The sequence below is a fragment of the Pseudomonas sp. RG1 genome (assembly GCF_025910115.1).
Lineage (GTDB): Bacteria > Pseudomonadota > Gammaproteobacteria > Pseudomonadales > Pseudomonadaceae > Aquipseudomonas > Aquipseudomonas atacamensis.
The window spans coordinates 1-54,069 of the sequence record NZ_JAPCIK010000013.1; the positions used below are offsets into that span (position 1 = coordinate 1).

39 protein-coding genes are annotated in these 54,069 nt (G+C 60.1%); 19 read left to right on the plus strand and 20 right to left on the minus strand.

Translation table 11 applies throughout. The annotated features are described in order from the left end of the window. Positions 1–103 precede the first annotated feature (103 nt). Genes OK411_RS08435 through speB form a run of 3 tightly spaced genes read right to left on the minus strand, consistent with a single transcriptional unit; the run spans position 104 to position 3,041 of the window. Positions 104–1,606, minus strand: coding sequence for a purine-cytosine permease family protein (locus OK411_RS08435; protein WP_071174741.1), 1,503 nt, complete (start codon positions 1,604–1,606; stop codon positions 104–106). Positions 1,607–1,657: 51 nt separating this feature from the next. Further along, entirely contained in the window at positions 1,658–2,080 is a 423-nt protein-coding gene (locus tag OK411_RS08440; RefSeq protein WP_076566508.1) for a YybH family protein, read from the minus strand. Positions 2,081–2,090: 10 nt separating this feature from the next. Beyond that, the gene (gene speB / locus OK411_RS08445; RefSeq protein WP_003222717.1) at positions 2,091–3,041 is read right to left on the minus strand and encodes an agmatinase; all 951 of its coding nucleotides are present in this window, start codon (positions 3,039–3,041) and stop codon (positions 2,091–2,093) included. 342 nt (positions 3,042–3,383) lie between these two features. Here speB and OK411_RS08450 point away from each other — a divergent pair, with 342 nt between their 5' ends. After that, the gene (locus OK411_RS08450; RefSeq protein WP_007956593.1) at positions 3,384–4,277 is read left to right on the plus strand and encodes a LysR family transcriptional regulator; all 894 of its coding nucleotides are present in this window, start codon (positions 3,384–3,386) and stop codon (positions 4,275–4,277) included. Between the two features lie 6 nt (positions 4,278–4,283). Beyond that, entirely contained in the window at positions 4,284–4,880 is a 597-nt protein-coding gene (locus tag OK411_RS08455; RefSeq protein ID WP_136492172.1) for a tRNA-uridine aminocarboxypropyltransferase, read from the plus strand. A 114-nt stretch (positions 4,881–4,994) separates the two neighbouring features. On the opposite strand, the gene OK411_RS08460 is transcribed toward OK411_RS08455, so the two are convergent. The 3 genes from OK411_RS08460 to OK411_RS08470 form a co-directional block, all read right to left on the minus strand. After that, a complete protein-coding gene (locus tag OK411_RS08460; protein WP_016771147.1) occupies positions 4,995–6,356 on the minus strand; it encodes an HlyD family type I secretion periplasmic adaptor subunit in 1,362 nt (453 codons plus the stop codon). Positions 6,357–6,366: 10 nt separating this feature from the next. Continuing rightward, positions 6,367–8,526, minus strand: coding sequence for a type I secretion system permease/ATPase (locus tag OK411_RS08465; RefSeq protein WP_110601996.1), 2,160 nt, complete (start codon positions 8,524–8,526; stop codon positions 6,367–6,369). A gap of 161 nt (positions 8,527–8,687) precedes the next feature. After that, a complete protein-coding gene (locus tag OK411_RS08470) occupies positions 8,688–10,046 on the minus strand; it encodes a TolC family outer membrane protein (protein WP_016771146.1) in 1,359 nt (452 codons plus the stop codon). Between the two features lie 532 nt (positions 10,047–10,578). Between OK411_RS08470 and OK411_RS08475 the strand changes: the two genes are divergently transcribed. The 5 genes from OK411_RS08475 to OK411_RS08495 all read left to right on the plus strand — a co-directional run bounded on the left by OK411_RS08475 (position 10,579) and on the right by OK411_RS08495 (position 25,243). Beyond that, positions 10,579–18,426, plus strand: a complete 7,848-nt coding sequence (locus OK411_RS08475; protein ID WP_264364731.1) for a retention module-containing protein — start codon at positions 10,579–10,581, stop codon at positions 18,424–18,426. 384 nt (positions 18,427–18,810) lie between these two features. Further along, positions 18,811–20,745 carry a hypothetical protein gene (locus tag OK411_RS08480; protein ID WP_136492175.1) on the plus strand — a complete coding sequence of 645 codons (1,935 nt, stop codon included), beginning with the start codon at positions 18,811–18,813 and terminating at the stop codon, positions 20,743–20,745. A 101-nt stretch (positions 20,746–20,846) separates the two neighbouring features. After that, the gene (locus OK411_RS08485; RefSeq protein ID WP_264364732.1) at positions 20,847–21,392 is read left to right on the plus strand and encodes a hypothetical protein; all 546 of its coding nucleotides are present in this window, start codon (positions 20,847–20,849) and stop codon (positions 21,390–21,392) included. A gap of 61 nt (positions 21,393–21,453) precedes the next feature. Further along, on the plus strand, positions 21,454–22,779 hold the full coding sequence (locus tag OK411_RS08490; protein WP_264364733.1) for a hypothetical protein: 1,326 nt from the start codon (positions 21,454–21,456) through the stop codon (positions 22,777–22,779). A 118-nt stretch (positions 22,780–22,897) separates the two neighbouring features. Next, the gene (locus tag OK411_RS08495) at positions 22,898–25,243 is read left to right on the plus strand and encodes an autotransporter outer membrane beta-barrel domain-containing protein (RefSeq protein WP_264364734.1); all 2,346 of its coding nucleotides are present in this window, start codon (positions 22,898–22,900) and stop codon (positions 25,241–25,243) included. 186 nt (positions 25,244–25,429) lie between these two features. Here the strand turns inward: OK411_RS08495 and OK411_RS08500 are convergent, their stop codons facing one another. The 3 genes from OK411_RS08500 to OK411_RS08510 all read right to left on the minus strand — a co-directional run bounded on the left by OK411_RS08500 (position 25,430) and on the right by OK411_RS08510 (position 31,328). Beyond that, complete coding sequence (locus tag OK411_RS08500) at positions 25,430–29,992, minus strand: hypothetical protein (protein ID WP_264364735.1); 4,563 nt, start codon at positions 29,990–29,992, stop codon at positions 25,430–25,432. Between the two features lie 342 nt (positions 29,993–30,334). Next, a complete protein-coding gene (locus tag OK411_RS08505; RefSeq protein ID WP_071171392.1) occupies positions 30,335–30,730 on the minus strand; it encodes a YbaN family protein in 396 nt (131 codons plus the stop codon). Positions 30,731–30,740: 10 nt separating this feature from the next. Beyond that, on the minus strand, positions 30,741–31,328 hold the full coding sequence (locus OK411_RS08510) for a YecA family protein (protein WP_016771143.1): 588 nt from the start codon (positions 31,326–31,328) through the stop codon (positions 30,741–30,743). A gap of 405 nt (positions 31,329–31,733) precedes the next feature. On the opposite strand from OK411_RS08510, the gene recQ reads away from it, so the two are divergent. The 3 genes from recQ (at position 31,734) to OK411_RS08525 (ending at position 36,366) form a co-directional block, all read left to right on the plus strand. Then, a complete protein-coding gene (gene recQ / locus OK411_RS08515; protein WP_024012058.1) occupies positions 31,734–33,863 on the plus strand; it encodes a DNA helicase RecQ in 2,130 nt (709 codons plus the stop codon). Between the two features lie 132 nt (positions 33,864–33,995). After that, positions 33,996–34,430, plus strand: a complete 435-nt coding sequence (locus tag OK411_RS08520; RefSeq protein WP_016771142.1) for a MarR family transcriptional regulator — start codon at positions 33,996–33,998, stop codon at positions 34,428–34,430. 127 nt (positions 34,431–34,557) lie between these two features. Further along, on the plus strand, positions 34,558–36,366 hold the full coding sequence (locus OK411_RS08525) for a FimV/HubP family polar landmark protein (RefSeq protein WP_264364736.1): 1,809 nt from the start codon (positions 34,558–34,560) through the stop codon (positions 36,364–36,366). Between the two features lie 103 nt (positions 36,367–36,469). On the opposite strand, the gene OK411_RS08530 is transcribed toward OK411_RS08525, so the two are convergent. Then, positions 36,470–38,659 (minus strand): patatin-like phospholipase family protein, encoded by a 2,190-nt coding sequence (locus tag OK411_RS08530; protein ID WP_264364737.1) that lies wholly within the window; start codon positions 38,657–38,659, stop codon positions 36,470–36,472. Positions 38,660–38,730: 71 nt separating this feature from the next. On the opposite strand from OK411_RS08530, the gene OK411_RS08535 reads away from it, so the two are divergent. After that, a complete protein-coding gene (locus OK411_RS08535; RefSeq protein ID WP_016771139.1) occupies positions 38,731–39,018 on the plus strand; it encodes a SelT/SelW/SelH family protein in 288 nt (95 codons plus the stop codon). Here the strand turns inward: OK411_RS08535 and OK411_RS08540 are convergent. Next, positions 39,012–39,905 carry a DMT family transporter gene (locus tag OK411_RS08540; protein ID WP_016771138.1) on the minus strand — a complete coding sequence of 298 codons (894 nt, stop codon included), beginning with the start codon at positions 39,903–39,905 and terminating at the stop codon, positions 39,012–39,014. The genes OK411_RS08535 and OK411_RS08540 overlap by 7 nt on opposite strands. Before the next feature lie 177 nt (positions 39,906–40,082). On the opposite strand from OK411_RS08540, the gene OK411_RS08545 reads away from it, so the two are divergent. Beyond that, positions 40,083–40,898 (plus strand): UDP-2,3-diacylglucosamine diphosphatase, encoded by an 816-nt coding sequence (locus OK411_RS08545; RefSeq protein ID WP_024012063.1) that lies wholly within the window; start codon positions 40,083–40,085, stop codon positions 40,896–40,898. Positions 40,899–41,008: 110 nt separating this feature from the next. Here the strand turns inward: OK411_RS08545 and OK411_RS08550 are convergent, their stop codons facing one another. Together OK411_RS08550 and OK411_RS08555 are read right to left on the minus strand one after the other, a co-directional pair. Beyond that, positions 41,009–41,599, minus strand: a complete 591-nt coding sequence (locus OK411_RS08550) for an HD domain-containing protein (RefSeq protein WP_264364738.1) — start codon at positions 41,597–41,599, stop codon at positions 41,009–41,011. A 14-nt stretch (positions 41,600–41,613) separates the two neighbouring features. Beyond that, complete coding sequence (locus tag OK411_RS08555; RefSeq protein ID WP_122611674.1) at positions 41,614–41,925, minus strand: DUF962 domain-containing protein; 312 nt, start codon at positions 41,923–41,925, stop codon at positions 41,614–41,616. Positions 41,926–42,090: 165 nt separating this feature from the next. Between OK411_RS08555 and OK411_RS08560 the strand changes: the two genes are divergently transcribed. Further along, positions 42,091–43,152: an AraC family transcriptional regulator gene (locus tag OK411_RS08560; RefSeq protein ID WP_205869270.1), complete on the plus strand. Its 1,062-nt coding sequence runs from the start codon at positions 42,091–42,093 to the stop codon at positions 43,150–43,152. Here the strand turns inward: OK411_RS08560 and OK411_RS08565 are convergent. Next, positions 43,109–44,563, minus strand: coding sequence for a TrkH family potassium uptake protein (locus OK411_RS08565; protein ID WP_038363735.1), 1,455 nt, complete (start codon positions 44,561–44,563; stop codon positions 43,109–43,111). The two genes, OK411_RS08560 and OK411_RS08565, sit on opposite strands and share 44 nt — an antisense overlap. Before the next feature lie 121 nt (positions 44,564–44,684). Here OK411_RS08565 and OK411_RS08570 point away from each other — a divergent pair, with 121 nt between their 5' ends. Then, entirely contained in the window at positions 44,685–45,251 is a 567-nt protein-coding gene (locus OK411_RS08570) for a nitroreductase family protein (protein ID WP_122611672.1), read from the plus strand. Positions 45,252–45,464: 213 nt separating this feature from the next. Here the strand turns inward: OK411_RS08570 and OK411_RS08575 are convergent, their stop codons facing one another. Continuing rightward, entirely contained in the window at positions 45,465–46,805 is a 1,341-nt protein-coding gene (locus tag OK411_RS08575; protein WP_264364739.1) for a sensor histidine kinase, read from the minus strand. Between the two features lie 176 nt (positions 46,806–46,981). Next, complete coding sequence (locus tag OK411_RS08580; protein ID WP_042607494.1) at positions 46,982–47,434, minus strand: Spy/CpxP family protein refolding chaperone; 453 nt, start codon at positions 47,432–47,434, stop codon at positions 46,982–46,984. A 262-nt stretch (positions 47,435–47,696) separates the two neighbouring features. Here OK411_RS08580 and OK411_RS08585 point away from each other — a divergent pair, with 262 nt between their 5' ends. Next, positions 47,697–48,170, plus strand: coding sequence for a hypothetical protein (locus OK411_RS08585; protein ID WP_264364740.1), 474 nt, complete (start codon positions 47,697–47,699; stop codon positions 48,168–48,170). A gap of 149 nt (positions 48,171–48,319) precedes the next feature. On the opposite strand, the gene OK411_RS08590 is transcribed toward OK411_RS08585, so the two are convergent. The 4 genes from OK411_RS08590 to OK411_RS08605 all read right to left on the minus strand — a co-directional run bounded on the left by OK411_RS08590 (position 48,320) and on the right by OK411_RS08605 (position 50,640). Next, on the minus strand, positions 48,320–48,997 hold the full coding sequence (locus OK411_RS08590) for a response regulator transcription factor (RefSeq protein ID WP_264364741.1): 678 nt from the start codon (positions 48,995–48,997) through the stop codon (positions 48,320–48,322). 7 nt (positions 48,998–49,004) lie between these two features. Beyond that, complete coding sequence (locus tag OK411_RS08595; protein ID WP_016771128.1) at positions 49,005–49,415, minus strand: translation initiation factor 2; 411 nt, start codon at positions 49,413–49,415, stop codon at positions 49,005–49,007. 327 nt (positions 49,416–49,742) lie between these two features. Beyond that, positions 49,743–50,042 carry a YciI family protein gene (locus tag OK411_RS08600; protein WP_016771127.1) on the minus strand — a complete coding sequence of 100 codons (300 nt, stop codon included), beginning with the start codon at positions 50,040–50,042 and terminating at the stop codon, positions 49,743–49,745. Between the two features lies 1 nt (position 50,043). Further along, positions 50,044–50,640, minus strand: coding sequence for a septation protein A (locus OK411_RS08605; RefSeq protein WP_016771126.1), 597 nt, complete (start codon positions 50,638–50,640; stop codon positions 50,044–50,046). Positions 50,641–50,727: 87 nt separating this feature from the next. Between OK411_RS08605 and OK411_RS08610 the strand changes: the two genes are divergently transcribed. The 4 genes from OK411_RS08610 to scpB all read left to right on the plus strand — a co-directional run bounded on the left by OK411_RS08610 (position 50,728) and on the right by scpB (position 54,033). Continuing rightward, positions 50,728–51,591 carry a PHP domain-containing protein gene (locus OK411_RS08610; RefSeq protein ID WP_264364742.1) on the plus strand — a complete coding sequence of 288 codons (864 nt, stop codon included), beginning with the start codon at positions 50,728–50,730 and terminating at the stop codon, positions 51,589–51,591. Positions 51,592–51,604: 13 nt separating this feature from the next. After that, positions 51,605–52,234, plus strand: a complete 630-nt coding sequence (locus OK411_RS08615) for an L-threonylcarbamoyladenylate synthase (protein ID WP_016771124.1) — start codon at positions 51,605–51,607, stop codon at positions 52,232–52,234. 123 nt (positions 52,235–52,357) lie between these two features. Continuing rightward, positions 52,358–53,056 (plus strand): segregation and condensation protein A, encoded by a 699-nt coding sequence (locus tag OK411_RS08620; RefSeq protein WP_172828192.1) that lies wholly within the window; start codon positions 52,358–52,360, stop codon positions 53,054–53,056. A gap of 11 nt (positions 53,057–53,067) precedes the next feature. Further along, positions 53,068–54,033, plus strand: a complete 966-nt coding sequence (scpB, locus tag OK411_RS08625; protein WP_264364743.1) for an SMC-Scp complex subunit ScpB — start codon at positions 53,068–53,070, stop codon at positions 54,031–54,033. The last annotated feature ends 36 nt before the right edge of the window (positions 54,034–54,069 follow it).

Sequence of the window (54,069 nt, forward strand, 5' to 3'; positions counted from 1 at the left end):
CGGACGTTAATCGTCGGCAGCGTCAGATGTGTATAAGAGACAGCATCAACGTTGGATGTGCTGAAGTCTTCGCGAGCAGGCTCGCTCCCACAGGGGGTTCGTGTCAGGCGGCCTGACGCAGTTGAGGTTTTATTGCGGCTTCACTGCGCACATCCGTTGGCCCAAACACCTCCCGAGGCTCAGGAAACAGGCGCAGCAGCGTCAGGTACACCACCGACGCCAGGCCCAATGTCACCGGCAAACTGATGTCGATGCCACCGGCCAATTCGCCCAGCGGGCCGACGAACTGCCCCGGCAGATTGACGAAGCACAGGCCGACCAGCGCACTCGGAATCCACGCCCCCAGACCGCGCCAGTTCCAGCCGTGGTTGAACCAGTAGCGTCCGCCCTGTTCGCCGCGAGTGAACACTTGCAGGTCATCCGGGCAGTAGAAGCCGCGCCGCACCAGCAGGCCGATAATCATGATCACCATCCACGGGGTGGTGCAGGTGATGATCAGCACGGCGAAGGTCGACACGCTTTGCACCAGGTTCGCCGCAAACCGGCCGATGAAGATGAAGGCGATCGACAGCACGCCGATCAGCAAGGTCGCCTTGACCCGGGAAAGCACGCGCGGGAACACGCTGGACATGTCCAGCCCGGTGCCATACAGCGACGTGGTGCCGGTGGACATGCCGCCAATCACCGCAATCAGGCACACCGGCAGGAAGAACCAGCTCGGCGACACGGCCAGCAAGCCGCCGACATAGTTGTTCGCGGCGATGTAGTCCGGCGCTTTGATCGCGACGATGGTGGCGGTGGCGAGGCCGAACAGGAATGGGATCAACGTTGCCAGTTGTGCGGCGATCACCGCCAGCATGATCCGGCCCTTCGGCGTCTCACGCGGGATGTAGCGCGACCAGTCGCCCAGGAACGCACCGAAGGAAATCGGGTTGCTCATCGCCACCAGCGCCGCGCCGATGAATGCCGCCCAGAACCCGGCCTGACCCAGCGCCACGCTGCCGGCGTACTGGCTGTCGAAAGCAGGGGCGAAGGCGAATATGCCGAGCAGGAACAACAGGCTCGCGGCCCACACCGCGATGCGGTTGACCCACAGCATGATGCGGAAACCGTAGATGCACACGGTCAGCACCAGCAGCGCGAACAGGCCGTAGGCCAGGCCCAGGGTCAGGTCGGTTTCCGGCAAATCGACGAGGCGTTTGGCGCCGCCGACCAGCGCATCACCCGAGCTCCACACTGACAGCGAGAAGAACGCGATCGCCGTCAGCAACGACAGGAACGACCCGACAATCCGCCCGTGCACGCCGAAGTGCGCACCGGAAGACACGGCGTTGTTGGTGCCGTTGAGCGGGCCGAACAGGCCCATCGGTGCGAGGATCAGCGCACCGACCACCACACCCAGCACAATCGCCCAGACACCGGCCTGAAACGACAGGCCGAACAGCACCGGGAAACTGCCGAGCACAGCGGTGGCAAACGTATTGGCGCCGCCGAAGATCAAGCGAAACAGGTCGCTGGGTCGGGCGTCGCGCTCATGATCCGGGATCTGTTCGACCCCGTTTGTTTCGATGCTGCTAAGGCTTTTTTCGTTGTTGTTGTTATTCATGATCTGCTCCGATCATCAGGCGCGCTCATCGTGCGTGAGCGTCACCATTGGCTAAGGGGGTGGCAGCCCTTCCGGCATTGCGGACAAATGTTCGTGACAGGCCAGCCATAGGCCTTGTTGTTCTAGGCTCGACGCTTGTCTTCTGAAAACAATCGTCTCGCGCTCCTGGCTGAAGTGTTGCTCCCCTTGCATGCGCAGCTCGGTGGCCACGTCATGGATGAAAATCGCCACGTCACCCTGCAGGCTGACGAAGGCGTTGCTCGAGGTGCACGACAGCACCTCGAATCCATCCTCGGCACGCCAGCGGTCCCACAACGCCTGATAGGCATCGCGCGACAGCAATGGCTGGTCGAGGGTGTAGAAAACGAAGCTGGCATCGGTGCTGAATGCGCCGAAGTAGGCTTCGCGATCGTTACGGGCAAACGCGGCGACCAACTCGGCGGCCGCGTGCAAAACCTGATCACGTGCGTGCATGACCCGACCCTCAGCGATGAACCACGCCAGGCAGTACGCAGAGCATTTCGTACAGCAGGTTGGCGGCCAGCAGCGAGGTGTTGCCGGTGGTGTCGTAAGCGGGCGAGACTTCTACCAGATCGCAACCGATCAGGTCGAGGCCCTGGCAGCCACGGACGATTTCGATCGCCTGAATGGTGGTCAGGCCGCCGATTTCCGGGGTGCCGGTGCCGGGCGCCCAGGCCGGGTCAATGCCATCGATATCGAAACTCAGATATACCGGACCGCCACCGACTTTCTCGCGCACTTCCGCCATCAGCGGCGCCAGCGACTTGTGCCAGCACTCTTCGGCCTGCACCACGCGGAAGCCCTGATCGCGGCTCCAGTTGAAGTCGTCGGCGGTGTAACCCTGGGCACGCAAACCGATCTGCACCACGCGGTCGCAATCGAGCAGACCTTCTTCGACGGCACGACGAAACGTGGTGCCGTGAGCGATCTTCTCGCCGAACATGTGATCGTTGACGTCAGCGTGCGCATCGATGTGCACCAGGCCAACCTTGCCGTGCTTTTTATGAATCGCGCGCAGGATCGGCAGGGTGATGGTGTGGTCGCCACCCAGCGTCATCGGGATAACGTTGTGCTCGAGGATGTTGTCGTAGGCTTCTTCGATGATGCGCACGGCGTCGAGCAGATTGAAGGTATTGATCGCCACGTCACCGATGTCGGCCACCGACAGCGAGTCGAACGGCGCGGCACCGGTGGCCATGTTGTACGGGCGGATCATCACCGATTCGGTGCGGATATCGCGCGGCCCGAAGCGCGTGCCGGGGCGCAGCGAAGTGCCGATGTCCAGCGGCACGCCAACGAAGGCAGCGTCGAGGCCGGCAGCGGTCGGTACATGGGGAAGTCGGAGCATGGTGGCGATGCCGCCGAAGCGCGGCATTTCATTGCCGCCCAGTGGTTGGTGAAGAATCTTGTCCACGGGTAGGGCCTCATCGTCTTTGTTTTATTTATGCCGGCGCGCCGTTGAGCACAGGTTCGGACGCCGCTGTGGGGCCGATCATGCGAAATGTAGTGACGAGGAAGAATCGCTACGGGCAAAAACTTAGTTCAGATTTTTCTAAACTAATGCCAGCCAGCGACTTAGACTTCGCACCACTGGAATCTCTGAAGATCTCACTCTGTGGGAGCGAGCCTGCTCGCGAAGAGGGCATGACAGTCAACTTCGATGGCGACTGACCCGACGCCTTCGCGAGCAGGCTCGCTCCCACAATGATCTCCATCGAACTGTGTATTCGCGCGTTACCTCGTGACCGGAGCAGAAATGGCCAACGCTTTACCCGACCTGAAACTCCTGCGCATCTTCGTCAGCGTCGTGCGCCATCAGGGTTTTGCCAATGCACAGCAGGAACTCAACCTGTCGACTTCGGCGATCAGCACCTACATGAGCCAGCTCGAAGCCGCGCTCGGTCTGGTGCTGTGCCATCGTGGGCGCGGTGGCTTCAGCCTGACCAGCAAAGGCGAGCTGTTCCATCAGGAAACCCTGCGCCTGCTCGCCGAGCTTGAAGGCTTCGAACAGTACGCCGCCGCGCTCAAGGGCGAACTGCGCGGCACGCTTAATCTCGGGGTGATCGATTCCACGGTCAGCGACAAGGCCCTGCCGTTTGCTGAAGCCATCGGCGCCTACAGCCAGGAACACCCGGCGGTGCATTTGCACCTGTCGGTGATGAGCCCTTATGAATTGCAGCTCGGCGTGCAGGACAATCGCCTCGATCTGGCCATCGGTGCGTTTTCCACGCGCATGAGCGGTCTGGTCTACATGCCGCTGTACCGCGAGCAGCACTGGCTGTATTGCAGCAGTCGACACCCGTTGTTCAACGAGCGGCGCATTCCCGAGCAGGTCATCACTCAGCAACGGATGGTCGGGCGCGGTTACTGGAGTCAGGCGGAACTGGCTCGGCACGGTTTCAAACACAGTGCCGCGACCGTGGAAAGTATGGAAGCGCAGCTGATTCTGGTGCTCTCCGGCGCCTACATCGGTTACCTGCCGGAGCACTACGCGCAGGCCTGGGCCGACAAGGGTGATCTGCGCGTTCTGCTGCCGGCGACCTTCGGTTATCAGGCGCCGTTTTCGATGATCATGCGCAGGGGCCGCAGCCGCGAGCCGCTGATCCAGACCTTCCGCGATTTGCTCAAAGCGCAATTGAATCAGGCGTAACCCATCATGTCCCGAGCCCAATGCCCGCGCTGCCTGCGCCCCCAGACCCACTGCCTGTGCCCGTTGATTCCGCACCTCGACAGCCGCACCCGAGTCTTGCTGCTGCAGCATCCGAGCGAGGTCAGTCACGCGCTGAATACCGCGCGGCTGGCGGCGCTGGGGCTGAGCAATGCCGAGCTGATTGTCGGCGAGGTATTCGAGGATTTGCCGAAACTGTTGAACCGGCCGGGCTATCAGGCGCGCTTGTTGTTTCCGGCTGAGGATGCGCAGCCGCTGCAGGTTTACGCGCCGAATGATCAGCCAATGTTGCTGGTCGTCCCCGACGGCACCTGGCGCAAGGCGCGCAAGATGCTGCACCTCAATCCGCTGCTGGCGGCGCTGCCACGGGTGACCCTGGCCGAGGGCGGCGTGTCGCGCTATCGCCTGCGCAAGGCGCCGGGGCCGGGGGCGCTGTCGACGATCGAGGCGATTGTGCAGGCGCTGGAAACCCTCGAAGCGCCGACGACGTTTGCGCCGTTGCTCAAGCCGTTTGAAGCGCTGATCGAAGGGCAGATTGCGGCGATGGGGGAGGAGGTTTTCCAGCGTAACCATGACGACAGATGATCGTTCCCACGCTCTGCGTGGGAATGCATCCAGTGACGCTCTGCGTCACTGTCGTGAAGGGACGCGGAGCGTCCCGGGCGGCATTCCCACGCGGAGCATGGGAACGATCATTGGCTAACGTTCGCGCATCGCCTCGGTCCGCGCTTTCAGCACCGGTTTGAGCAGGTAATCCAAGACGCTTTTCTCACCGGTGATAATGTCCACTGTCGCCACCATCCCCGGGATGATCAGCAGCGGTTTCACGTCGCCGCCCAGGTGATTCTTGTCGGTGCGCACCTGAATCAGATAGAAGCTGTTGCCCTTGTCATCGGTGATCGTATCGGCGCCGATCAGCTCGAGCTTGGCGCTCAGCCCGCCGTAAATCGTGTAATCGTAGGCGCTGAACTTGACCATGGCTTTCTGACCCGGATGCAGGAACGCGACGTCTTGCGGGCGGACCTTGGCTTCGATCAGCAGGTTGTCTTCCAGCGGCACGATTTCGACCATGTCGCTGCCCGGCTGGACCACGCCGCCGATGGTGTTGACCTTCATCTGCTTGATCACGCCACGCACCGGCGACGTCACCGTAGTGCGGCTGACGCGATCGTCGATGGCGATGCTCGACGCGGTGATTTTCGACAGGTCGGTGCGTTTCTCATTCAGCTCTTTGGCGGCCTCGGAACGAAAGGTCTGCTCGGATTCGTCGATCTTGCTGCGGATCTCGGCGATGGCCGATTCGGCGCGGGGAATCGCCAGCGTGGTGGCGTTCAGCGAACCACGGATCTCCACGGCACTGCGTCTGAGACGGAGAATTTCCACCGGTGACACAGCGCCGGTTTTGACCAGCGGTTCGGACATGTTCATCTCTTGTTGCAGCAGCGCAAGGCTGGAGCTGAACTGGCCTTGCTTGGAGCGAAACTCCGCCAGTTCCTGGGTCTTCTGCCGCAGCTGTTCGCTGAGGGTGCGCTGTTCGCTGGCCAAGCGGCGTTGGCGTTGCTCGTAAAGTGAGCGTTCGTCCTCGGCGACTTGCGGCGCTTTGGCGATGACTTCAGCGGAGAGTTTGAAGGGGCGTCCCTCGGCCTCTGCTGACAGCCGTTCAACCTGCGCGGTCAGCGCGTAACGGTCGGCCTCGCTCTCGCCCTTGTTCGAGCGAAAGCGCGTGTCATCCAGACGCAGCAGGGTGTCGCCCTTGCCGACCATCTGGCCTTCGCGAACGTAAATCTCGGTGACGATGCCGCCCTCAAGGTTCTGGATCACCTGAACCTTGCTCGACGGGATCGCTTTGCCTTCGCCCATGGTCACTTCTTCGAGCACGGCAAATTTGGCCCAGACCAGGGCGGCGATCAGCAGCGCTGCCGCCAGCCACACGGTGATCCGCGATTTGCGCGGCGAATCCTGCAATGCTGCGCCGGCGGTTTCCGGCATGAACTCGGCTTCGGCGCTTTTGCCGAAACTGTCGAAGTAACCGCGCTTGTTGCTATCGGAGGAAGCAGGCATGGCGTAACTCCTAGACCGCCGCCGAGCCGACACGGCCCTTGCGCAGTGCATCGATGACTGCTTCTTTCGGACCGTCAGCGACGACCCGGCCGTTGTCCAGCACCAGCAACCGGTCCACCAGGCTCAACATCGAGGTGCGGTGGGTGACCAGCAGCAGGGTTTTGCCTTGCACCCAGCCATGCAGTTTCTGCCGCAGCGCGTCTTCGCTGCTGTTGTCCATGGCGCTGGTGGGTTCGTCGAGCAGCATGATCGGTGGATCGAGCAGTAACGCGCGCGCCAGCAACACCGCCTGGCGTTGGCCGCCGGATAGCAGTTGTCCGCGTTCGCCCACCGGTCGGTCGAAGCCTTGCGGGTGTTGTCGGGCCAGTTCGGTGACGCCAGTCAGTTCGGCGACTTCGAGCATGCGTGAATCGCTGATGTAACGCGCGCCCAGGGTCAGGTTGTCGCGCAAGCTGCCGGCCAGCAGCGGCAGGTCGTGGGCGACATAACCGATCTGCTGGCGCAGGTCAGCCACGTCCAGTTGGCGCAGGTCGAGGCCGTCGAGCAGTAACTGGCCTTGTTCCGCTTCGTAGAAACCCATCACCAATCGCGCCAACGTGCTTTTGCCGGAGCCGCTGCGGCCGATGATGCCGACCCGCTCGCCGGCTTTCAGGCTGAAGCTGACCTCGCTCAGCGCCGGCGCATTCTGGCCGTTGTAGTGGAACGTCACGCCGCTGACGTCGAGGGCACCTTGCAGCTGCGTACGTTCCAGTGGCCGTTGTTTGCCGTCGCGCTCCTGCGGCAGCGCCATCAGTGCGTCGGTGCTTTTCATGGTCAGTTGCGCTTGCTGGTAGCGGGTGATCAGCCCGGCGATCTGGCCGAGCGGGGCGAGCACACGACTGCCAAGCATGTAGGTGGCAACCAGCGCGCCGACGCTGAGGTTGCCGGCAATGATGCTGTAGACCCCGGCCACAATCGTCGCCATCCCGGAAAACTGCTGGATGAACAGCGTGCCGTTGGTGGCCAGCGCCGACAGGTTGCGCGCATGGCTGTCGAGGCGGGTGAGGGCGCCGTGGGTGCTTTCCCATTTGTGCTGGCGCTCGCTTTCGGCGCCGCAGGCCTTGAGGGTTTCCAGACCGCCGAGGGTTTCGATCAGCACTGCCTGACGCTCGGCGCCGAGGCTCAGGCTTTTCTGCACGGTGTCACGCAGGCGCACCTGAATCGCCATGGCGAAGATGATGGTGATCGGAAACGCCAGCAGCGGAATCACCACCAGCCAGCCGCCGAGCAGGCCGATCACTACCAGCATCAACACCACGAAGGGCAAGTCGATCAGGCTGGTCAGGGTCACGGCAGTGAGAAATTCACGCAGGCCCTGGAAGTCGTGAATGCTCTGGGCAAAGCCGCCGATGGTCGCCGGCCGCGCTTTCATCGACATGCCGGTGATGCGCTCGAACAAGGTTGCCGAGAGGATCACATCGGTTTTCTTGCCGGCGGTGTCGAGCAGATGCGCACGCACCACGCGCAGCACCAGTTCAAAACCGGTGCCGATCAGCAAACCGATCGATAGCACCCACAGCGTCGAGGTCGCCTGATTGGGCACCACGCGATCGTAGGTCTGCATGACGAACAGCGGCACCATCAGGCCCAGCAGGTTGATCAGGAAACTGGCGAGGATCGCATCGCTGTACAGCCATTTCGACAGTTTCAGGGTGTCGCGAAACCACGCATTTACCCGTGGCACCAGCGGCGCGCGCAGGTCTTCGAGTTCGTGGCGCGGACGGGCGAACAAGGCCTGGCCGCTGTAGTGTTCGCTGAGTTCTTCGCGGCTGACCCATTGCTCGCCGCCGTCGGCTTCGCTGGGCAGCAGCAGGGCTTTGCCGTCCTCGCCAAAGCGCCGCAGCACGGCAGTGCGCCCGTCGTTGAGCAGCAGCAGGATCGGCAGGTTCAGCGGCGATATGTCTTTCAGGTCACGGCGCAATAACCGCGCCTGCAATCCGGCCCGCGCGGCTGCACGGGGCAGCAGATCGAGGCTCAGGCGTTGTTTGTTCAGAGGCAGCCCGGCGCTCAGGCTGGCACGACTGACCGTGGCGCCATGCAGTTTGCAGAGGATCAGCAGGCCGTCGAGTAACGGGTCGTCGAAGCTCAGGCGCGGATCGACCCCGGTGGCGCCGGGTTCCATGCTGGTCATAGTGATTGCCTCTGTTGAACGGGCTCGGTTATCGGATCGTTCCCACGCTCTGCGTGGGAATGCAGCCCGTGACGCTCCGCGTCACTGGACGCGGAGCGTCCCTTGAGGCATTCCTTTGCTGCGCGTGGGAACGATCAGGGCAAAGTCAGTTCCTGCACCGTTTATTTCAGTTCCGGCAGGCGCGCCTGGTTTTTCACTTCGGTCGTGGCAATCGCATCAGCCGGCAGCACCACGCGTTGCTTGCTCAGCAACTGGCCCATGTTCGCCAGCACGCGGTACATCGAGTATTCCTCGGTGTAGCGGATTTCGGTGTAGCGACGGTTGGCGTTGTACAGCTCGTTTTCGCTGTCGAGCAGGTCGAGCAGGGTGCGTTGGCCGAGGCCGAACTGGTCCTGATAAGCGGCGCGCACGCGTTTGGTGGTTTCTGCGTACTCGCGAGCGGTCGGCGTCTGCTTCTTGGCATTTTCCATGGCGTTCCAGGCCAGACGAATGTTCTCGTTGAGCTGACGCAGGGCGTTGTTGCGGATGTCCATCGCCTGGTTGATGTCGTGGGCATTCGCGGCCAGACGTGCCTTGTCGCTGCCGCCACGGAACAGGTTGTAGTTCATCACCACACCGACACGCCATTCGTTGTCGTGGCCTTCGTCGCCCTGCACGTTGTTGTTTGCGCCGACTGCTGCTTCGGCATCGAAGCGCGGGTAGAACGGCGACTTGGCCACTTCGTACTGGCTCTCGGCGGACTGCACGTCAGCCTGGGCCGATTTCAGGTACGGGTTGTTGTCGACCATGCTCTGCTGCGCTTCACGCAGGTCCGGCGGCATCTCACCGCGAGTCGAGGCCGGTGTTTCCAGCTCATCGGGCATGCGTCCGACCACGCTGTAGAAATTCGATTCGGCGTCGGCCAGATCGACTTCGGCGGTGTCGAGGTTGTTCTGCGCCAGTGCACGACGGGCAACCGATTGATCGGAGTCGGCGGTGCTGCCGATGCCGCGCTCGGTGCGCAGGCCGATCTGATCGTTGACGCGCAAGTGCGCCTGCAGGTTGTTTTTCGCCAGCGTCACCAGTTCACGCCGCTTGAGCACTTCGAGGTAGACCTCGATGGTGCGCAGGGCCAGGTCCTGTGCGGTGCCTTGCGCGTAGTAGGCGCGCGAATTGGACACGCCCTTGGTGCGCTCGACCTCGTTGGCGGTGTTGAAGCCGTCGAAGATCATCTGCCGCAAGCGCAGTTCGGACTGGGTGTAATTGAGGATTTCGGTGTTGTGGTTACCGAAAGCGCGGGTATTGGTGTTGTCGCTGTAACCGCGACCGTAGGCAGCGTTCAGATCGACCGACGGATAAAACCCGCCTTTTGCCACTTTGACCTGTTCATCCGCAGACAGACGAGCGTCCACGCGCGAAGCCAGTTCCGGGTGGGTCGCGATGGTGCTCTGAATCGCCTCGGTGAGGTTCATCGCCTGGGCTTGGGAAGTGCAAGCCATGGCCAGCAAAACCGCGCTGCAGAGGGGGGTTAGAACGCGCATGGGTGCATCTCCCTGGATCTCAATGTTGTGTTACTGTCGCCAAATATTTGACGTAAATTTAGGGTGTAAGCGTTTCACTCTTGTAACAACAGAGCTAAGAACATCCTAGAGCGTAGCTAAGAAAAAATTTTCATAAGGTTTATTCCAAAAAAAACTTATGCGGTTTTTCAAAAGCAGCACATTGTTCAGCTCGAAAGCCTTTGTTTTATGCGCTTTAGGGAGCTCGAAAAGGCTTGAGGAAAGTTCCATTCACTTTGCGAGACACTGCGAAGTACTGCTGAAGGGGAGGGACGCGTAACGGCGAATGAGCGACAGATTTTTGTCACTCGGGTGATTCACCACCGTTACGTAGCGCTAGTGGGTCGATGGATTGAACAGGGTTGGCAAGTGCTTGATAGCGCTGACAATTCACTTCAAACCGGGCCTGCGAAACGAACTGTCGAGGGTGCGAGCGTCGCCCCCGGCAACCCGATTGAGCCATGGGCTGCTTCGCGAACCAGTGCCGACGGTGGTCGGCAGCGGAGGATTTCACATGGCAACGCTCATCGGTACGGTCACAAAAGTCATTGGTCAGGTGTTCGCCCAGGCGAGCGACGGCATCAAGCGTCCGTTGTTCGAAGGCGATCGTTTGTACGCTGGCGATCAACTGATCACCGGCGCGGAAGGCGCGGTGGCAGTGAAACTGCAAAACGGCGAGGAATTGACCCTCGGCCGGGGCAGCAGCATCACCATGACCGGGCAATTGCTGGCCGACCAGGCTGTCCCGGTGAACGTCGACGAAGCGCAGACCCCGAGCCAGGCGCAACTGACCGATGTCGAGCAGATCCAGCAAGCCATCGCCGCCGGTGAAGACCCAAGCAAAACTGCCGAAGCCACTGCCGCCGGCCCCAACGCGCCCACCGGCAATACCGGTGAACTGGGCGGCGGGCACAGCTTCGTTCTGCTCACCGAAGTCGGCGGCCGAGTCGATCCGATCATTGGTTTCCCCACCGCTGGCTTCAACGGTATTCCCGAATTTCCCGAGTATCGTCGCGACGCGGACATCGACAATGGCGACGACACGCCAGCGCCGGTCGTGGTGCCACCGCCACCGGTGAACAATCCGGTCATCCTCAAGGGCCTCGACGCGGCGCGCGGTGAACTCAATCTCAATGAAGCCAATCTGCCGACCGGCTCGGCGGCCAATCCAGGCGCGCTGACGCAAAGTGGCAGCTTCACGGTCTCGGCAGCGGATGGTTTGAACAGCCTGAGCATCGGCGGCATCAACGTGATTGTTGGCGGCGTGCCGATCGGCTTTCCCCAGTCGATCACCACGCAACTGGGCAACACCCTGACCATCACCGGTTACAACGCGGCGACCGGCACGGTCAGCTACAGCTACACCCTCAACGGCAACGAAACCCACGCGGCCGGCGACGGCGTGAACAATCTCAGCGAACAGTTCACCGTGATCGCCACCGACAGCAATGGCGACAGCGCCACTGGCACGCTGGACGTGAATATCACCGACGACGTGCCCAAAGCGTTTGATGACGCCAACGGCGTTGCCTCGGAAACCTTGCTGACCCTGACCGGCAACGTCCTCACCAACGACATACAAGGTGCCGACCGCGTACCCACCGGACCGGTCACGCCGGGTACTTTCACCGGTACTTACGGCACCTTGATTCTGAACGCCGACGGCACTTACACCTACACGCTCAATACCAGCGATGCCGATTTCAAAGTCTTGACCGGCGGTGGCAACGGAACCGAAACCTTCGCCTACACGATCACTGATGCCGACGGCGATTCCAGCACTGCCAATCTGGTTCTGCAGATCCACAACAACGACGATCCTGTAATCATCGATGGCCTGAACGTCGCCGGTGGCGAGCTTACGATCTACGAAAAAAACCTCAGCGACGGCAGCGCCCCGGACACTGGCGCGCTGACACAAAACGGCACCTTCACCATCACCGCACTGGACGGCGTGACCACGCTGACTGTTGGTGGAATTGCCGTGGTGACCAATGGCGTTGCCGCAGGCTTCCCGCAATCGATCACCACGCCACTGGGCAGCACGCTGACGATTACTGGTTTCAACGCTGCAACCGGCGTGGTCAGTTACAGCTACACCCTGGCTGATAACGAAGCGCATCCGAACGCCAATGGCGCGAACAATCTGCCTGAGCAGTTCGCGGTCACGGTCGTTGATGACAACGGCACTACCGCCACCGGGACCCTCGACGTCAACATCGTCGACGATGTGCCAAAGGCCAACGATGACAGCAACGGCACTGCCTCGGAAAGCCAACTGACCCTGACCGGCAACGTCCTGACAAACGACGTGCAAGGTGCCGACCGCGTACCCACCGGTCCAGTCACGCCGGGCACTTTCACTGGTACTTTCGGAACGTTGGTTCTGAACGCCGACGGCACTTACACCTACACGCTCAATACCAGCGATGCCGATTTCAAAGCCTTGACCGGCGGTGGAAACGGCACAGAGACCTTCGCCTACACCATCACTGATTCCGACGGCGATTCCAGCACTGCCAATCTGGTTCTGCAGATCCACAACAACGACGATCCAGTAATCATCGACGGCCTGAACGTCGCCGGTGGCGAGCTCACGGTTTACGAAAAAAACCTCAGCGACGGCAGCGCCCCGGACACTGGCGCACTGACGCAAAACGGCACGTTCACCATCACCGCACTGGACGGCGTCACCACGCTGACTGTTGGTGGAATTGCCGTGGTGACCAATGGCGTTGCCGCAGGCTTCCCGCAATCGATCACCACGCCACTGGGCAGCACGTTGACGATTACTGGTTTCAACGCTGCAACCGGCGTGGTCAGTTACAGTTACACCTTGGCTGATAACGAAGCGCATCCGAACGCCAACGGCGCGAACAATCTGCCTGAGCAGTTCGCGGTCACGGTCGTTGATGACAACGGCACCACCGCCACCGGTACCCTCGACGTGAACATCGTCGATGACCTGCCGAAAGCCAACGACGACAGCAACGGTACCGCCTCGGAAAGCCAACTGACCCTGACCGGCAACGTCCTGGCCAACGACGTGCAAGGCGCCGACCGCGTACCGACCGGCCCAGTCACGCCGGGCACTTTCACCGGCACGTTCGGCACTTTGGTTCTGAACGCCGACGGCACTTACACCTACACGCTGAATACCAGCGATGCCGATTTCAAAGCCTTGACCGGCGGCGGTAACGGCACCGAAACGTTCGCCTACACCATCACCGATGCCGACGGCGATACCAGCACTGCCAATCTCGTATTGAACATCCACAACAACGACGATCCGGTGCTGCTCAATGGCCTCGACGTCAACGGCGGCGAACTTACCGTCTACGAAAAAAACCTCAGCGACGGCACCAGCCCCAACACCCCGGCGCTGACCCAGAACGGCACTTTCACCGTCAGCGCTCTCGATGGTCTGCAGACCCTCACAGTCGGCGGCATCGCCGTGATCACCAATGGCGTGGCCGCAGGTTTCCCGCAATCAGTGATCACGCCGCTTGGCAGCACCTTGACCATCAGCGGTTATGACCCGGCGACCGGCGTGGTCAGCTACAGCTACACCCTGGCCGACAACGAAGCTCATCCAACCGCCAACGGCGCCAACAGCCTCACCGAGAACTTCGACGTGGTGGCGACGGACACCGATGGCAGCACCGCCAGCGGCCAGATCAACGTCAACATCGTTGATGATTTGCCGACCGCGCATGCGGACGCGGCTTCGGTGGCGGAGGGTGGCACCGTCAGCGGCAACGTACTCAACAACGATGTCGGCGGCGCGGATGGCCCGGCGATTACCGGCGCAGTGGTCGGCGTGCGTGCCGGTGCCGACACCTCGACTTCGGCCATCGGCGGACTCAATTCGCAGATCAACGGCACCTACGGCTACCTCACGCTTGATGCCAACGGCAACGCCGTTTATCACAGCAATCCGAACACGGTGAACGGCCCGGGCGCGGTGGATGTGTTCACCTACACCGTGCGCGATGCCGACGGTGACGAAAGCACCACGACGATCACCATCGACGTCTACAACAGCTGCCTGAAAGCGGTCAGCGACACTGACGTCACCGTCTACGAAAAAGCCCTCGACCTGAACCAGGATGGCCAGGATCTGGCGGCGGGCAGTGTGGTCGGCAGCGATCCGAACAGCACTGGCGAAACCGCTTCCGGCACACTGGTCGGCTCGGTCACCGGCGCGGTCGGCGCGATCAGTTATGCGCTGGTTGGCAGTGCCACCGGCAACTACGGGCAGATCGTTCTCAATGCCAATGGCACTTACACCTACACGCTCACTTCGCCAGCGACCACTACGCCGCACGCCGACGACGGCGCCAACAGCCTGAGCGAAACCTTCACCTATCAGGCCACCGATTCGCTGGGCAATGTCGTCACCAGCACGATCGTTGTGAGCATCGTCGATGACGTGCCGAAGGCGCTGAATGACAGCAATGCCGACAGCGCAACAGAAGTCCAGGTGACCCTGACCGGCAACGTCCTCGACAACGACGTGCAGGGCGCCGACCGCGTCGCCAGCGGCCCGGTAACCGCCGGTACTTTCACTGGCACTTACGGCACGCTGGTGCTCAACGCCAACGGCACTTACACCTACACGCTGGACGCCAACGACGCCGATTTCAAAAACCTCCAGGGCGGCGGCAACGGCACGGAAACCTTCGCCTACAGCATCACCGACGCGGACGGCGACACCAGCACCGCCAACCTGGTGCTGAACATCCATAACAACGACGATCCGGTGTGCCTCGACGGCCTCGATGTGAAGGGCGGCGAAATCACCGTCTACGAGAAAAACCTCAGCGACGGCAGCAGCCCCAACACTTCGGCGCTGACCCAGAGCGGCAGCTTCACCGTGACTGCGCTTGATGGCCTGCAAACCCTCACGGTCGGCGGCATTGCGGTGATCAGCAATGGCGTCGCCGCCGGTTTGCCGCAATCGGTGGTCTCGCCACTGGGCAGCACCTTCACCATCACCGGTTACGATCCGGCCTCCGGCGTGGTCAGTTACAGCTACACCCTGGTCGACAACGAAGCCCATCCGAACGCCAACGGTGCCAACAGCCTCAGCGAGAGCTTCGACGTGGTCGCCACTGATACCGATGGCAGTACCGCCAGCGGTCAGATCAACGTCAACATCGTCGACGATCTGCCGACTGCCAACGCCGATACCGGCTCGGTAGCGGAGGGCGGCACGGTCAATGTCAGTGTGCTCGGCAATGACCTCAGCGGTGCCGACGGCGCCGCCACGGTGGTCGGCGTGCGCGCCGGCAGCAACACCGCGACGTCAGCCAGCGGCGGGCTCAACGGCAACATCAACGGCAACTACGGCTACCTGACCCTCGACGCGGCGGGCAACGCGGTTTACCACAGCAACCCGAACTCGGTGAGCCCGCCGGGCGCGACCGACACGTTCACCTACACCATCCGTGACAGCGATGGCGACGAAAGCACCACAACGCTGACCATCAATGTCGCCGACAGCAAACTGGTCGCCGCGGTCGATCAGGATGTCACGGTCTACGAAAAAGCCCTCGACCTGAACAAGGATGGCCAGGATCTCGCCGCCGGCACAGTGACCGGCAGCGAACCGGGCAACACCGGCGAAACCGCCAGCGGCACGCTGGTCGGTTCGGTCAGTGGTGGCAGCGGCGCGATCACGTACACCCTGGTCGGCAACGCCACCGGCAGCTACGGGCAACTGGAGCTCAACGCTGACGGCACCTACACCTACACGCTGACCTCGGCGCCGAAAACCGCGCCGAGCGCCAACGACGGGTCGAATACGCTCAGCGAAACGTTCACCTACAAAGCCACCGATGCGCTGGGTAACAGCACCACCAGCACGCTTGTGGTGAACATCGTCGACGATGTGCCGAAAGCCGTTGCCTCGGATCGCTCGGTTACCGCAGTGGAGATCGATTCGAACATCCTCATCGTCCTCGACATCTCCGGCAGCATGGCCGATCCCTCTGGCGTGCCGGGCCTGTCGCGGCTGGCACTGGCCAAGCAGGCCATTGGCGCCTTGCTCGACAAGTACGATGATCTGGGCGATGTGAAAGTGCAGTTGGTGACGTTCAGCAGCAATGCCGCCGACCGCACCACGGTGTGGGTCGATGTCGCTACTGCCAAGACATTGCTCGCCGGCCTCAACGCCGGCGGCGGCACCAACTACGATGCTGCCGTATCGGTAATGCAGACCGCGTTCAACACCTCCGGCAAACTCACCGGGGCACAGAACGTCGGCTACTTCTTCTCCGACGGCAAGCCCAACGAGGGCGACATCGGCACGGCTGACGAAGCCGCGCTGAAAAACTTCCTCGACGCCAACAACATCAAGAACTACGCCATTGGTCTGGGCAGTGGCGTGAGCAACGCCAACCTCGATCCGCTGGCCTACGACGGCATCAACCACACCAATACCAATGCGGTGGTGGTCACCGATCTCAATCAGCTCAACTCGGTATTGTCCGGCACCGTGCAGGGCGCGCCGGTCACCGGTTCGCTGCTGGGCGAGGGCGGTTCGTTCGGCGCCGATGGCGGTTTCATCAAGTCGATCGTGGTCGACGGCACGACCTACACCTACGATCCGAAAGCCCTCAGTGGCCAGGGTTCGTTGACCGCGAGCGGCGGCGTCAACCACGGCACTTTCAATACCGCCAACAACAGCGTCAGTATCGCCACCAACAACAGCGGCACGCTGGTGGTCAACCTCGATACCGGCGAATACAGCTACACCTCGCAGAAAACCACCGCCGTGGTCATCACCGAAAACATCGGTTTCACCGTCAGCGACAACGACGGCGATCTGGCCAGCTCCACCCTGACGGTGAAAGTGATCCCCAACGCGCCGCCAGTGGCGATGGACGATCACGTCATCACCAACGTGCTCTCGGGCAACATCGTGGTGCCGGGTGAACTGCTGCTGGCCAATGACAGCGATCCGAACGGCGACACCCTCAACGCCACGCCAACCAGCTTCAACACCGGTTGGGTTTCCAAAGCGGCGGACTTCACCGGTACCGGCCTGATCGGTTTCACTGGGCAGAACAATAATGCGGCCAACCAGAACCTGGCCAATGTGCGCAGCGCCTTCAGCGCCAATGCCGCGACCATGACCGCCGTGCTGGTAGTCAGCGGTTATCTGGGCATGGTGAGCAACAGCAATGCCAACGATGAAGACCGCATTACCGTCAATCTGCGCCAGGGCGAAACCCTCAATCTGGATCACAATCTGGGTGCCGGTAAGATCAGCATGGAGTATTCGCTCGACGGCGGTGCCTGGATGGCGCTGGCGGACGGGCAAACGCTTACCGCCTCGGCGGATGGCGTCTACCAGATTCACATCACCAACATTGGTAATGGTGGCGGCAACCCGAACGCGGCCGAAAACTACCAGTTGACCATGACCCTCAACTACGCCGCGGCCCATGACATCACACCCGACTACCACGGCACTTACACCGCCAACGACAACCACGGCGGCAGCGACACGGCCAACGTCAGCATCAGCTATCAGGACGGCCACACCTTGACCGGCACTGCTGGCGACGATGTGTTGGTAGCGGGCAGTGGCAACAATGTGATCAACGCCGGCGACGGCAATGACGTGCTCAGCGCAGGCTCCGGCAACAACGAAATGCACGGCGACGGCGGTAACGATTTGCTCTACAGCGGCGCCGGCAACGACCTGCTCGACGGCGGCACTGGCAGCGACACCGCCAGCTACGCCCACGCCACGGCCGCGGTCACCGTCAATCTCGGCCTGCTCGGTGCGCAAAACACCCTCGGCGCCGGTACTGACACCTTGACCGGCATCGAAAACCTGCTCGGCTCGAACTTCAACGACAGCCTCACCGGCGACGGCAACAACAACGTGATCAACGGTGGCCTCGGCAACGACTTCCTCAATGGCGGCGCTGGCGATGACTATCTGATCGGTGGCATGGGCAACAATACGCTGACGGGCGGGGCAGGGGCCGACACCTTCCAGTGGCTCAAGGGCAACAGCGGCCATGACCTGATTACCGATTTCACCCCCGGTACCGACAGGCTCGATCTGTCGCAACTGCTGCAAGGCGAAAACGCCAGCACCGCGTCGCTGGACGACTATCTGCACTTCACCGTCAGCGGCAGCGGCGCCTCGGTGATGACCAGCATCGACGTCAGCGCCATGGCCGGCGCCGCGCCGAGCCAGACCATCGACCTGGCCGGCGTCAACCTCGCCAGCCATTACGGCGTGACACCGGGGGCGGGCGGCATGGTGGCTGGGGGGCATGACACGGCGACGATCATCAGCGGCATGCTTAATGATCATTCGTTGAAGGTGGATACGGTTTGACCTGAGGTCTGAAACGACAAAACCCGCCGCCCCGGTTGTTTCGGGGGCGGCGGGTTTTGTCTGTCTGTAGAGACGTGTTGTCTTTAAGTCAGCCTTCGCGAGCAGGCTCGCTCCCACAGGGGAGTGCGGTGAAACTGTGGGAGCGAGCCTGCTCGCGAAGAGGCCGGCTTGCACAGCGCATAATTCAGCCGACCTGCACCAACTGCAGATTATCTGACACCCAATCCACCGCCCGATACCCTTCCCATGCAAATCGCCTTCCGACAAACGGTAGCAATACCTGTAATTTCTGACAGTAGGCAGGTCCATCCCTCCGGCATCTAATGAAGCCATCCCGACAGCGCTTGAACTGCGCTGTACCGCCGCTTATCGAGGAAGGCTGGAATGGCCAAGCGAAAGAACCCAGTCGGTCAGCCTGATCAGAACACCCCGGTTTCCTGGGGCAGGTCGGTCGAAGTGACGGTACCGGCCGTGCTTGATCCTGCCGATCCCAAAGGTCTTTTGCCGCTCAAAGCGCTGGGCGACGACCTGATCGTGACGTTCATGGATTTTGATCAAGGTCCGGCGCCTGACGAGTCGGATCTGGTCGAACTGGGCTTCATGTCCAAAAACGGAGCGTTCAGAAAGGTTGACGAACGCTGGTATCCGACCAATGTTCCCATTACGTTCCCGCAAGCCCTGAAGGTGCCTCGCGATTTACTGTCAGAAGGTGTCTACGAAGTCGCAATCCAGATCTCGATCTACGGAAGCAACCCGAATGAAGGCCCTCGCAAAACCCTGACCATCGACACCACGAAACCCAACTTCGGAAACAAACCGGCCGCGGCCGAGTTTCCCCCCGAGTTGAATGGCACGATCACTGAAACCTTCCTGACTCATGAGGGGGAGGTCAGTGTGCTGGTGCCTTGGTACGACGATGCCGAGGCGCTGGATCGGGCGCCGTATTACTGGACCAGCGAAGCCATTCCGCCAGACTCTGAAACAGCCATCCGCGAGCAGGAGTTCAGCGTTGAAGATATCCGCGACAAACGCTTACGCATAACTGTGTACGCGGATGAAATTCGATCGTGGGGCTCTGGCACACGTTATTTTTATTACCACCTGAGGGACAGGGCCGGAAACGAAGGCCCGAATTCCTTTCTTTCGGCTATCGAGGTTGATCTGTCGCCTGCACCGGGGGCACTGCTGCCACCCCGAGTGCCGCTGTCACCCAGGGGGCTGGTCGATCGCCAGCAAGCCCGTGACGATGTCGTAGTGGAAGTCGACGAATACGACTTTGCCGATCCCGGCCACTGGCTGGCCGTTTTCTGGGACGACACCCCGCTCACTGAAGTTCCTGTCGACCCCTCTGCCTTTCCGTTGTCGGTTCCCGTGCCATGGCCGATCCTGCAGGCCAAGGGCGATGGACCCTTGCGGGCCAAGGTCTATTACAGGATTCGCCAGGGAACAACCTATGGGCCACCCTCGCCGACCATTTCGGTGGCAGTGAACCTGACGCTGGCAGGTCAGGATCACGCCAAGGCGCCGGCATTGATCAACGAAGGTCTTGCACTGGTTGAGGTGTACGGCGAAGAGAGTCAAACCCTCAATACTTTGCTGACGGACGATTTTGGTTTGCCGGCCAGCGTGTTGCTGCCTCTGTACGACGCACCCGAACAGGGACAGTTACTGGAACTGCACTGGGGAAGCTACCCCGGCGTCGTCGCGTTTTATGAAGTGAAACCAGGCGATGCTGCCGGTAAACCCGTCAGGTTTTCCGTGCCCTGGAATGTTATCGATACCGACAAGGAGAATCCGGCATTGCCGGTTTGGTACACCACCAGCAACGGTGTGAACCAGCAACAGTCGTTACCGACCCGGGTGGCGGTATCGATAGTGGTGATCGAGGGGTTGAAGGAGGTTGTGTTTCCGCATGCGAACAGGGATGGCGTATTGCACTGTTGCAGTCGGCCCAGGCTCTGGGAGGGCGTCACGGTAAGAGTCAAATCTGACCCGCTTATCGAGCAGGGCGACACGCTGACGGTGTGCTGGCAGGGCAGCACCGGACTCAATGGCAGCGAGCCCATCAAAGGTACTTACGGTGAAATTGAAAAAGAGCTCACAACACTGCCGCCGGGCGAAGACATCGATATTGTCGTCGAGGATTACGACCGGTTGGTTGCGCCCATGGTCAACAACGGTTCTGCGCTGGTTTATTACCGGTTGAAAAAAAGCATGGGCGGTCGGGGGATATCCAAAAAGGAGTTTGTGATCATCAATCGCACCATGCCCAGTGGCGCAGTATGTTCACCTACCAATGATTTGTGCGAAGAGAACTGAAGTATTAGCAAATTATGCAGTGTGGTTAATTGCCGGCATTTCTCTGGAAGTTTGTATTGGGGTTGGAGGGTCGGTGCGTTCATAAAACAGGAGAGCTTACAATGAGTAACTTGAAAGTACTGTCCAAGGCAGAGGCTGCCCGTAAAAAAGTTTTTGATTTGCGTCAAGCCCTGAGTACCCGTTCGGGTACTCCTCCTGAAGTTGAAGACTTGCTGCCGGCCCTGCCGGGTGACAATGTCAGGAAACTTCAGGCGGCGCGTCAGGGCACAGACTGCAAGGTGATAATTACCTCCATGGTAGTGCCGCCGGGCTCAGCCCCACGTGAAACATTTGTCGCATTGCAGAAAGATTCAGTAGTTGTTTCGAGGTGGGAAGAGGTTCCCATCCCCCCGCCTACAATTTTCGAAATAATTTTACCTGCAAAGGAAACCGCAACGCCGGGTCCTTTTCGCTTGACTTATATAGTTGATTACGGTGGCAACCAAAATACTTCTGATACCTTTGAGTTCTTCATCGACACTGTCGCGCCTAATCATGGTGCACCTGGAGGTAAAGCGGAACCGCCCGCAGAAATCATTGATGGTGTGTTGACCCGAGAAATTCTTGATGCGCTGGTTGATGTAACGATGACCATCCCGATGACCTAACGATGTCAAGCAGGGGGATATCTATACTGCGCACTATGGGAAAAGTGATCCAGCGCCATCCGTGGACAGTTTTATTGTCGATGAAGATTCGTCTGCGCCAATTGAACTTGTTATCAACAAAACCACTATCGAAGCGTCGGGAGAAGGAGCATTTATCTTTTACTGCAAATTTGCAGATCGCGTCGGTAACGTCGGGCCTTCTTCCGAACCTTTTCAGTTTGATGTTCGGCTGACACCGGCACCCAGTGGGTTGCAACCACCTGAAGTGCCGGAAAACGACGACGGTGTAGTAGATTTAAAAGATGCCTACCCTGATGTCGCCGTGGTCATTCCTGAATTTTCTAATGGTCAGCCGAACGATGTGGCCCGAGTCACCTTCAACGGAAAGGTGCAACCCGACAAGCCTACTGATGGCACCACTCCGGTCATTGTCGACGTACCGTTCAGGGACGTCGCAGACGGCGGTGATGGTCCGAAGGACGTGACGGTGAATTACGCGATCATTCGAAACAGCAACCCGTTTCCGGAAGCGACAGGGGCGACCATCAATGTCGATCTGTCGATCCCTGGTCCAGCCAATCCTGAGCCTGATCCGGACAAAGGTAATCCGAACTTGGTTGCTTTGGTAGTCAAGGGTTCCACAGGCGATAACACTTTGGTGGAGGCAGATGTTGGCAACTTGATCGACATTGAGTTGACTATTCCTGATCCCACGACGTTGGATGCCGGTGATGTTTTCGATTTGGAATACGACGGTAAAATAGTTCCGCCTCCAGAAGGTCGTTATACGGTCGTCGGCGGTGAGGCCGATGATTTCAAGATTCCATTCAAGCTACCGTCTGATGTTTTTGTGGCTGCAAAAAACGGGAAAAAGATAGCGCGCTACATCATCACCAATCCGGCAAATGGCAGCAATGCGAATCCATCAGTGCCGACTACGGTAGATGCTTATGTTATTCCAGTGACATTGCCGGACCCCGTTATTCAGAATCTTTATACAAATCCGGGTAATATTGTGTATCTCAACTGTTCTTCTCTTCGCGATATTCCTGTGGTAGGTAAGGCCGCAGTCGTCCGTGTTGCAGGAGGCGGTTCACTCGTTGCTGACTTGAAATTGGACTTCGTCTGGAAAGGTACACCGCTTTCAGGAGGGGACGATATTCCCGATTACCCGTTCAGCAAAACGTTGCAGGGCAATGAACATACGGCGGGATTCGAAGTTTACCTGCCCTTCAATGCTGCCCTCAGACCTATCAGGGATGGGCGCGGAGTCATTTCATATACAGCGGAGATTGATGGCCGTACTCATACCTCCGAGGATCACGACGTCAGAGTGGTCGTGGTTGATAATGCAGGGACATTCTGTCCCGGCACTCAGGATGCCTAATTAACGGTCAATGCAGGCGGGGACATATCCCCGCCTTCTTTTATTTGACATACACGGTAAAAATATCCATCGAAGAAAGGGATTTTTCCTACAGAGCGAAGTAATTAATGTCTGTACGGTGCGTGCGGACGAAACTTCTTTTGTTGAAATACATCCGCTAAATGTCGAAGGAGTACATATGGGCATCTGTACGGTTCTTTATCCATTGAAGGTATCAAAAACAAAGCTGGCTTGGTTCGCCCTGGCCCCAGTCCTTTCCTCAAGCCCGCTGGCCTTTGCCCTCACATCCATCGAAGCGGGTCAAACACTGACCATTGATAGTACAACCGCACAAGACAACTATCGCGCCCGCGATGGTGGTGTATTGAACGCCAATGATTCGAATACTTATGAAGTGTTGATCACCACCGGTTCGCAATTGAATGTGGTAGGAGGGACTTATGCCGGGCGTTCGGGCAACGCTGGGATTACCCTCGTCAATGCCCGTGCCGATGTGAGCGACGCCATTGTGACCGGTACCCGAATGGGGATGTCGATCGCCCGGGCGACGGGTACGACCACAGGTTCGACTGCCGTGATCAGTGGCAGCCGGATTACCGGGCAGACCTCCGGAATCGAAACCGGTGGCGGCGCTGACATCCAATTGACTGATACGCATCTGACCGGTACCGGCGCGAACAGCTTTGGCTTGAATTCGTTCGGTGCCGAAGTCAGGGCCAAGGGCGGTAGCATCACCGGCGGCATGAACGGTATTCGCTTGCGTCCCGACGGGGAGGGCGTCGGCAGCGGCGCCAATGTGACGCTGGACAATGTAGAGGTGCGAGGGGTAGCGGGTGCAGCCATTCTCGCCAATGGTGGGGGGACCGCACAGATCAATGTGCTGAATTTCACCCGTCTGCTTGCCGGCAACGGCGTACTGCTCGATGTGCAAGCCGCTTCCACCGCAACGATGACGGTGGCTGACAGCACCTTGGAAGGCAACATCAATGTTACCGGTAACAGCCTCGCCAATCTGACTTTCAATCACGGCCACATGGTGGGTGATGTCATTGTCGATGGCACCTCAACGGCGGATGTCACCTTGGAAAGTCATTCGCAGTTCACTGGCCGTCTCGATCAGGTCGACAGCGTGAACGTCAGCACCGATTCGAACTGGACACTGACCGGCAACGATTCGATCGGTGCACTGGGCATGAACGGTGGCACTGTCAGCTTTGGCGCTCCGGACGCCCCCGCTACGTATTACCAGTTGAATGTCGGCACGCTCTCCGGTAACGGGACATTTGCGATGAAGGGCGATTTCGCCAGCGGCGAGCATGATTTTCTCAATGTCGCCGGAGCGTCCTCGGGCGATTTCGCCCTGGCTGTCGCGGCCTCTGGTCTGGACGCGGCCTCGCCACAGCAGTTGACGCTGGTACGTACCGGCACCACCGACGCTGCGAATTTTGCCTTGGCCGGCGAGCAGAGGGTCGACGTCGGTACCTGGTCTTACGGTCTGGCCAGCCGGGAAATCGGGGGCGGCGCGAAGGAGTGGTTTCTCGACCCGACCACCGAGGTCATCAGCCCCGGCGCGCGCTCGGTTCTGGCCTTGTTCAATACTGCACCGACTGTCTGGTATGGCGAATTGGCGTCTCTGCGCGATCGCATGGGGGATCTGCGTTTGAACGGCGGCAAAGGCGGGGCGTGGAGTCGTGCTTACGGCAGCAAATACAACGTCGCCGATGGGTCAGGTGTCGGTTATCAGCAGACGCAACAGGGATTTTCCCTCGGCGCCGATACACGGGTGGGGGAGAGCGACGTGCTGATCGGGATCCTCGCCGGCACGAGCGAGTCCGACCTGAATCTCAATCGCGGCACCTCCGGCACGGTGAAAAGCTACTACGTGGCGCCCTATGTAACCTGGCTCGGTGACGACGGTTACTATGCCCACGGCACCTTCAAATGGAACCGCTTTCGCAACGAGTCCAAAGTCAACTTGAGCGACGGTACTCGCGCCAAAGGCGATTACGACAACTGGGGACTGGGTGGATCCGCCGAGTTCGGCCGGCAAATCAAACTGGCGGATGGCTATTTCATCGAGCCGTTTACGCAATGGTCGGCGGTGCAGATTCAGGGCAAGCGCTACACATTGGACAACGACATGCAAGCTGACGGTGATCGCATGCGCTCGCTGCTCGGCAAGGCCGGCGCAACGGTCGGTCGCAACATCGGCTTCGGCCACGGCGCAATCGCCCAACCTTATCTGCGCGCAGCCATCGTCCACGAATTCGCATCGAACAACGAGGTGAAGGTGAACGACAACGTTTTCAACAACGACTTGTCAGGCTCCCGCGCTGAGTTCGGCGCGGGGGTGGCGGTGGCAATGTCGGAGAAATGGCAGGTGCATGCGGGAGTGGCTTACTCGAAGGGGGAGCATATTGAACAGCCGTATGGGGTGAATATGGGGTTGACGGTTCGCTGGTAACTACTGCGTTGTAGATCAAGGTGTATCGTATTCAACATAACCTTCACGGCCGCTGTTCTGTCGAGGAACAGCGGCCTTGTCATTGCGGTTGATCAGTCTTGCCTGGTGTCGAAGCCACCGGCTATCCCGCAGCTCCGGCGCGGTTGTGCCTGCACCGACCCGCCAATCAACCGCTAACACATCAGGTTACAGGAATATTCCGGCTACGTTGTTAGTATAAAAATTGACTCCTCCGTCCTCACTACCGTGATTGAGATTTTTCCTCCACCAACGGTCGGAAGAGTGAATCTGATTGGACCAGAATGCACTGCTGACATCGGCAGAAGGCGAGGGCGACCAGCCAACGAAATAGCTGACTGAGGGTTGATGGCCTGCATAGGAGTCCCAGAACTGACGCAGTTCGTCCATTGAGGGCAGGCGCAGGCCGTGCGCTTTCAGGACATTGGGAGCGTGATACATATTGTAGTTACCGCCAGGACAAGCCCATACTCTGATACCCGAGACAGTCACCGTATGAGTGGCTGTTCGGCCTTTGCTGTCTCTAGCCGTCATGACTGCCTGCCCGTTCCCGACTGCCCCAACCCTACCGTTCTGATCAATCACGGCAACGTTGGTGTTGCTGGATGAATAGGTATAACCCGGCTCACCTCCCGTCGCTGTGCGTGTATAGGACGCAAAAGCTGGCGGATTCGTTGGCGGCCGCCCCCGGGCAACGTGGTAAGTCGGCAGGGAGAGAGAAACACTCTGCCCAAAGCTTAAAGGCGGAATAGGGGATTTCACTTCGAACGTCCACGCATTCGACACCGGATTACTGCCATAGAGCGCTTTGGCGGTAATGCTATGAGTCCCGACACCAACCGACATGCTGACTTCACCCCATCCACCGCTGCTATTGACCGGTGCGTTCTGTCTGGCAGAACCGTTATCGCGAACTTCGACGCTGGCATTTGATGACGCACTGCCACTGACAAACACGGTGGTTGCCGTGGTCGTGCTGCCGGGATAAATATTGTTACCCTGAGAATCTCTGACCCTCGTAACACTCGGCGTGACCTGCAGTAGCACAGTAAAGTCCCGCGCCGCCGACACTGGATTATTCTCATACAGACCTTTGACCGTGATGCTGTGCTCGTCAATCGCAAGACCACTAGCGGTACCTTTCCATTGCTTTTTGGCGTCGACCGTCACTGGTGAGCCAATGCTTGTCCCCTTGTCGTAAAGCTGGACTTGTTCGCGCGGGGTGCCGGTACCCACCAGATTCACCGTGGTGTCATAGGTGGTTTTGTCTTGAGCCACTTCCCCAAGGGAGTCCTTGACGGAAGTAATGGTCGGCGACACATGTGTCTCCACATTAAACACCCTTGGCGGATCGGACACTGGATTGCTGGCGTATTCCGCACGCGCAGTCAGGCTGTAGGCCTTCAGGCCAAGGCCGCTGAATGTGTACTGCCAATCGCCGCTCGCGGGAACATCTACCGGGTCGATAACGGTAGTGCTATCGAGCAGTGTGATCGTTTCGTTTGGGCTGGCCTTGCCAGTGAGCTCGACGCTGCGGTAATAGGTCGTCCCGCCCAGGGCGATCTCGCCGCGGATGTCACTGACACTGGAAATGGTCGGCGTTACAGCCTGTGCAACCTTGAAGGTTCTGGCGGGGCTCGATGGCGGGTCGACCTCGTATTTGGCAGTGGCGATGAGGCTGTAACTCCCAACCTTGAGGTTGTTGATGCGGTATTCCCAATGGCCATCGTCATCGACATCCAGGGTGATAATCGGTTGATTGCTTTCCCTCAACTCGATTTGCAGGTTTGGGGTGGCACTGCCAGTGACCAGGACGCTGTTGTCATAGGTGATAGCCCCAGGTTCAACCGGTCCGCGAGAGTCGGTTACCGCGAGGATTTCCGGCGTTTGCGTGAACTTGACGGTGAATGTTCTCGGTCCACTGGACACGGGGTCAGCGTCATACAAGGCTTTGGCGATAATGCTGTAGAGCTTTTCGGTGGGTGTGCTGATGGTGGCCCTCCACTTGCTGTCCTCCTTGACCGGAGCGGTTCCCTTCGATATGGAACCTGCGTCGAACAGTTCAATCGTCTCGCCCCTCGTTGCAGTACCCGAGATGATGACTTCATCGGCGCGGGTCTTGCCGCCTTCTTCGATCTCGCCTCGTACATCTTCCACCAGCGTAATGACAGGGGTTACATAGTCGTAGCGGGTTCTGACGGTCAATTGCCGACGAGGGAACTCGATAGCGCTGTCCTCGTTCCTGCTGCCGTCGAACGTGACCTTGCAGCCGACACTGGCGGGGGAGGAGTGCCGCAGCTTCATCAGTTCGCTTCTGAGCAACACTTCATCAAGGCCGGCATTGATCTGGGTCGGGGTTATTTCCACTCCGTCCAGAATGCGAATGCGATGGCTTTGTCCGGCAGTGGTCATACCGTCGACGAAGAACCAGATGCATTGCCCGGCAGCAATGAACGGCCACGTTTCGAGCAGCGCCTTGGCACCACCGGCAAATTCCATCAGGTCCAGGATGTCATCCTTTGCCTGCGGAATCTGTGGTCGTGGCAATTCGTTTTCAGGGTCCTGAAAGCCCGATACGTTCAGGTCAAATATCATTGATGGTGTGTTGATCGCATAGCGGGTGACCACGTAGTCGACGGACACCCTTTTTGCGATGTTGGCACCGACGACTGCGGGAGGCAGATGATATTGGACGGTACCGCTTGCGTGTCCCGGCAACTCCAGGTCATCGGAAGTACCTGCGCCGGGTGTGCCGAGCCACCTCAGACGGATTACGTCCCGATCCGGATGCATGCTCAGATAGCTGGCAGTTACATCGACACCGTTGAGCCCATCCATAGGGTTCAGTACTCCGTCGACTGCCTGAACCACATCGGGAGGTGGCAACTCACCTACCAGCTCTCCGATCAACAAGGCCAGTGTGGCCGAGTATTCATATCGCTGCGAAGCCGCACGCCACAGTACATAGCGCACATCAACATATTGCCCGATGTTCGCCGTGACATATTTCTTGTCGACCCTGAACCGCACAGGTTTGCCTGCGCTGACGGTGGTAATCGGCAGCCAGTCGCTGGTACTGGACAACGGGTCGAGACTGCGCCAGTAATAAGTCAGCACGTCCTTGTCCAGCGTATTCGCCTCGGCGATCACCACATGCACACTGTCGAATACTTTCGACGGATCAAGCACATCCCCCGGCGGTTCGGCCTCCTCGACCTCGGGTCTGGGCAAAGTCGCCCGGACCTTTTCGACTTTGGCCAGCAAGCGCTCGGATTCTCTGACGTCGAGAAGACCCGGTGCGTCGTTCGCCACTACATAGGAAAGATCGAGCGTGCCGTTGTCGAGCACAGCTATGTGCTTTGCTTCGATGTAGAACGTGACCAGACCTTCCTTGGCCTCGTTGTCGGTGACGATATGCGGAGTCTCATGCAGATACTCATCGCCATTGGCGCGGATACCCAGCCATCTGAGGCAGATCAGGTCACCGTTCTTCATGGCATAGCGGACTTCAACCGTGGCGAAGAGCAGATCCGGTTCGAGGGTATCGCCTATCAGCTCAAGAATGTTCGGCTCGGGCAGCATGTTGACGTCGCCCACTACCGTTGCGAACGCGCGCTTGGAGGACAGCGGGTCGCCACCGTCCTTTTTGTAAAGGATGTAGGAGACGTCGGCGCGGCCCAGAACGATAGCTCTGATCAAGTCATAGGGCACCTTGATTTCCATGACGGAGGGGACGTTGTTGACACCACGGGTTTCGCTGAAGATCGTGGGTTCAGCGTTATCCGGCGGCCTGCCGATGAAGGTCATTACCACTTCGTCGCCGAGACTGAAGTACTGGCTGCTGACATGGATCTGCACGGTGACCGGCTTCTTGTTCAAATCCCTGATAGTGATGACGCCATTGATGGCTTCCTTTATGAACGGAGGTTCCAGGTACCAGCCGCCGGCGTCGATATCGACATAAGTGCGTTTGGAATGGCGATCGGCCCAGTTCCACACTTCGTCATTGATGTCGTATCTGATTTCCCGCTGAAAACCGTCTCCGGCACGGAGAATGTCTGCCTGTTCAATCAGGATTTCGATCGGTTGTCTGTTTTCGGCCTGCTCCTGCGTGACGATGTGAGCAGGAAGCTGATGATCGCCAATAACCGGGCGAACCTTGTCGTTACGGGTGCAATACACGTAGTGAGGGATGGTGGCCAACACGCCTTTTTTTGCCCATTCGGCATCGATCACGCCCTGTTCAACCAACTCAGGCGGCAATTGCACGATATTCAGTTCTGAATGGCCGTCGGGCAAATGCGGTTCTTTATCACGGTCTCCTGGCTTGTAAAGCTTGATCAGTATGCGCAAGGAGGCCGACGGCGGGTCGGCTTCGGTTTCACCCACTCGGGTCAGCACGTAATGGCAATCTTCGGCCCACCCGGACTCTGCAGGCGTCGGCAAATAGAAAAACACCCTTTGATTGACTTCGTCGGCCGTCACGAATCGTTCGAGTACTTTCTCGTTGTTCCACCAGATATCCAGCCTGTCACCTTCGCTCATCAGGGGCAGATAAGGATTGACCATGCACAACAAACCCTTGGGGTCTTCGGTTGCGACCTTGATGCCAATGCCGCCATCGCCGTCTTGCACCGGTTCGTGCATCCCCGGGATCAGTAGCGGGCGCAGTGCCAGTGTGGCGCTGTCTTGCTTGATGGGAGGGAAGCGGAAGTTCTTGTGAGTTGGCATCAGGCGAGTCCTCTGGACGAGCGTGGCGTTGTGTCGCGGCGTTCAATGCGGACGCAACTGCGACGACCCAGGGGGCTTGCAGACGCGGCAGATTTGGCAAGCATGGGCGTGCACTCCGGTCGGGTGATGGAGTGATTGAACCTGTGTTGATGGATTTGCACACCTGTCAAACCTGACAGGTGCCGACGGCTTCCAGATGAACGGTAGGCTTCAGGAATCGGGGCTGAATGTGTGTTTGATTGGCAAGCCGGGTTAGAGCACTCGGGCGCTACCTGGAACGGAGGCGTTCCCTGATGAACAGGCCGGCGGGAGGCTGTTTTTCAAGCGCAATCCAAGGACAGCTCAGGGCTTTTGAAGTGTCTTCTGCCGCACTATGTAAATCGTCACCAGCACCGCACTCGTCAGCATGAACCCACGTGCCCAAACCAGCGGCACCAGATAGCACGAGAACAGGATGCTCACCCACATCAGGCCGATCGCGTAGACCTTGCCTTTGAGCGGGATGCCGTTGCCTTCGAGGTAGTCGCGGATCCATGGCCCCAGCCGTGGATGTTCGACCAGCCAACGATAGAAGCGCGGAGAGCTGCGCGCGAAGCAGGCTGCGGCGAGCAGGAGGAAGGGGGTGGTGGGCAGGACCGGCAGGAAAATGCCGATCACCCCCAATGCGACGCTGAGCCAGCCGATGGCCAGCAGGACGTAGCGCAACATCAGGGGGCGGTTGCCTATGGGGTTGTCCATAGGCCGGGTCTTAGTGGTGACGAGGCTTGAGGATCGCCGGTTTTTCGTCGGGGGCCTGGCACAGCAGGTACAGCGCGGTCAGGGCTTCCGGGATCTGAACGATCATGTCGTCCATCAGGTTGGCGTCCTTGGCGATGTCTTCGAATTCAGGCTGCTCGTCGAACAGGCCGGAACCGACCATGATCGGCAGGAGCATTTCGCTGACTTCTTCTTCGGCGGTTTCGAACCAGGCCGCTTCGCGCAGGAACACGCCTTCCATGAAACCGATGCACCAGCCACGCAGTTCGGAGTCGTCCGGCTCTTCGCCCAGATCCAGTTCGCACGGCAATTCGAATTCTTCATCCGAGGCCAGTTGGCGAGCGATGTGCGCCTTGAGGCCGATCAGAGTGGCTTCGATTTCGGCACGCTGGGCTTCGTCGGTGTAATGCGGCTCCTCGGCGAACAGCGCGTCGATCCACTCGCGCTCCGGAACGTCTTCGGAGCAGATCGACAGCGCGGTCAGGTAACCGTGGGCGGCGACGTAATCCAGCGCCTCGTCGTGCAGCTCGTCGGCGTCGAGGAAGACTTGCAGGCGGGTCAGTTGCTCAGCGAAGGACATTACGGGGCTACCTTGGGGAATAAACAATGCGGGAATTCTAGGCCTTCTTGCGCGCTCTAGCCAGCCGCTTGGCAGATTTGCCCGAATTACCGGCCTCACTGGAAAGATGAATAACCCTGTGGGAGCGAGCCTGCTCGCGAAGGCGCTGTATCAGGCACTTTTCTATCGACTGACAGGTCGCTTTCGCGAGCAGGCTCGCTCCCACAGGGTTTTGTGTGTGGCAGGTTTATCAGTGTCTTCTCAGCGGCACCCTGTGCGGCGAAGGCCTCGGGTATACTGCCGCGTTTTGCGATCCCTGCTGGCGCTGCGCTGGTCATGCAATGTGTTCTTACGTTTTGTTTAAGCAGCCGAAGCTGCTCTGAACCAGCCTGAGCAGGGATGTATCGGTAGATTTTTGGAGTTTTTATGCTCGAACAGGCTCAACGCGTCCTCAAGGACATCTTCGGCTACGACAGTTTCCGTGGCCGTCAGGGTGCGATCATTGAGCGCGTGGCCAGCGGCGGTGATGCGCTGGTGCTGATGCCTACCGGTGGCGGCAAGTCGTTGTGCTTCCAGGTGCCGGCGCTATTGCGTGAAGGTCTGGCGGTGGTCGTTTCGCCGTTGATCGCGTTGATGGACGATCAGGTCGCCACCCTCGAAGAACTGGGCGTGGCCGCCGCTGCGCTGAACTCCACGCTGAGTGCCGAGCAGCAGCGCGATCTCGCTCTGCGCATCAAGCGCGGCGAAGTGAAAATGCTCTATCTGGCGCCCGAGCGCTTGGTGCAGCCGCGCATGCTGGCATTCCTGCAAAGCCTGGAAATCGCTTTGTTCGCCATCGACGAAGCGCATTGCGTATCGCAATGGGGCCACGATTTCCGCCGCGAATACCTGCAACTGGGTCAATTGGCAGAGCTGTTCCCCAACGTTCCGCGCATTGCCCTCACCGCGACCGCCGACAAGCGCACCCGCGAAGAAATTGTCGATCGCCTGCACCTGCAGAACGCCGAGCGCTTCCTGTCGAGTTTCGACCGCCCGAACATCTTCTATCGCATCGTGCCCAAGGAACAGCCGCGCAAACAGTTGCTGGCGTTCCTCGCCGAGCGGCGCAGCGATGCCGGCATCGTTTATTGCCTGTCGCGCAAGAAGGTCGAAGAAGTTGCGGCGTTCCTCAGCGAACAGGGTTTTCCGGCGCTGCCGTATCACGCCGGTCTGCCCAACGATCTGCGCGCCTATCACCAGAAGCGCTTCCTCAATGAGGAAGGCCTGATCATGGTTGCGACCGTGGCGTTCGGCATGGGCATCGACAAGCCCAACGTACGCTTTGTCGCGCACCTTGATCTGCCTAAATCCCTCGAAGCGTATTACCAGGAAACCGGGCGCGGCGGCCGTGACGGGCTGCCGGCGGATGCGTGGATGGCTTACGGTCTGCAAGACGTGGTGATGCTCAAGCAGATGCTGCAGAACTCCGAAGGCGACGAGCGGCACAAGCGTCTGGAGCAGCACAAGCTCGACGCCATGCTCTCGCTGTGCGAAGAAACCCGCTGCCGCCGGCAGGCGTTACTGGCCTATTTCGACGAAGACATGCCCGAACCGTGCGGGCATTGCGACAACTGTGTAGACGGCGTGCAGACCTGGGACGCCACCGAGCCTGCACGTCAGGCATTGTCGGCGATTTTCCGCACCGGCCAGCGCTATGGCGTCGGTCATCTGGTCGACGTGTTGCTGGGCAAGGACAACGAAAAGGTTCGCAGCTTTGGCCATCAGCACCTGTCGGTGTTCGGCGTTGGCAAGGCGTTGAGCGAGAGCGAGTGGCGCTCGCTGTTTCGCCAGTTGGTGGCACGTGGGTTGGCCGATGTCGATCACGAGGGTTATGGCGGTCTGCGCTTGAATGACAGTTGCCGGCCGCTGCTCAAAGGCGAAGTGAAGCTGGAACTGCGCCGCGACCTGAAACCGCAAGTCACCGCCAAAACCGGCAGCAAGAGCCAGGCCAGCCAACTGGTGCGCGGCGAAGAACGCGAACAGTGGGAAGCCTTGCGCGCACTACGGCGCAAGCTCGCCGAAGAACACGGCGTGCCGCCATATGTCATCTTCCCTGACTCGACGCTATTGGAAATGCTCCGCAGCCAACCGACCTCGCTGGCGGAAATGGCCCGAGTCAGCGGCGTTGGCGCACGCAAGCTGGAACGTTACGGCGAAGCCTTCCTCGAAGTACTCGGCGGCGAGGCGGAGGCGCCGAAGGTGGTCGCCGATGTCCGTCACGAGCTGATCACCCTTGCCCGCGCCGGCATGACCCCGCTGCAGATCGCCGGGCAGTTGCAGTGCTCGGAGAAGAACGTCTACGCCATGCTCGCCGAAGCCATCGGCAAGCAACAATTGTCGCTGGAGCAGGCGCTGGATTTGCCTGAGGAATTGATGGGCGAAGTGCAGGACGCGTTTCTCGACGGGGAGGGCGAGTTGCCGTCCGTCGCTGAAGTGGCTGAGCTGTTTGCCGGGCGTGTGCCGGAAGGCGTGCTGTATTGCGTGCGGGCGGCTTTGCAGTCTGAATTCGAGATGTGAAACGACGTATGCGCCAAGCCCCGTGCAGTTGTAACGATTCAGTACAGAGCGACTCTTGCCTATAACTGCCGCCCATGCTTAGCTGACTAATAATTAGATTTTCCGTATTTTCAGTCTAACCGTGAGTGTTTTATGCCGTTAACCGATCAACATCGCTTTGGTATGCAACTGGCCCAGATGTCCCGTGGCTGGCGTGCCGAACTGGATCGTCGCCTCGCCGGGCTGGGCCTGTCGCAGGCGCGCTGGCTGGTGCTGCTGCATCTGGCGCGTTTTGAAGAGGCACCGACCCAACGCGAACTGGCGCAGAGTGTCGGCGTCGAAGGCCCGACCCTGGCGCGCTTGCTTGATAGTCTGGAAAACCAGGGACTGGTGCAACGCCAGTCAGTGATGGAAGACCGTCGGGCGAAAAAAATCGTGCTCTGCGCACCTGCCTTGCCTCTGATCGAACAAATCGAAACCATTGCCACGCAACTGCGCCACGAATTGTTCGAGGGCGTCGATGAGGCGGATTTGAAGGTGTGCATGCGCGTACACGGGCACATTCTGGCCAACCTGGAAAAATCTTGAGGCACATCCCGGTGGCGATTTTTTGAGAGATCGCGCTGAGCCGACTATAAGAACTACTGGGCAATATCGTGTTCGTACCGGATGTGCGAACGCATAGAAACCGGTTTTGCTTATTTAAGGGATGCTCATGCTCGCAAGTCGGCACGTGCTGCGCGGGGGCGCCAAATGGCTGCTGCTCGCTGGCGTATTCAGCTATTCGACCTGGTCGATGGCGTTGGGGTTGGGCGAAATCACTGTTCACTCAGCCCTCAATCAGCCGTTCAAGGCCGACATCGCGCTGGTCGATGTCGGCACGTTGACGCAAAACGATCTCTCGGCCAGCCTGGCTTCGGCGGATGAATTCGGCCGGGCCGGTGTCGAGCGGGTGTTCTTTCTCAATGATCTCAAATTCACTCCGATCCTGCGCGGCAGCCGCCAGATGATCCGGGTGACGTCCGGCAAACCGGTCAACGAACCTTTCCTGAATTTCCTCGTGCAGCTCGATCAGCCCAACGGCCGTCTGCTGCGCGAGTACACGGTGCTGATCGACCCGCCGGGTTCGCCGGGCATTGTGCCCGCCACCGACGAGCCGGATCCGCGCCCGCAATCCTCTGAATTTCCAACCGTCGAACCGGTTACCGCACCGCCCCAGGCTGCCCAGGGCAAACGCACTGCGGCGCCTGTGCCGCCAACGCCGGCGGCACCTGCCAACGATGCGCAGGCCGAGCAACTGGCCGCCAGCGTGCTGCTCACCCAGCAACTGCAAAAGACCCTCGACGAACAGAATCTCAGGCTGCAAGAGCAGCAAGTGCAAATAGCCGACGGCAAGAAGCAGATCGAGGAGTTGCAAACCCGTCTGGCCGAAGTGCAGAAAGCGCCGCCACCACCTGTGGTCGCGCCGGCTCCGGCCGCTGTTTCAGCCCCGGTCGAGGCGGCAGACGATGGCGTGAACTGGCCGCTGCTCGGCGGACTGATATTGCTGCTGGGCGTGCTGGCTGCGTTGCTCATACGTCGCCGTCAGCAACGTTCGACAGCAGACGGCACGCCGCTGCCGCTATTGCCCGTGAGCGCCGAAGAAGAAGTCGACGAGCCCGAGCTTCAACAATCTGTCGGTGCGCACGCGGCCGCTGACCATCGTGACGAGCCCGGTGCCGGCGACGTGCTGGAGGCCGTGGGCATCTATCTGGCCTACGGTCGACTCAGCGAAGCGGCCGGGCTGCTGCGCGATGCCTTGCACAAGGAGCCTGAACGCACTGATCTCGGTCTGCAGTTGCTGGAGGTTCTTGGGCGCCAGGGTGACAGCGGCGCTTTTGAACAGCAGGAAAACCGCCTGCGTGCGCTTGGCGTCGATGACCGTGAACTGATTGAAATCCGCGCTCGCCATCCAAAACTGGCAGGCGCCGCACCGGCGGCATTTGCAGCAACGCCAATCGCGCCCGAACTGCCCGTGGCCTCGGCAGCGACCGCAGCCGCGCCGCTTGCAGCGTCGCCCAGCGCTCTCGAGGATGATTTCGAATTGAATCTGGGCGAGCTGTCCATGGATTCAAATTGGGATCTGAACGACAGCCGCGCTGATGCCGCCGCACCGCCGATCGATGATCCAGAGCTGGGCACCAGCCTGTCGGTGTTACCTGTCGATTTCGAACTGCCACAGGCTGCATCTGCCGAAGAAGCTGAACTTGAGTGGATCCCCGAGCCCGACGCCCAGCCGCTCGACGATGACTTTCTCAATGAGTTCGGCGATCCCGAGCCGCCGCTGGTGCTGGAACCTCTGGATCTGCAATTACCCGAGTCCACCGACACTGACACCGAGGCCGCCGGCAAGCTCGAACAGGCACAAACCTGCATCGACGACGGCGACATCGACAGTGCAATCGCGCTGCTCAATGAATTGCTCAGGGAAGGGGATGAGCCGTTGAAGCAAACCGCGAGGACGTTGTTGGCGGGGATTCGCTGAGCGCCAACGGATTTCGTGTTCATCCGAGACCGCTTTCGCGAGCAGGCTCGCTCCCACAATGGAATGTGCTTTCCCTGTGGGAGCGAGCCTGCTCGCGAAGGCGTCAGAACGTCTGCCCTAGATTCAGATAAACCGCCTGCTCATCCGCATCATTCAACCCATACGTGAAGTTCAACGGCCCCAGTGGCGTGTCGAAGCCGATAAACACACTCGCGGCATTGATGTAGCCGCTGTCGAATTCATTGTCGTTGTTCCACGCCCGACCGCGTTCCACCGAGGCGCCGGCGTACAGCGGGAAGTCCAGCGGCAGGTACGAGCGCGGCGTCAGGCGGCGGTAGTACACCGCGCGCATCAGGCTGACGTTCTGCCCGGACAGCGCATCCTCACGGAACCCCGACAACTGCCGCGCGCCGCCGAGCAGGAAGCTTGAGGTCACCACATTGGCGTCGTCCAGCGTCCGACCGTAGCGCCCGCCCAGAATCAGCGTGTCGAGGCCATGGCTCATGGCCTTGTCGAAATTCAGTTCCCACTGGCGATAGCGATTGTCTGAACCCAGGCCCGGTTCGAACTGGGCAAACGTCAGGCTGACGTCCTTGCCTTCGTGCGGAAAGTAGACGTTGTCCAGCGAGTCGTAGGAATACTTCACGGAATAGAAGCCTTCGTTGAAACTCTCGCTCGGCAGATCCTGATCACCGATGCGCACATCAGCTTTGCCCCAGGCCTGGCCGACGCCGAGTCGCACTTCACCGTTGTTGCCGATCTGCCGCCCAAGGTTGAGGCCGAAGCCGTAGCGCTCGACCCGATACTGCGCGATCGGATCGTTATCCAGCACCGAATCAACGTTCTGCGCCTCGAACGACCCATAGGGCGCGACGAAGTAACGCGAGCCGACGTCCAGCGGCTGATAGAACTCGCTGTACAGCTCCTGCTTGTCGCCGATCTGCGCGCGGGTCAGCCATTCCGCGCCGAGGCGGTTGATGCCGTTGACGCGATAGCTCGCACCAAGGTTGAAAGCACTGTCGCCGCGCATGTCGTCCGACAGATTGAGGCCGACCCGCAAATAATCGGTACCGCTGCGCTTGCCGCTGGCGCTGATGACCAGTGTGTGATCCTGGCCTTTGTGCACGACGCGGTAACGCACTTGATCGAAGTAATCGAGGCCGTACAGCGTGCCCATGTCCGAATGCAGGCGGCCCAGGTCCAGCGGCGCGCCGATCGGTTGGCGGATGTAATAGCGAATCACGTCATCGTCAACTTTCGAATCGTTTTCGACGCGGATCGCCGTAATGATCGGCGTGCGCTGTCCCGGCTGGCGGGCGGCGTTCAGTTCCGCGTCCTGGGTTTCCGTCGGCTTGAGTTGCGCCAGCCGCGCATCGAGGATCCGCGTGGCGCGGTAACCGGCGTCGATCATCTCCTGAGCCTTGCCGAAATCGGTCACGCCGAACGCGGCCAGCGCAGGCTGGATCAATACGTCATTGGCATGCAGAGTCGCCAGTTGTTCTTCGGAGTTGCGCCGGGTCATCAAGGTGATCGACTGATTGAGCACGTCCACCACGGTAGTCAACTGCTTGCGGTTGCGCAGCGGTGTGCCGATGTCGACGACGATGGCAATGTCGACACCCATTTCCCGCGCGACATCCAGCGGGATGTTGTCGGTCATGCCGCCGTCCACCAACAACCGGCCATCAAGCTCGACCGGGGCGAACACTGCGGGGATGGACATGCTCGCGCGGATCACTTGCGGCAGGTGGCCTTTGCGGAACACCACTTTTTCACCATTGGCGATGTCGGTGGTCACGGCGCGAAACGGGATCGGCAGTTTGTCGAAGTCGCGGGTGTCGCTGGTGTGCGCCAACAGGCTTTCCAGCAACAGTGCGAGGTTCTGGCCCTGAATCACCCCCAATGGCAGGCCGAGACTGCCGTCGTCGCGGAAGCTGAGTTTCTGCTTCACCAGAAAATCGCGGTCGTCCTGCTTGCGGCGAAATGGCACGTCCTCACGCGGCGGCGCATCGGACAGCGCCGCTTGCCAGTCGATGCTCAGGGCGAGCTTTTCCAGTTCATCGATCTTGTAGCCCGAGGCGTACAGCCCACCGACCACCGCGCCCATGCTGGTGCCGGCAATCGCATCGATCCTGATGCCTTGTTCTTCCAGCGCCTTGAGCACGCCGATGTGCGCCAGCCCGCGCGCAGCACCGCCGGACAGCACCAGGCCGACTTTCGGTCGTGGCGCCTCACTGGCGAGAACCAGCAGGGGAAGGAAACCAAGCAGCAGGCAGAGCAGCAAACGGCGCATTGTGAGTCTCGGGGCAAGCGGTAAAGCCGGCTATTATAGCGGCGCCCTCTGTCTCAGGAGTTTCAGCGATCATGACCGTCGCCAAAGCCGAAGTTGTCATCACTTATTGCACCCAATGCCAGTGGCTGCTGCGCGCGGCGTGGCTGGCCCAGGAGCTGCTCAGCACTTTCGCTGACGACCTGGGCAAAGTGTCATTGGTGCCGGGCACCGGCGGGGTGTTTCACATCACTTGTGCGGGTGTGCAGATCTGGGAGCGCAAGGCCGACGGTGGTTTTCCCGAGGCCAAGGTATTGAAACAGCGAGTGCGCGATCAGATCGATCCTGACCGCGACCTCGGCCACAACGACCGCACTCAGTGAGAGGCGGCCTCGGCGGCGACGGTTTTCTTGTCGGCCGAGCCTGACATCCGCGCCGACACCACAATCGCGACGATGATCAACGCGCCACCGATGAGCATCCGCAGGGTCGGGGTTTCGCTGAACAGCAGCCAGGCGATGGTGATGCCGTAGACCGGCTCCATGGCGAACACCACTGCCGCCGTGCGTGCCTTGATCACCGCCAGACTGGCGACGAACAGGCTGTGCGCCACGCCCGTGCAGAACACTCCGAGCAGGGCGATCCACAACCAGTCCAGCGCTCGGACCTGACTCAACTGCGGCGCCGCGACCGGCAACAGACACAACGCCACGACGACGTTCTGGCACAACGCCGCCTGCACCGCCGGGATGCGCCCGGAACTGGCGCGGTTGGTCAGCGACAGCAGGGAAAACAGCAGGCCGGACAGTACGGCCCAAAGCAAGCCGACGGTGGCGCCGCTGCCCAGATCAAATGCGGGCGTCACCAGCACCAGACCGATGCTGACCAATACCACCAGGACGATTTCATTGGCACGGATGCGTTCGCGGAAAATCAGTCCTTCGAGAATCACCGTAAACGCCGGGAAACTGGCAAAGCCCAAGGTGGCGATGGCCACCCCGGCGATCTTCACCGATACGAAAAAACTCACCCAGTGCCCAGCCAGCAACACGCCGCTGAGGGCGAGGCGCCGCCAGTCCACGGCCTGAAGTTTCTGCCAACCATGCTGGCTGGCGAAACGGGCGAAAAATGCCAGGGCGAGCACGGCAAAAGCCGCACGTCCAAAGACGATCACAGCAGGGGATGCGGCAGCGAGTTTGCCGAACACACCGGTCAGGCCGAACATCAAAGCGCCTATATGCAGGGCGCCGAGGGCAGTACGCGGAGTCATTGCAATCCTTGAAAGACAGAACAATTGCGCGCCAGTCTAAAGCGGTGTCGCCGCCGCGTCTGTCATTCAAAGCCTCAAGTGGTGAACGATGTGCGCTGTCACACGACTGACTCACGCCTGTCACGGTCGATTAACCCGGCGCGCGCAAGCTGGCGAAAACATCGCAGAGGGTTGCCCATGACCAGCGCCGAGCTCGCCCGACCCAGTCGCAAACAACGGGTGCGAACCCTGTGGATCTCCGATGTGCACCTGGGCACGCGGGATTGTCAGGCCGAGCACTTGTCGCAATTTCTCAAGGGCTACCATGCCGACAAGGTTTATCTGGTCGGTGACATCATCGATGGCTGGAAACTGCGCAGCGGCATGTACTGGCCGCAAGCCCACACCAACGTCATCCGCCGCCTGCTGACCATGAGCAAGCGCGGCACTGAGGTGATCTACGTCACCGGCAACCATGACGAATTCCTGCGGCGCTATTCGAAGCTGATTCTGGGCAATATCCAGTTGGTCGACGAAGCGGTGCACGTTACGGCGGACGGCCGGCATTTGCTGGTGATTCACGGCGATCAGTTCGATGTGATCACCCGTTATCACCGCTGGCTGGCGTTTCTCGGTGACTCGGCCTATGAATTCACCCTGACCCTCAACCGCTGGCTCAATCACTGGCGTGCCCGCTATGGCTACGGCTACTGGTCGCTGTCGGCCTACCTGAAACACAAGGTCAAGACCGCCGTCAGTTTCATCAGCGACTTTGAAGAAGCCATCGCCCACGAGTGTGTGAAGCGCGAACTGCATGGCGTGGTTTGCGGGCATATTCACCATGCCGAGATTCGCAAGGTGGGGGAGGTGGACTACCTCAATTGCGGCGACTGGGTCGAATCGTGCACAGCGCTGATCGAGCATTGGGACGGCACGATCGAGTTGTATCGATTGGCGGATGCCCAGGCGCGGGAGGCGGAATTGAAAGCTGCCAAAGTTGCCGAAATCGCCTGAGCGAAAAAGTACCCTGTGGGAGCGAGCCTGCTCGCGAAGGCGTAGCGTCAGACGAAACTTCTGTGCCTGATACCGCGCTTTCGCGAGCAGGCTCGCTCCCACATGTGTTCTCAGGCCGGGCTGTGTTCTTGCATCGCGGCTTTGTAAATCGAGTTCTTCGGTTGCGCAAACAGCCTTTCCATCATCGGCTCGAAGAAACTCAGCGGCAGCGTGTCGTACGCCGGATCAAACGCCGCCGCGTCGTACTTGGCGCAAAATTCGGCAGTGGCCTGGAACTGCGGATGGTCCTTGAATTGCTCGCGCAAATGCCGATCCATGCCCAGGTGATGAAAGAAGTAATAGCCCTGAAAGATGCCGTGCTTCTCCACCATCCACAGGTTTTCCGCACTCACGAACGGCTTGAGAATCGCTGCGGCGATGTCCGGATGGTTGTAGGAGCCGAGGGTGTCGCCAATGTCGTGCAACAGTGCACAGACCACGTATTCCTCGTCACGCCCGTCACGAAAGGCGCGGGTCGCGGTTTGCAACGAGTGGGTCAGGCGATCCACCGGGAAACCGCCGAAGTCGCCCTCAAGCAGCTTCAGATGCGCGAAAATCCTCGACGGCAGCTGTCTGGCATAGGCACTGAAATCAGCGGCGATGATCGCCCAGTCTTCCTCGGTGCCGTCCTTCATATGGGTGAAGCGAGCATGGGCATTCATGGGCAGACCCTCATTCAGAACGCCACGCGACCGAGAATCATGTCGCGGTACATGACGAAATCGCCGAGCAGGCTGTACAGCGGATGCTGAAACGTCGCCGGGCGGTTTTTCTCGAAAAAGAAATGGCCGATCCAGGCGAAGCTGTAACCGGCCACAGGCAATGCCAGCAACAGCAGCCAGGCGCCTTTGGCGATGCTCAGGGCGAGGATGAAGATGACCAGAGAAGTGCCGATGAAATGCAGACGACGGCAGGTGCTGTTGCTGTGCTCGGCGAGGTAATACGGATAGAACTCGGCGAAGCTGTTGAACTGCTTGATGTTTTCCACGACCGCGCTCTCTGTGGTGATTGTTCTGGCAACAAGTTGTTCGGCGGGGAGCTTATTTGAGTCTAGAGTGATCATTGGCGTGGGCCAGTGACAATCGGCGCCACTTTAGTATCCTTCGCAAATAGGGCGGTTATCTGCAGCCCGTCATGTAAAAGAATAACAACCATGAGCGAACGAACGACTTCTGCAAGCTGGGCGATGGGGATTGTCAAAGCACTGGAGATGGACGGCCTGGATTGCCGGGTACTGTTCAGGCAGCTGGGGCTGGATTTCAGCGCCCTTGAAGATCCGGATGCACGCTTCCCGCAAGACTCCATGACCCGGCTCTGGCAGCGCGCGGTCGAGGTTTCCGGCAACCCCGCGATTGGCCTGAACATGGGCAAAGTGGTGCGCCCGGCCTCATTTCATGTCGCCGGCTATGCGCTGATGTCGAGCAATACCCTGGCTGAAGGCTTCCAGCGTCTGGTGCGCTATCAACGCATCATTGCCGAAAGCGCTGACCTGAGCTTTCGCCTGCTCGAGGAAGGTTACGCGCTGATTCTTACCGTGCACGGCGATCATCTGCCGCCGACCCGGCAGAGCGCCGAAGCGTCACTGGCCTGCGCGTTGGCGCTGTGCGGCTGGCTGACCGGGCGCCCGCTGCACCCGGTCAAAGTGTTGGTTCAGGGCGATCAGCCGACAAACCTGCAACCCTATAAAGAAGCCTTTCACGCGCCGCTGGTGTTCAACGCGCCTTACGATGCGTTGATCTTCGAACGTGCCGATATGGAGGCGCCGCTGCCGACCGCCAACGAAGCCATGGCGCTGTTGCATGATCGCTTTGCCGGGGAATATCTGGCGCGGTTTTCCGAAAGTCGCGTGACGCACCGGGCACGTCAGGTGTTGTGTCGTTTGTTGCCCCAGGGCGAGCCCAAGCGCGACACCGTGGCGCAGACGTTGCACCTGTCGCAGCGCACTTTGCAGCGGCGCTTGCAGGAGGAGGGCACCAGTTTCCAGCAATTGCTCGACGACACCCGGCGTGAATTGGCCGAACAATATCTGGCGCAACCGAGCATGACCTTGCTGGAAATCGCCTACCTGCTGGGCTTTGCCGACCCGAGCAACTTCTTCCGCGCCTTCCGCCGCTGGTTCGACACCACGCCCGGCGAGTACCGCTTGCGCCTGACGCAGGTGCCGGACGCGGTCAATGACGCCAGAACGCCGGAATACACAGCACAAACACCGTAATGATCTCCAGTCGGCCGAGCAGCATGCCGAACGACAGAATCCACTTCGCCGCATCCGGCAGGGTGGCGAAGTTGCCGGCCGGGCCGATGGTTTCGCCCAGACCCGGGCCGACGCCGGACACGGTGCTGGCGGCACCGGTCAGTGCGGTCATCCAGTCGACTCCGAGCAGCGACAGCAGCAGGGCGATCACGCAGATGGTGATGGCGAAGAAGAACGAGAAGGTCAGGATCGAACGGACAATTTCTTCGTCGAGGCGGTGACCGTTGTACTTCTGCTTGATCACCGCGCGCGGGTGGATCAGCTGATTGAGGTTGGCCTTGAGCAGGATGTAGGCGACCTGGAAACGGAAAATCTTGATGCCGCCCGCCGTCGAACCTGAGCAACCGCCGACAAAGCCCAGATAGAAAAACAGCATCAGCGAGAAGTTGCCCCACAGGCTGTAGTCCCCGAGGGCGAAGCCGGTGGTAGTGACCACCGAGGTCACGTTCAGCGCCACATGCCGCAGCGCTTCCAGCCAATGCAGCTTGGTGGTCCACCAGTACCAGGTGCCGAGCACCAGCCAGGTCACCAGCAGCATCGCCAGCAAACCCTGCACCTGTTGATCCTTGATCAATGCTCGGCGGTTGCCGCGTAGCGTCGCCACGTACAGGGTGAACGGCAGGCTGCCGAGAATCATGATGACGATCGCCACCCAGTGCACCGCCGGTTGCGTCCACTTGGCCAGCGACTGGTCAGAGGTCGAGAAACCACCGGTGGAAATCGCCGACATCGCGTGGTTGATCGCATCGAACGGGCTCATTCCCGCCCACCAGAACGCCAGGCTGCCGAGAATGGTGATGCCGACGTAGGCCGCCACAATCAACCGCGCCACCATGTGCGAACGCGGCATGACCTTCTCCGAGCGGTCGGAGGATTCGGTCTGGAACAGACGCATGCCACCGATGCGCAGCAGCGGCAGAATCGCCACCGCCATGCCGATAAAGCCGATGCCGCCGATCCAGTGCAGCAGCGACCGCCACATCAGAATCCCCGGTGACATGTTGTCCAGGCCGTTGAGCACGGTGGAGCCGGTGGCGGTGATGCCGGACATGCTTTCGAAGAACGAGTCGGTGTAGCTGATGTGCTGGGTCAGCAGAAACGGCAGCGCGGCGAAAATGCACACCACCAGCCAGCTGCTGACCGTCAGCAGGTACATGTCGCGCGGGCGCAGGTGAATGTGTTCCGGTCTGCCGGGTATCACCAGGGCGAGGCCGGCGACAAAGGTGATCATGCTCGCCCAGAGGAACGACGGCAGATCGCTGGTGCGCTCGAAAATCACCAGCGTGGCCATCGGCACGACCATGGCCACAGCCAGGGTGATCAGGAAGATGCCGATGATAAAACCAATGATCCGTAAGGTCGGCAACGCCATGAAATCCGCTCGGGCTGGTGGGAGAAGGGCGCCATTCTACCTGTGGGGCAAGGCATGTAAACCGGCAGGCGCTGCGCAGATGAAGCTAGAATAGCCGCACATTTTTCAAAGGAGGTGGCCGATGCAGGCTCTCGACGCGTTGCTCAACCGTGTTTCCGTTCCCCGACTGGTCGAACCGGCCCCCACTGCCGAGCAGCGCGAAGCCCTGTTCGGCGCGGCCCTGCGTGCCCCGGATCACGGGCACTTGCAGCCGTACCGCTTTTTGACCGTCGAAGGCGCAGCGCGTGAGCAAATGGGCGAGTTGCTGGCCGAGGCGGCCCGCCAGCAGAGCGGCGAAGTCAGCGAAGCGATGATCGACAAGGCCCGCAACGGCCCACTGCGCGCGCCGCTGGTGGTTGTGGTCATCGCGAAATTGCAGGAACACGTGAAATATCCGAAGGCCGAGCAACTGCTTACGGCCGGTTGTGCGGCCCACGGTATCTTGCTCGCGGCGTATGCGCAGGGGATTGGCGCGGTGTGGCGCACCGGGGATCTGGCGTACTCAAAGCATGTGGCCGAAGGCTTGGGGCTGGTGGAAGGCGAGGAGGTGATCGCGTTCCTCTACCTCGGCACACCGCAGAAAGAGCCGCGCGTGGCGGAGAAGGTTGATCTGGCTGAGTTCGTCAGCGCCTGGCCCGGTAAAGCCTGAAGATCAAAAGCCCCTCACCCTAACCCTCTCCCAGAGGGAGAGGGGACTGATTGGGGATGCTTTGGAATTACACCGACCTGAGCGTCCTTCGCTGAATCCAGCGTCGGGATACCGGACGTCTAGTTTCTGCGAATCCATAAGGTCGATGCACAACGGCAGACAACTCGGTCGGCCCCCTCTCCCTCCGGGAGAGGGTTGGGGTGAGGGGCTTTTTCAGGGCTGGACCACGACTCCCGGTACCAACGGCAATTCCAGACTCGCCACAAAGCCGCCCTGCGGATGATTGGCCAGCGTCAGCGTGCCGCCATGCCGTTCCGCCGCCCGTTTGGCAATCGCCAGCCCCAGGCCATGCCCGGCAGCGGTCTGCCCCGGCGCGCGATAAAACGGCTCGCCCAACTGACTCAGATGTTCGGTCTGCACCCCCGGCCCGTGGTCGCGCACGCTGATGACAATCCGCTCTCCCTGCCGCGCAGCGTGCAATTCGATCGGCTGATCGCTCGGGTTGAAGCGCTGGGCGTTGCGCAGCAGATTATCCACGGCGCGCTCGATCATCGTCGGCCAGCCTTTGAGATTCAGCTGCGGCTCGGCTTGCAGGCGTACGGTCTGCTCGGGCGAGCTGAGCTGCGCATCCTTTTGCAGCGCGGCGAGCAACGCATTCAGGTCCACTTCTTCAGCGCTGGCGTTGTCGGCATCGACTCGTGCCAGTACCAGAATTTCACTGATCAACGCCTCCAACCGGTCGCATTCACGGGTCAGGCGTGGCCACAGTTTTTCGCGCTCGTCAGGGTTGGCGCGCTCGGCCAAAGCCAGCGCGATGCGCAGGCGCGCCAGTGGTGAGCGCAGTTCATGGGAGACATCGCGCAGCAGCTGGCGCTGACTGCCGATCAGGCTTTGCAGGCGCGCGCCCATGCGGTTGAAATCGGTGGCCAGCACGCCGAATTCGTCACGGCGGTTGGCCAGTTTCGCCAGACTGTTCTGCTGATATGTGGTCTGCCCCAGATCATGCACCGCGCCGCGCAAGCGACTCAGTGGGCGGGTGATGGAGAAAGTCACGAGCAAACTGAACAGGGTCAGCACCACCAGCGCGATGCCCAGCGCACTCAGCGGCCAGAGCAGGCTTTCGCGGTGCCAGGCGTCGAGTTCCGGGTGTGGGATGCGGTAGATGAACAGGTAGGTGTCACCGGTTTTTTCACTGGTGATTTCGTCGGTCAGACGCCGCCATGGCAGGCGGCGGTCATCGTTGTTCTGGCGCGCTTCGAATGCTGCGGCGCGGCGCGGGAAGGTGCCACGCACCACCGGATCGCCGGTTTCGTTGAGCACTTGAACGTCGATGTGATACTGGCGTTTGCGTTGTTCGAGAATGTCCTGCGCGGCTTCTTCGCCTTGGGTTTCGTAAGTCTGCGTCCATTCCGCCGCCAGCGTGTTGAGGCCGGGATGGCGGCTGAGAATCCACGCGTCCTGATTGAGCATGTGCCCGAGCAGAATCGACAGCCCGGCTACCAGAGCGATGGCCAGCCAGAAGCTCGCAAGAATCCGCCAGAACAGTGAACGCACAGAAATTCCTCGAAAATCAGATCGTTTAAATGTGGGAGCGAGCCTGCTCGCGAAGGCGTAGTGTCAGTCAATTCATCGCTGGCTGATACACCGCCTTCGCGAGCAGGCTCGCTCCCACATTCGATTTGAATGGAACAGGCCCGACGAGTTGAGTCGTCGGGCCCAGGGTCAAGCCATTATTGCGCCTTTTGCGCCTGCTGCGCTTTCCAGGCCTTGAACTCGGCCCATTCGGCGCGGCGTTCGGCGCGTTTTTTCTGGATCTCGTCGAACTGCTTCTGTTGCTCAGGTTTCAGCAATGCACGGACATCGGACTCGGCTTTCTTGTGGTTGGCCGCGATCTCGTCCTTCATGGCTTTCTGGTCGGCCGGCGAGAGTTTCTCCAGGTACTTGTCGACCACCTGCTTACGCTCGTGCATCTGCTCGCCCATGATCTTGCGAATCTGCTCGCGTTGTTCGCGGGTCAGGTCGAGCTGGCTGTACGGACCTTTGCCGTGCATGCCGCCGTGCATCTGACCACCGTGGCGCGGGCCATCCAGCGGACCACCCAGCGGACCGCCATCCTGCGGCATGGCCATGGCCACGGTTGGCAGAGCGGCAGCGAACATCAGAGCGATAAGAGTCTTGCGCATGGTGTATCTCCTTGTCTCGTTCCCGGTACGTTCCGGATGAGTGCAGATTACGCAGATCAAGGTCAGCGGCGGTCAGCGCAGCGTAAAGCTTCGGTAAAGACGTTTCGTGCCCGGCCTTACACATACCCAGTGCAGGTGATGCTGAAGGCTGCGATCTTTTGGATAATGCACGGGCCGAGGCTGTGATCGCTCATTTAGACGGTACTCGCTCAGCATAAGAGCAACGGCTGCGTGCCTTAACAAAGCAAATACCGAGATCCCCATGACAAATAAAACGTTTACCAGGCAAGTCGGCCCATGGCTGATGGCAGCTTTATCGGTCAATGCGATTTTTTTGGCATTCTTGATTTTTGATCATGGTTCGCAGGGGCACGATAAGAAGATGATCAAAACTAAAGAACCGTTGCTCATCGAGGGTCCAAACGGCGACGAGAATTACTACGTGCTGCCGCAGGGTACTACGCTATATCACGATAAAAGCTTTCCTGAAGGGCATGATAGTTATGTGGTGTATCTCAACCATAAGGGTACGATTGCCCACGAAGAAGTACCGATGAAGCCTGAGTACGGCGGTTCTTTCATTGATCCGCTCTGGCTGGCAAATGTTGATGCGAATACTTTGCGAGAAATTTTCAAGCGTTTTCCACTTTCCAAAAAAGACATTGCCGCTGCCATTAAGGCCAACGAGATAACCAAGGACGATTTGGCCGACATTATTCGTTCGATGCCCGATTAACCACTGCAAAGCCACCGACGGCTGCATTCCCATAAAGAGCGTGGAAACGATCAGATCCCCTCTGGAGTAAGGCTGCTCGCGATGGCACAAGAGTGTGTTGACTGACACACCGCCATCGCGAGCAGGCTCACTTCTACACGGCGCAGGTCTTATAGACTGTAGTAGTAACCACGGCTACGCAGCGCAACGATGCGCGGGCGGCCGTCGGGGTGGGGGCCGATTTTTTTGCGCAGGTTGCTGACGTGCATGTCGAGGCTGCGGTCGTACAGGGTCAGCTTGCGGCCGAGGGCCAGTTGCGCCAGTTCCTGTTTGTCCAGCGGCTCGCCCGGCTGTTTGAGCAGGGCTTCGAGCAGGCGGCTTTCGGAGACGGTCAGGGTCAGTTCTTTTTCGTCGATGCTGACCACGCCGCGCAACGGGCTGAAACTCAGGTCGCCCAGCTCAAGTTGCGTTGACACAGCGGCGGGATGGCTGCGCCGCAACACGGCGCGCAGGCGCGCGGTCAGTTCGCGGGGGTCGCAGGGTTTGGCCAGGTAATCGTCGGCGCCCAGTTCGAGGCCGAGGATGCGGTCCAGCGGTTCGCCACGCGCTGACAGCATCAGCACCGGCAGGTCGGCGTGGTCGTTGCGCAATTGCTTGAGCAGTTCCAGACCGCTGCCGTCGGGCAGCATCACGTCCAGCACCACCGCCGCCGGGGCGGTTTCGGCCAACGCCTTGCGGGCGCTCTGGCCGTCGTGGCAGGCGCGCACCTGGAAGCCTTCCTGGCTCAACCAGCTACTCAGGAGTTCGCACAACTCCTGGTCATCATCAATCAGTAACAGCTCGCTCATGACTCACTCAATTTAGCCATTGCCGACGTTTTCGGCTTGCACCACTGGCAAAGATACCGCAGAGCAGCGCCAATAGCGCTACCCCGGCGCCAGTGACGAACCACTGCTGTTGGTCGGTCAGCAAACGCGGCAGCGGGCTGGCCTGGGCTTCCTTGAGTTGCAGCTTCAGACGCTGGTTCTCCTGGCGCAGCCGGGCGAGCTGGGCGCTTTCGCGAGTGTTGTCGGCATTTTGCAGTTGTTTGTTCAGTTCTTCGCGCTGCTGCTCACTGGCCTTGAGCCGCTGTTGCAGCTCGGTGATCTGGCTGCCGGCGCTCAATGACAATGGCGTGGAGCTGCCGCTTTCGGTGGTTTCCTCACCATGGGCGGGGGCCATGATCGACAACGTGAGCAACATCAGACACAACGGACCCTTGCGCATCGCGACACCTGTTTCCAAATGGATATTGGGCAGGTTGTCGGCAGGCAAACGAGAATAATGAGCGATTGAGATGGATGAGAAGCGAGAAGGTTCAGTGCGCAGGAGGTGATGTTGGTGGCTGACAAATAATTTGTGGCTGATGAATATTCTGTGGCGAGGGGTTTAGCGAAACGTCGCACCGCCCCGTTGGGCTGCGTAGCAGTCCTGAAATGGGAGGCGTGCGGTGTGTCAGACACACCGCGTTGGATGGGGTTTGGGGCGGCTTCGCCACCCAGCGGGGATGAATCCCCTCGCCACATGAATCCCTTCGGCATTTCAATAGCGGGATTACGGCAGGACTTGCTTGAACGGCTTGACGATCACATTGGCGTAGACGCCGGCGGCAATGTACGGATCGGCATCGGCCCAGGCCTGTGCGGCGCTCAGGGAGTCGAACTCGGCGACGATCAGGCTGCCGGTGAAACCCGCTGCGCCCGGATCATTGCTGTCGACGGCCGGGTGCGGGCCGGCCAGCACGATGCGGCCTTCGCCCTTGAGCGCTTGCAGGCGTTCCAGATGCGCCGGGCGCGCGGACAGGCGAGCTTCCAGCGAGTTGGCAACGTCGGTGGCAATGATGGCGTAGAGCATGTCAGTCCTCGGTTTTAGGCGTTGTGGTATCGGTGTCATGCAGATGGCGCGACAGGTAAACGCCCTGTGCGACCAGGAACAGCACGGTCATGCCCAGGCTGCCGAACACCTTGAAGTCGACCCAGATGCTCTGGAAGGTGAAGGCGACGAACAGGTTGGCCGCGCCGCAGAACAGGAAGAAGCCGATCCAGGCGATGTTCAGGCGCGTCCAGACCGGGTCTGGCAAGGTCAGCGCGTGGCCCATGATGCGTTTGATCAGCAGGCGATCGCCGATGAAATGGCTACCGATGAACGCCGCAGCGAACAACCAATTGACCACCGGCGCTTTCCATTTCAGGAAGGTTTCGCTGTGGAAGGCCAGCGTCAGGCTGCCGAATACCAGGCAGGCGATCAGCGTCAGCCATTGGCTCTTTTCCAGCTTGCGCTGCTTGATGAACAGCGCGCCGTACACCACCAGCGAACTGATGATCAGCATCGCCGTGGCGCTGTAGATACCGCCTACGGTCACTTGCTGGCCGGCAATGTCGACGACCCGTGGATCAAGTTTGTAAACGATGAAGAACAGCAGAAGCGGGATGAAATCGATGAATTGTTTCACAGTGAGAGCCAGAAGCTGGATGTGGCGGCATAATAACAAACATATGGGCGCGCGATAGCGCCAGCTGATTTGAGGTTACAACTCCCCGTGAATGTTGATTTGCACTGCCACAGCACGGCCTCCGACGGCGCCCTGGCGCCTGCGGTTCTGGTTGCGCGAGCGTTCGAAAACGGCGTGCGAGTCCTGGCGTTGACCGACCACGACACCCTTGAGGGGCTCGCCGAGGCGCGTACTGCCGCTACCGAGTTAGGCATGCAACTGGTCAACGGCGTCGAATTGTCCTGCACCTGGGGCGGGGCGACCATTCACGTATTGGGCTACGGTTTCGACGTCAACGCCGCGCCGTTGGTCGAAGCGATCGCCAAATTGCACGATGGCCGCTGGCTGCGGTCCGAAGAAATAAGCCGCAAGCTCGCACTCAAGGGGATGCCCGGTGCCCTCGACGGCGCCCGGCAGATCCAGCAGGAACTGGGCGACAGCGGCAACGCGCCGGCCCGGCCGCATTTCGCCGACTGGATGGTGCGTGAAGGTTATGTAAAGGATCGCGCCGAGGCGTTTCGCAAATGGCTCGGCGCCGGCAAACTCGGCGACGTCAAGCTGCACTGGCCGACGCTGGAAGACACCGTCGGCACCCTGCGCGCCGCCGGAGCCTGGGTCAGCCTGGCGCATCCATTGCACTACGATTTCACCCGTAGCAAGCGCCGAAAGCTGATTGCCGACTATATTCAAGCAGGCGGGCATGCTATCGAGGTGGTCAATGGCCATCAGCCCGCAGAACAGGTGGGCAGCCTGGCGATCCTTGCCCGTGAGTTCGGTCTGCTGGTCAGCGCCGGCAGTGACTTCCATGGCCCTGGCGGCTGGTCCGAGATCGGCCAGTACCGGCCGGTTCCCGAGGACCTTCCACCCCTGTGGTGTCGGTTCAAACATGACACAGATATTGCCGCCGTCTGAACAGGTAGAGAATGTGAGTCAATTTTTCCAGATACATCCGGAAAACCCGCAAGCGCGCCTGATCAAACAGGCGGTCGAGATCATCCGCAAGGGCGGGGTGGTGATTTATCCCACGGACTCGTCCTACGCCATTGGTTGCCAGATCGGCGACAAGACCGCCATCGAGCGTGTGCGACGTCTGCGTCAGCTCGATGAAAAACACAACTTCGCGCTGATCTGCAGCGACCTGTCGCAACTGGGCAATTACGCCAAGATCGACACCGGCACCTTCCGCATTCTCAAGGCGCACCTGCCGGGGCCTTACACCTTTATTCTCAACGCCACCCGCGAAGTGCCGCGCCTGTTGCTGCATCCGAAGAAACGCACCATCGGCCTGCGCGTGCCAAGCCATCCGATCGCGCTGGCGCTGCTGGCCGAACTGGGCGAGCCGCTGATGAGCGTGACGCTGATCATGCCCGGCGACGAAGACCCGCTCAGCGACCCCTACGAAATGCGCCAGTTGCTTGAGCATCAGGTCGATCTGATCATCGACGGCGGCTTTGGCGGCATCAAGGCCTCAACGGTGATTGACCTGACCGGCGACGACCCGGAAGTGGTCCGCGTCGGTTGCGGCGATCCGACGCCGTTCATGGTCGAGGCCTGAATGTCCGCAGTGGAAACCGTGGTCGATCCCCAGGCCGGCGCCCAGCAGGAACTGCCGTTCGCGATGGTCTATGGTCAGGCGGTCATGGAAATGCCGCTGGACTTGTACATCCCGCCCGATGCGCTGGAAGTCTTTCTTGAAGCCTTCGAAGGTCCGCTCGACCTGCTGCTGTATCTGATCCGCAAACAGAACATCAATATCCTCGACATCCCCGTGGCGGAAATCACCCGCCAGTACATGGGCTACGTCGAATTGATGCAGTCGGTGCGTCTGGAGCTGGCCGCCGAATATCTGGTGATGGCGGCGATGCTCGCCGAGATCAAATCGCGCATGCTTCTGCCCCGGGCGGAAACCGTCGAAGATGAAGAAGACGACCCGCGCGCGGAATTGATCCGCCGCTTGCAGGAATACGAGCGCTTCAAGGCTGCCGCTGAAGGTATCGATGGGCTGAGCCGGGTCGGTCGCGATGTGATCGTGCCCAAGCTCGACGCCCCGGAAGCGCGGGCGCGCAAGCTGTTGCCGGACGTCGCGCTGGAAGAGATTCTAATGTGCATGGCCGAAGTCCTGCGCCGTGGCGACATGTTCGAAAGCCACCAGGTCAGCCGTGAAGCGCTGTCCACCCGCGAGCGCATGAGCGATGTGCTGGAACGGCTCAAGGGCGGCGGTTTCGTGCCGTTTGTCGAGCTGTTCACCGCTGAAGAGGGCCGCCTCGGTGTGGTGGTGACCTTTATGGCGATCCTTGAACTGGTCAAGGAATCCTTGGTCGAGCTGGTGCAGAATGAGCCGTTCGCCGCGATCCACGTGCGAGCCCGAGCCGAATAACGAGTCCCTGTATGAACCTGACTGAACCCCGCGAGCTGGCGCCCCTGCTTGAAGCCTTTCTGTTGGCCTCGGGAAAGCCGCAATCCCTTGAGCGCCTGTATGAACTGTTTGAAGAAGGCGAGCGGCCGGAGCCGGCGGTCTTCAAGAAAGCCCTGACCCTGCTCGGCAAATCCTGCGAGGGCCGTGCCTTCGAGCTCAAGGAAGTCTCGTCGGGCTATCGCTTGCAGATCCGCGAGAAGTTCTCGCCGTGGGTCGGCCGTCTCTGGGAAGAGCGCCCGCAGCGCTATTCCCGCGCCTTGCTGGAAACCATCGCGTTGATCGCCTATCGCCAGCCGATCACCCGGGGCGAAATCGAAGACGTGCGTGGCGTGGCGGTCAACAGCAACATCGTCAAGACCTTGCTCGAGCGTGAGTGGATCCGCGTCGTCGGTTATCGCGACGTGCCGGGCAAACCGGCGATGTTCGCCACGACCAAGGCGTTTCTCGACCACTTCAACCTGAAAAACCTCGAAGACCTGCCGCCGCTAGCCGAACTGCGCGAGATGGAAGCCGAACCGGTGCTCGACTTCGACGACGCGCCGGTGCCGCAGAGTCTGCAGGACCTGGCCGACGCCAGCGCCGAGCCGGAGGAGGAGAAGGAAGAAACCAGTTTCCATTCCCTGTTGCTGGAGCTGGACAGCATGGAAGAGGGGATCAAGACCGACTTCGACGACTTGCTGCGCGATGCGGCGGATGGCGAAGCGCCGGTGCCCGAGCCTGAGATCATCGAGCCGGTTGTTGAAGCTGAAGTTGAACTTGAAGCGGCGCCTGACGCCGAACCGGAAGAAGACATTCTCGGTGTCGCCGAAGCCCGCGAGAAGCTCCTGGCCGCTGTCGCCGCCCTCGAACAGCCGGAACCGGAACTCAGCGAAGAAGAAGCCGAAGCCCGCGCACTGGCCGAGGCAATCGAAGCCGAACGGCGCGAGTTCGAAGACTGACGCCTATTGAGAAACCAGTGAAGACCCTTGTGGGAG

Excerpts from the sequence above, each read along its gene's own strand:
- OK411_RS08435 (WP_071174741.1), bottom strand. The coding sequence starts at position 1,606 with ATGAATAACAACAACAACGAAAAAAGCCTTAGCAGCATCGAAACAAAC.
- OK411_RS08440 (WP_076566508.1), bottom strand. The coding sequence starts at position 2,080 with ATGCACGCACGTGATCAGGTTTTGCACGCGGCCGCCGAGTTGGTCGCC.
- OK411_RS08450 (WP_007956593.1), top strand. The coding sequence starts at position 3,384 with ATGGCCAACGCTTTACCCGACCTGAAACTCCTGCGCATCTTCGTCAGC.
- OK411_RS08455 (WP_136492172.1), top strand. The coding sequence starts at position 4,284 with ATGTCCCGAGCCCAATGCCCGCGCTGCCTGCGCCCCCAGACCCACTGC.
- OK411_RS08460 (WP_016771147.1), bottom strand. The coding sequence starts at position 6,356 with ATGCCTGCTTCCTCCGATAGCAACAAGCGCGGTTACTTCGACAGTTTC.
- OK411_RS08465 (WP_110601996.1), bottom strand. The coding sequence starts at position 8,526 with ATGACCAGCATGGAACCCGGCGCCACCGGGGTCGATCCGCGCCTGAGC.
- OK411_RS08470 (WP_016771146.1), bottom strand. The coding sequence starts at position 10,046 with ATGCGCGTTCTAACCCCCCTCTGCAGCGCGGTTTTGCTGGCCATGGCT.
- OK411_RS08475 (WP_264364731.1), top strand. The coding sequence starts at position 10,579 with ATGGCAACGCTCATCGGTACGGTCACAAAAGTCATTGGTCAGGTGTTC.
- OK411_RS08480 (WP_136492175.1), top strand. The coding sequence starts at position 18,811 with ATGGCCAAGCGAAAGAACCCAGTCGGTCAGCCTGATCAGAACACCCCG.
- OK411_RS08485 (WP_264364732.1), top strand. The coding sequence starts at position 20,847 with ATGAGTAACTTGAAAGTACTGTCCAAGGCAGAGGCTGCCCGTAAAAAA.
- OK411_RS08500 (WP_264364735.1), bottom strand. The coding sequence starts at position 29,992 with ATGCCAACTCACAAGAACTTCCGCTTCCCTCCCATCAAGCAAGACAGC.
- OK411_RS08505 (WP_071171392.1), bottom strand. The coding sequence starts at position 30,730 with ATGGACAACCCCATAGGCAACCGCCCCCTGATGTTGCGCTACGTCCTG.
- OK411_RS08510 (WP_016771143.1), bottom strand. The coding sequence starts at position 31,328 with ATGTCCTTCGCTGAGCAACTGACCCGCCTGCAAGTCTTCCTCGACGCC.
- recQ (WP_024012058.1), top strand. The coding sequence starts at position 31,734 with ATGCTCGAACAGGCTCAACGCGTCCTCAAGGACATCTTCGGCTACGAC.
- OK411_RS08520 (WP_016771142.1), top strand. The coding sequence starts at position 33,996 with ATGCCGTTAACCGATCAACATCGCTTTGGTATGCAACTGGCCCAGATG.
- OK411_RS08525 (WP_264364736.1), top strand. The coding sequence starts at position 34,558 with ATGCTCGCAAGTCGGCACGTGCTGCGCGGGGGCGCCAAATGGCTGCTG.
- OK411_RS08530 (WP_264364737.1), bottom strand. The coding sequence starts at position 38,659 with ATGCGCCGTTTGCTGCTCTGCCTGCTGCTTGGTTTCCTTCCCCTGCTG.
- OK411_RS08535 (WP_016771139.1), top strand. The coding sequence starts at position 38,731 with ATGACCGTCGCCAAAGCCGAAGTTGTCATCACTTATTGCACCCAATGC.
- OK411_RS08540 (WP_016771138.1), bottom strand. The coding sequence starts at position 39,905 with ATGACTCCGCGTACTGCCCTCGGCGCCCTGCATATAGGCGCTTTGATG.
- OK411_RS08545 (WP_024012063.1), top strand. The coding sequence starts at position 40,083 with ATGACCAGCGCCGAGCTCGCCCGACCCAGTCGCAAACAACGGGTGCGA.
- OK411_RS08550 (WP_264364738.1), bottom strand. The coding sequence starts at position 41,599 with ATGAATGCCCATGCTCGCTTCACCCATATGAAGGACGGCACCGAGGAA.
- OK411_RS08560 (WP_205869270.1), top strand. The coding sequence starts at position 42,091 with ATGAGCGAACGAACGACTTCTGCAAGCTGGGCGATGGGGATTGTCAAA.
- OK411_RS08565 (WP_038363735.1), bottom strand. The coding sequence starts at position 44,563 with ATGGCGTTGCCGACCTTACGGATCATTGGTTTTATCATCGGCATCTTC.
- OK411_RS08570 (WP_122611672.1), top strand. The coding sequence starts at position 44,685 with ATGCAGGCTCTCGACGCGTTGCTCAACCGTGTTTCCGTTCCCCGACTG.
- OK411_RS08580 (WP_042607494.1), bottom strand. The coding sequence starts at position 47,434 with ATGCGCAAGACTCTTATCGCTCTGATGTTCGCTGCCGCTCTGCCAACC.
- OK411_RS08585 (WP_264364740.1), top strand. The coding sequence starts at position 47,697 with ATGACAAATAAAACGTTTACCAGGCAAGTCGGCCCATGGCTGATGGCA.
- OK411_RS08590 (WP_264364741.1), bottom strand. The coding sequence starts at position 48,997 with ATGAGCGAGCTGTTACTGATTGATGATGACCAGGAGTTGTGCGAACTC.
- OK411_RS08595 (WP_016771128.1), bottom strand. The coding sequence starts at position 49,415 with ATGCGCAAGGGTCCGTTGTGTCTGATGTTGCTCACGTTGTCGATCATG.
- OK411_RS08600 (WP_016771127.1), bottom strand. The coding sequence starts at position 50,042 with ATGCTCTACGCCATCATTGCCACCGACGTTGCCAACTCGCTGGAAGCT.
- scpB (WP_264364743.1), top strand. The coding sequence starts at position 53,068 with ATGAACCTGACTGAACCCCGCGAGCTGGCGCCCCTGCTTGAAGCCTTT.